This is a genomic window from Streptomyces sp. NPDC015345 (assembly GCF_043078805.1).
Classification (GTDB): domain Bacteria; phylum Actinomycetota; class Actinomycetes; order Streptomycetales; family Streptomycetaceae; genus Streptomyces.
Window position 1 is genome coordinate 339718 of record NZ_JBIBTX010000005.1, and the last position, 56781, is coordinate 396498.

At 71.5% G+C, this 56781-nt stretch carries 48 protein-coding genes (2 of these 48 cut by a window edge); 19 read left to right on the forward strand and 29 right to left on the reverse strand.

Annotation, left to right across the window (positions count from 1 at the left end):
* Positions 1-450, forward strand: partial view of an endonuclease/exonuclease/phosphatase family protein gene (locus ACF062_RS22835; protein WP_392141202.1) — the final stretch only. The gene continues 564 nt to the left of window position 1, outside the view; the window shows 450 of its 1014 coding nt (coding positions 565-1014); the start codon falls outside the window, past its left edge; the stop codon is at positions 448-450.
* Positions 451-494: 44 nt separating this feature from the next.
* Positions 495-2495: an FUSC family protein gene (locus tag ACF062_RS22840; protein ID WP_392140731.1), complete on the forward strand. Its 2001-nt coding sequence runs from the start codon at positions 495-497 to the stop codon at positions 2493-2495.
* Positions 2496-2579: 84 nt separating this feature from the next.
* Here the strand turns inward: ACF062_RS22840 and snpA are convergent, their stop codons facing one another.
* The gene (gene snpA / locus ACF062_RS22845) at positions 2580-3248 is read right to left on the reverse strand and encodes a snapalysin (RefSeq protein WP_392140733.1); all 669 of its coding nucleotides are present in this window, start codon (positions 3246-3248) and stop codon (positions 2580-2582) included.
* A gap of 218 nt (positions 3249-3466) precedes the next feature.
* Here snpA and ACF062_RS22850 point away from each other — a divergent pair, with 218 nt between their 5' ends.
* The gene (locus ACF062_RS22850; protein WP_392140735.1) at positions 3467-4441 is read left to right on the forward strand and encodes a LysR family transcriptional regulator; all 975 of its coding nucleotides are present in this window, start codon (positions 3467-3469) and stop codon (positions 4439-4441) included.
* An 86-nt stretch (positions 4442-4527) separates the two neighbouring features.
* On the opposite strand, the gene ACF062_RS22855 is transcribed toward ACF062_RS22850, so the two are convergent.
* Entirely contained in the window at positions 4528-6618 is a 2091-nt protein-coding gene (locus ACF062_RS22855; protein WP_392140737.1) for a PhoX family protein, read from the reverse strand.
* Between the two features lie 773 nt (positions 6619-7391).
* On the opposite strand from ACF062_RS22855, the gene ACF062_RS22860 reads away from it, so the two are divergent.
* Complete coding sequence (locus tag ACF062_RS22860) at positions 7392-8405, forward strand: VWA domain-containing protein (protein WP_392140739.1); 1014 nt, start codon at positions 7392-7394, stop codon at positions 8403-8405.
* A gap of 100 nt (positions 8406-8505) precedes the next feature.
* Positions 8506-10125, forward strand: coding sequence for a methionine--tRNA ligase (gene metG / locus ACF062_RS22865; RefSeq protein ID WP_392140740.1), 1620 nt, complete (start codon positions 8506-8508; stop codon positions 10123-10125).
* A 161-nt stretch (positions 10126-10286) separates the two neighbouring features.
* Here metG and ACF062_RS22870 read toward each other — a convergent pair whose 3' ends face one another.
* Complete coding sequence (locus tag ACF062_RS22870; RefSeq protein ID WP_392140741.1) at positions 10287-10886, reverse strand: TetR/AcrR family transcriptional regulator; 600 nt, start codon at positions 10884-10886, stop codon at positions 10287-10289.
* Between the two features lie 117 nt (positions 10887-11003).
* On the opposite strand from ACF062_RS22870, the gene ACF062_RS22875 reads away from it, so the two are divergent.
* The 3 genes from ACF062_RS22875 to ACF062_RS22885 all read left to right on the forward strand — a co-directional run bounded on the left by ACF062_RS22875 (position 11004) and on the right by ACF062_RS22885 (position 13096).
* Positions 11004-11891 (forward strand): NAD(P)-dependent oxidoreductase, encoded by an 888-nt coding sequence (locus tag ACF062_RS22875; RefSeq protein ID WP_392140742.1) that lies wholly within the window; start codon positions 11004-11006, stop codon positions 11889-11891.
* A 171-nt stretch (positions 11892-12062) separates the two neighbouring features.
* Entirely contained in the window at positions 12063-12782 is a 720-nt protein-coding gene (locus tag ACF062_RS22880) for a TetR/AcrR family transcriptional regulator (protein ID WP_392140743.1), read from the forward strand.
* Between the two features lie 134 nt (positions 12783-12916).
* Positions 12917-13096 carry a hypothetical protein gene (locus ACF062_RS22885; RefSeq protein ID WP_320590435.1) on the forward strand — a complete coding sequence of 60 codons (180 nt, stop codon included), beginning with the start codon at positions 12917-12919 and terminating at the stop codon, positions 13094-13096.
* 100 nt (positions 13097-13196) lie between these two features.
* On the opposite strand, the gene ACF062_RS22890 is transcribed toward ACF062_RS22885, so the two are convergent.
* Together ACF062_RS22890 and aspS are read right to left on the reverse strand one after the other, a co-directional pair.
* Positions 13197-13700, reverse strand: a complete 504-nt coding sequence (locus ACF062_RS22890) for a SigE family RNA polymerase sigma factor (RefSeq protein ID WP_392140746.1) — start codon at positions 13698-13700, stop codon at positions 13197-13199.
* A gap of 119 nt (positions 13701-13819) precedes the next feature.
* The gene (gene aspS / locus ACF062_RS22895) at positions 13820-15583 is read right to left on the reverse strand and encodes an aspartate--tRNA ligase (RefSeq protein WP_392140747.1); all 1764 of its coding nucleotides are present in this window, start codon (positions 15581-15583) and stop codon (positions 13820-13822) included.
* 163 nt (positions 15584-15746) lie between these two features.
* Between aspS and ACF062_RS22900 the strand changes: the two genes are divergently transcribed.
* A complete protein-coding gene (locus tag ACF062_RS22900) occupies positions 15747-17951 on the forward strand; it encodes a SpoIIE family protein phosphatase (RefSeq protein ID WP_392140749.1) in 2205 nt (734 codons plus the stop codon).
* 388 nt (positions 17952-18339) lie between these two features.
* On the opposite strand, the gene ACF062_RS22905 is transcribed toward ACF062_RS22900, so the two are convergent.
* The 4 genes from ACF062_RS22905 to ACF062_RS22920 all read right to left on the reverse strand — a co-directional run bounded on the left by ACF062_RS22905 (position 18340) and on the right by ACF062_RS22920 (position 22603).
* On the reverse strand, positions 18340-19383 hold the full coding sequence (locus ACF062_RS22905; RefSeq protein ID WP_392140751.1) for an AI-2E family transporter: 1044 nt from the start codon (positions 19381-19383) through the stop codon (positions 18340-18342).
* A 79-nt stretch (positions 19384-19462) separates the two neighbouring features.
* Complete coding sequence (locus tag ACF062_RS22910; protein WP_392140753.1) at positions 19463-20419, reverse strand: pirin family protein; 957 nt, start codon at positions 20417-20419, stop codon at positions 19463-19465.
* Positions 20420-20548: 129 nt separating this feature from the next.
* Complete coding sequence (locus ACF062_RS22915; protein ID WP_392140755.1) at positions 20549-22012, reverse strand: glycerophosphodiester phosphodiesterase family protein; 1464 nt, start codon at positions 22010-22012, stop codon at positions 20549-20551.
* Positions 22013-22111: 99 nt separating this feature from the next.
* Positions 22112-22603 carry an SseB family protein gene (locus ACF062_RS22920; protein WP_223775762.1) on the reverse strand — a complete coding sequence of 164 codons (492 nt, stop codon included), beginning with the start codon at positions 22601-22603 and terminating at the stop codon, positions 22112-22114.
* A gap of 120 nt (positions 22604-22723) precedes the next feature.
* Between ACF062_RS22920 and ACF062_RS22925 the strand changes: the two genes are divergently transcribed.
* The 3 genes from ACF062_RS22925 (at position 22724) to ACF062_RS22935 (ending at position 26271) form a co-directional block, all read left to right on the forward strand.
* Positions 22724-24550 (forward strand): acyl-CoA dehydrogenase, encoded by a 1827-nt coding sequence (locus ACF062_RS22925; RefSeq protein ID WP_392140757.1) that lies wholly within the window; start codon positions 22724-22726, stop codon positions 24548-24550.
* Positions 24551-24655: 105 nt separating this feature from the next.
* Positions 24656-25951 carry a M18 family aminopeptidase gene (locus ACF062_RS22930; RefSeq protein ID WP_392140758.1) on the forward strand — a complete coding sequence of 432 codons (1296 nt, stop codon included), beginning with the start codon at positions 24656-24658 and terminating at the stop codon, positions 25949-25951.
* 89 nt (positions 25952-26040) lie between these two features.
* Positions 26041-26271, forward strand: coding sequence for a hypothetical protein (locus ACF062_RS22935; protein ID WP_392140760.1), 231 nt, complete (start codon positions 26041-26043; stop codon positions 26269-26271).
* 106 nt (positions 26272-26377) lie between these two features.
* On the opposite strand, the gene ACF062_RS22940 is transcribed toward ACF062_RS22935, so the two are convergent.
* Positions 26378-27181, reverse strand: a complete 804-nt coding sequence (locus ACF062_RS22940) for a carbon-nitrogen family hydrolase (protein ID WP_392140762.1) — start codon at positions 27179-27181, stop codon at positions 26378-26380.
* Positions 27182-27363: 182 nt separating this feature from the next.
* Between ACF062_RS22940 and ACF062_RS22945 the strand changes: the two genes are divergently transcribed.
* On the forward strand, positions 27364-28188 hold the full coding sequence (locus tag ACF062_RS22945) for a maleylpyruvate isomerase family mycothiol-dependent enzyme (protein ID WP_223775757.1): 825 nt from the start codon (positions 27364-27366) through the stop codon (positions 28186-28188).
* Between the two features lie 2 nt (positions 28189-28190).
* Here the strand turns inward: ACF062_RS22945 and ACF062_RS22950 are convergent, their stop codons facing one another.
* Both ACF062_RS22950 and ACF062_RS22955 read right to left on the reverse strand, forming a co-directional pair.
* On the reverse strand, positions 28191-29498 hold the full coding sequence (locus ACF062_RS22950) for a nitrate/nitrite transporter (RefSeq protein ID WP_392140764.1): 1308 nt from the start codon (positions 29496-29498) through the stop codon (positions 28191-28193).
* Positions 29495-30169: a GntR family transcriptional regulator gene (locus ACF062_RS22955; RefSeq protein WP_392140766.1), complete on the reverse strand. Its 675-nt coding sequence runs from the start codon at positions 30167-30169 to the stop codon at positions 29495-29497. Before ACF062_RS22955 ends, ACF062_RS22950 begins: the two co-directional genes overlap by 4 nt.
* A gap of 175 nt (positions 30170-30344) precedes the next feature.
* Here ACF062_RS22955 and ACF062_RS22960 point away from each other — a divergent pair, with 175 nt between their 5' ends.
* Positions 30345-31241 (forward strand): D-alanyl-D-alanine carboxypeptidase family protein, encoded by an 897-nt coding sequence (locus tag ACF062_RS22960; RefSeq protein ID WP_392140768.1) that lies wholly within the window; start codon positions 30345-30347, stop codon positions 31239-31241.
* Positions 31242-31323: 82 nt separating this feature from the next.
* Here ACF062_RS22960 and ACF062_RS22965 read toward each other — a convergent pair whose 3' ends face one another.
* From ACF062_RS22965 to pdhA (ACF062_RS22975), 3 genes are read right to left on the reverse strand one after another with little or no spacing between them, the layout of a single operon-like run.
* Positions 31324-32778, reverse strand: coding sequence for a dihydrolipoamide acetyltransferase family protein (locus ACF062_RS22965; protein ID WP_392140769.1), 1455 nt, complete (start codon positions 32776-32778; stop codon positions 31324-31326).
* Between the two features lie 11 nt (positions 32779-32789).
* Positions 32790-33770 carry an alpha-ketoacid dehydrogenase subunit beta gene (locus ACF062_RS22970; RefSeq protein WP_392140771.1) on the reverse strand — a complete coding sequence of 327 codons (981 nt, stop codon included), beginning with the start codon at positions 33768-33770 and terminating at the stop codon, positions 32790-32792.
* A 2-nt stretch (positions 33771-33772) separates the two neighbouring features.
* On the reverse strand, positions 33773-34963 hold the full coding sequence (pdhA, locus tag ACF062_RS22975) for a pyruvate dehydrogenase (acetyl-transferring) E1 component subunit alpha (RefSeq protein WP_392140773.1): 1191 nt from the start codon (positions 34961-34963) through the stop codon (positions 33773-33775).
* A 392-nt stretch (positions 34964-35355) separates the two neighbouring features.
* On the opposite strand from pdhA (ACF062_RS22975), the gene ACF062_RS22980 reads away from it, so the two are divergent.
* Entirely contained in the window at positions 35356-36018 is a 663-nt protein-coding gene (locus tag ACF062_RS22980) for a response regulator transcription factor (protein ID WP_320590440.1), read from the forward strand.
* Between the two features lie 119 nt (positions 36019-36137).
* Positions 36138-36593 carry a pyridoxamine 5'-phosphate oxidase family protein gene (locus tag ACF062_RS22985; RefSeq protein ID WP_392140775.1) on the forward strand — a complete coding sequence of 152 codons (456 nt, stop codon included), beginning with the start codon at positions 36138-36140 and terminating at the stop codon, positions 36591-36593.
* A gap of 77 nt (positions 36594-36670) precedes the next feature.
* Here the strand turns inward: ACF062_RS22985 and ACF062_RS22990 are convergent, their stop codons facing one another.
* Positions 36671-38227: a protein kinase gene (locus ACF062_RS22990; protein WP_392140777.1), complete on the reverse strand. Its 1557-nt coding sequence runs from the start codon at positions 38225-38227 to the stop codon at positions 36671-36673.
* 308 nt (positions 38228-38535) lie between these two features.
* Between ACF062_RS22990 and ACF062_RS22995 the strand changes: the two genes are divergently transcribed.
* Positions 38536-40176: a protein kinase gene (locus ACF062_RS22995; RefSeq protein ID WP_392140779.1), complete on the forward strand. Its 1641-nt coding sequence runs from the start codon at positions 38536-38538 to the stop codon at positions 40174-40176.
* Between the two features lie 81 nt (positions 40177-40257).
* On the opposite strand, the gene ACF062_RS23000 is transcribed toward ACF062_RS22995, so the two are convergent.
* The 9 genes from ACF062_RS23000 to pdhA (ACF062_RS23040) form a co-directional block, all read right to left on the reverse strand.
* Entirely contained in the window at positions 40258-40800 is a 543-nt protein-coding gene (locus ACF062_RS23000) for a bacterial proteasome activator family protein (RefSeq protein ID WP_223775747.1), read from the reverse strand.
* Positions 40801-40887: 87 nt separating this feature from the next.
* Positions 40888-41268, reverse strand: a complete 381-nt coding sequence (locus ACF062_RS23005) for a hypothetical protein (RefSeq protein ID WP_392140781.1) — start codon at positions 41266-41268, stop codon at positions 40888-40890.
* 172 nt (positions 41269-41440) lie between these two features.
* Positions 41441-42418, reverse strand: coding sequence for an NAD(P)H-quinone oxidoreductase (locus ACF062_RS23010; RefSeq protein WP_223775745.1), 978 nt, complete (start codon positions 42416-42418; stop codon positions 41441-41443).
* Positions 42419-42617: 199 nt separating this feature from the next.
* Entirely contained in the window at positions 42618-43724 is a 1107-nt protein-coding gene (locus ACF062_RS23015) for a potassium channel family protein (protein WP_392140783.1), read from the reverse strand.
* The gene (locus ACF062_RS23020) at positions 43712-45148 is read right to left on the reverse strand and encodes a molybdopterin molybdotransferase MoeA (RefSeq protein ID WP_392140785.1); all 1437 of its coding nucleotides are present in this window, start codon (positions 45146-45148) and stop codon (positions 43712-43714) included. The genes ACF062_RS23015 and ACF062_RS23020 overlap by 13 nt, the downstream gene beginning before the upstream one ends.
* The gene (locus ACF062_RS23025; RefSeq protein WP_392140786.1) at positions 45145-46197 is read right to left on the reverse strand and encodes an NTP transferase domain-containing protein; all 1053 of its coding nucleotides are present in this window, start codon (positions 46195-46197) and stop codon (positions 45145-45147) included. Before ACF062_RS23025 ends, ACF062_RS23020 begins: the two co-directional genes overlap by 4 nt.
* An 83-nt stretch (positions 46198-46280) precedes the next feature.
* Positions 46281-47846 (reverse strand): dihydrolipoamide acetyltransferase family protein, encoded by a 1566-nt coding sequence (locus ACF062_RS23030; protein WP_392140788.1) that lies wholly within the window; start codon positions 47844-47846, stop codon positions 46281-46283.
* Positions 47846-48862, reverse strand: a complete 1017-nt coding sequence (locus ACF062_RS23035; RefSeq protein WP_392140790.1) for an alpha-ketoacid dehydrogenase subunit beta — start codon at positions 48860-48862, stop codon at positions 47846-47848. Before ACF062_RS23035 ends, ACF062_RS23030 begins: the two co-directional genes overlap by 1 nt.
* Complete coding sequence (gene pdhA / locus ACF062_RS23040; protein WP_392140792.1) at positions 48859-50013, reverse strand: pyruvate dehydrogenase (acetyl-transferring) E1 component subunit alpha; 1155 nt, start codon at positions 50011-50013, stop codon at positions 48859-48861. The genes ACF062_RS23035 and pdhA (ACF062_RS23040) overlap by 4 nt, the downstream gene beginning before the upstream one ends.
* A 190-nt stretch (positions 50014-50203) precedes the next feature.
* Here pdhA (ACF062_RS23040) and ACF062_RS23045 point away from each other — a divergent pair, with 190 nt between their 5' ends.
* Positions 50204-50800, forward strand: coding sequence for an Lrp/AsnC family transcriptional regulator (locus tag ACF062_RS23045; protein ID WP_392140794.1), 597 nt, complete (start codon positions 50204-50206; stop codon positions 50798-50800).
* Positions 50801-50804: 4 nt separating this feature from the next.
* On the opposite strand, the gene ACF062_RS23050 is transcribed toward ACF062_RS23045, so the two are convergent.
* Both ACF062_RS23050 and ACF062_RS23055 read right to left on the reverse strand, forming a co-directional pair.
* Complete coding sequence (locus ACF062_RS23050) at positions 50805-51398, reverse strand: TetR/AcrR family transcriptional regulator (protein WP_223775737.1); 594 nt, start codon at positions 51396-51398, stop codon at positions 50805-50807.
* On the reverse strand, positions 51395-52906 hold the full coding sequence (locus ACF062_RS23055; RefSeq protein WP_392140796.1) for a 3-hydroxyacyl-CoA dehydrogenase: 1512 nt from the start codon (positions 52904-52906) through the stop codon (positions 51395-51397). The genes ACF062_RS23050 and ACF062_RS23055 overlap by 4 nt, the downstream gene beginning before the upstream one ends.
* Before the next feature lie 241 nt (positions 52907-53147).
* Between ACF062_RS23055 and paaN the strand changes: the two genes are divergently transcribed.
* Positions 53148-54839 carry a phenylacetic acid degradation protein PaaN gene (paaN, locus tag ACF062_RS23060; protein WP_392140798.1) on the forward strand — a complete coding sequence of 564 codons (1692 nt, stop codon included), beginning with the start codon at positions 53148-53150 and terminating at the stop codon, positions 54837-54839.
* 27 nt (positions 54840-54866) lie between these two features.
* Here paaN and ACF062_RS23065 read toward each other — a convergent pair whose 3' ends face one another.
* Both ACF062_RS23065 and ACF062_RS23070 read right to left on the reverse strand, forming a co-directional pair.
* Positions 54867-55646 carry a TrmH family RNA methyltransferase gene (locus ACF062_RS23065; RefSeq protein ID WP_392140800.1) on the reverse strand — a complete coding sequence of 260 codons (780 nt, stop codon included), beginning with the start codon at positions 55644-55646 and terminating at the stop codon, positions 54867-54869.
* 39 nt (positions 55647-55685) lie between these two features.
* Positions 55686-56781, reverse strand: partial view of an HTTM domain-containing protein gene (locus ACF062_RS23070; protein ID WP_392140801.1) — the 3' portion only. The gene runs 182 nt beyond the window's last position; 1096 of the gene's 1278 nt are visible here — the last part of the coding sequence; its start codon lies off the right edge, out of view; the stop codon is at positions 55686-55688.

Sequence of the window (56781 nt, forward strand, 5' to 3'; positions counted from 1 at the left end):
CACCGCGTGCGGGCCACCCTCGGAATGCCGGGTGCCATCGCCGACGTGAAGGGACATCCGGTGCGGATTCTCCTCGCGCACCCCATGCCGCCGATGCCCCGCCAGGTCGACCTGTGGCGCTCGGAGATGCGCAAGCTCCAGGAGTACGCCGCCGACGGTGACGGCAGGTCCACCATCATCGCCGGGGACTTCAACGCCACCCAGGACCACGCCGCGTTCCGCTCGGTCCTCGACCAGGGGCTGCGCGACGCCGCCCGCCTCACCGGCTCCTCGCGCACCCCCAGCTGGCCCACGGCCGTGCCCTCGCCGCTCGGCACGCAGATCGACCACATCCTCGCGACCCCGGACTTCGCGGCCCGCGACGCCCGTTTCCTGGAGATCGGCGACACCGACCACCGGGCACTCGTCGTCACGCTCACCCTTCACCGGCCGGACGGAACAGACCGCTGATCCACCGGCCAGGGCAAGCAACGTAATGCGGCGATAATGGGCACATGCCCCGTGAGACCCCCGCCGCCCCACCGGAATCACGCGGCCCACTGCGCCCGCTCACCCCGCCCGACTGGCTCGTCCGGTCCCTCAAGCCGCAGTCCGCGCCCATCCCCTGGGCGGCCGTCGCCCGCGCCTCGGTCGCCATGGCCCTGCCGCTCGCCGTCGGCATCCTCGCCGGACAGCCCACATACGGCGCGCTCGCCTCCATGGGCGCCCTCTCCGGTGTCATCGGTGACACCGCCGACGCCTACCGCATGCGCGTCCTCAACATCGCCGTGCCGCAGCTCTTCGGCGCCCTGGGCGTCACCCTCGGCTCGCTCGTCTTCGGGCACGGCTGGGTGGCGGTCGGCGCCGTCACGTTCGTGGCGCTCGTCTCCGGGATGATGTCGACGATCGGCGCGGTCGCCTCCGTCGGCGGGCTGCTCCTGCTGCTCAACTGCGTGGTCGGCGCGGGCCTTCCGATGCCGGGTCAGTGGTGGCTCGCCCCGGCCCTGATGACCGGCGGCGGCCTCCTCGTCCTCGCGCTCGGCCTGCTCGCCTGGCCGCTGCGCTCCGGCGTCCCCGAACGCGCCGCCGTCGCCGCCTCCTACCGCTCGGTGGCCGCGCTCCTCGACGCCGCGGGCACGGACGCGTACGACGACGCGCGCGCCGCCGTCACCGCCTCCCTCAACCAGAGCTACGACCTCGTCCTCGCCCGCCGCGCCCGTGACCACGGCCGCAACCCCGAACTGGTGCGGCTCGTGGCCCGCTTGAACGCCCTCACCCCGATCGTCGAAGCCGCACCCGCCACCCATCTGAGTGCCCGCCACGCCTGCGTACGCCTGCCGCCCGAGATCCCGGCCGTCATCCGCGACATGGCGCGGGCGATCGAGCACGGCGGCGGCGCCCCGACCGCCTGGACCCCGGACCCCGAACGCCTCCCCGAACCCCGCGACCACACCGCCCGCGCCCTCGACCACGCCGTGCTGCACGCCGTGGAGACGCTGGGTGACGCCGACCCGCTCGGCGTCATCAAGGCCGACGACCGGCTCGGCCACCCCGCGGCGCTGAGCGTCCGGATCCGCCGCGCCGCCCGCAACGTCGTCCTGTCCGGCGCCTCCTGGCGCTACGGCCTGCGGCTCGCGCTCTGCATCGGCATCGCGCAGGCCCTGGTCTCGCTGATCGACGTCCCCCGGTCGTACTGGGTCGCGCTCACCGTCACGTTCGTCCTCAAGCCCGACTTCGGCTCGGTCTTCTCCCGCGCCGTCCTGCGCGCGCTCGGCACGGCCGCCGGCCTGGTGGTCGCCGCCGCCGTCCTCGTCCAGGTGCCGCACGGCTGGTGGGACGTACCCGTGATGATGCTGCTCGCCCCGCTCATCCCGGCCCTCACCACGCGCGGCTACGGCTACCAGACGGCGGCGATCACCCCGGTGATCCTGCTGCTCTCCGACATCCTCAACCACCAGGGCCTCGGCCTGGTCGTGCCGCGTCTGGTCGACAGCCTGATCGGCTGCGCCATCGCGCTCGTCGCCGGATATCTGCTGTGGCCCGAGAGCTGGGGGACGCGGATCGGCGACCGGCTCGCGGACGCGGTCGCCGACACCGCCGGATATGTGGAGTCCGCGTTCGGGGCCACCGTCGAACCGGCCGCCCGCGCCCGCATGCGCCGCCGTCTCTACCGCGACCTGTCCGTCATCCGCTCCGAGTTCCAGCGGGCCCTGACCGAGCCGCCGCCGACCGGCACGCGCGCCGCCGCCTGGTGGCCGCTGGTCGTCGCCGTCGAACGCATCCTGGACGCGACGACCGCCGCCAGGGTTCGCATCCGGCACGGAGCGCGGCCGCCGGCAGCCGGCGAGGTGGCCGAAGTGGCACGAGAACTACGAGAGTTGGCGGGCGGCCTGCGTGCGTCGGCGGTGCTCGAAGAGGTGCGTACGGAATTCACGGTCGGCCCGAAGGACAGCGTCCTGGAACCGTTGCGCCAAGAGGTCGGCGCGGCACGGGCCATCGCCTCCCCGAAGCCCTGAGCCCTGAAGCCCTGGCTCCCTGAAGGGGCGCGGGGAACCGCGCGACCGGCCACGACCGGCCCGCGGCTCCCCGGCGACCGTTCCCTAGCGCACCTTGTGCAGCGCCTTCGCGAGCCCGTTGGCCCACAGCTGCTCCACCTTCGACCGCTCCGCCGCGTCCGGCTGCGCGTTCGTGCAGGACGGGCCGGGGCCGCCGCCCGACATCAGCTGACTGCACGGCCCGTCGTAGGTGTCCGGCAGCCCGAGTACGTGCCCGGTCTCGTGGGTGGTGACGCGGGTCGAGTCGTACTCCTTGTTCTGGGCGTAGTCCAGGAAGATGTACCCCTTGCCGTGCCCGTCGGTGCTCGCGTACGAGCCGCGCGGGTCATTCCCCTCGCGGTACGAGAAGCTCGCGCCGGAACTGCCCTGCTGGAGCTTGACGTTGGAGACCGCCGAGTTCCATATGGACGTGGAACTCGCTATCTGCCGGGCGAAGGTGGGCGCTCCGGAGGCGTCGTAGACGACGGTCACGGACTTCGCCCCGGGGTTGGCCGCGCGCTTCTCGGCGACCGCCTTCACGACGGCCTCGAAGAACGCCTTGTTGGCCTTGGCCTCCCGCGCCGAGCCCTCGTACGCCGACCCCTCGTACTGGGCGTACGAGGCGGAGGACGAGTTCAGGGCGGGGGTCGACGCCGACGCCGACGTGGCGGCGCCGCCGAGTCCGGTGACGGTGAGTCCGAGGACGGCCACGACGGACAGGTATCGCTTGCTCATGTGTGGGGGGCTCCCTACTCGTTCGACCGACCGTGGGGGGTCGATGAAAGGTGAACTTTTCGGTGGCTGTGAGTCTCGGGGAGCAGGGGGCGCGTGGGGATGATGGCAAGACGCGATAGCCCGGAGCTATCACCGGGCTCGGCCGGTCCAGAACGGCTGGTTCTCATGGGGTTTGGGTGTCTGGTGCGGCGGCCGTACCGCCTCTACGCTCATCGACCATGGAGCTCGAGGTCAGGCACCTCCGCGCGTTGTGCGCCATCGCCGACACCGGCAGCCTGCACAAGGCGGCGCGTCAGCTCGGCATGAGCCAGCCGTCGCTGACGACCCAGCTGCGCCGCATCGAGCACGCGCTCGGCGGCCAGCTCTTCGCCCGCGAGCGCACCGGCTGCCGGCCGACCCCGCTCGGCCGGGTCGTCCTGAGCCGGGCCCGCCCCCTGGTCACGGAGATGCGGTCCCTGGTCGCCGAGACCAGGGCAGCCGCCGCCCGCGCCACCGAGGGCCCGCGGCTGCGCATCGGCTCCACGGCGAGCCGTGCCATACCGGGCTGGCTGCGCCGGCTGCGCGTGCGCCTGCCGGGCACGGAGATCTCGCTCCAGATGGACGTGTCCGCCAACGCGCTGCTGCGCATGGTGGCCGCGGCACAGCTCGACGTGGCCTTCGTCCACGAGGTCGAGGGCAGCCCATTGCGGCTGCCGGAAGCCCTGCGAAGACGCGTCCTCCTCGACCGCGAGCCGCAGTTCGTCTCCCTGGCCGCCGATCACCCGGCGGCGGAGCGGCCCGTCGTACGGCTCAGCGACCTCGCGGACGACCGCTGGATGGTCGACCCGACCGTCGACGGCGAGTGGGACGGCCTGCGCCGTGTCCTGACCACGGCCGGCCTCAACCCCCCTGTCCTGCACGGCGACTACCTCACCGCCGCGTCCCTCGTCGCCACCGGCGAGGTCGTCACGCTCTGCCAGCCGACCTCACGGGCCCGCGCCGACATGGCCGTACGCCCCCTCCACGGCGACCCCATCGGCGTACGCCTGATGGTCGCGGCCCGCACGGAGGACGAGCTCAACGCGGTCTACGGTGAGCTGGAGGCCGCCTACTGGGAGGCGGCCCGGCAGTCCGCCGCCTATACGGAGTGGCTGCTGCGGTCCGGCGACGCCCGCGGTGCCGCCGGCGGAACGCTGGTCCCGGCCGGCCGGTGACCTCCGGCGGGTGACGCCTACGCGGAAGGGGCACCCGGCGACCGCCGGATGCCCCTTCCGCCTACGTACTCCTGCCTGCTTCCGGGTCAGACGCCGATGTCGCGGCCGTCCTCGCGCCACACGGAGACGACCGACGGACGCACCAGCTTGCCCGGACCGTCGGGCCAGGCGCTCGCGGGCTTCTCGACGGAGGCGCCGTCCACCTCGCCGGGGTGCTGTACGGCGACGAGCACGCGCCGGTCCTGGATGAGCGGACCGCAGGTCTCGGCGCCGGTCGGCATGGTCAGGAACTGCTTGAGCTCACCGCGCCGCTCGCCGCGCGTGGCCACACCGAACAGGCCGTCGTGGGAGCCGAGCTGGTTGCCGTCGGTGGACAGCCACAGGTTGCCGTGCGGGTCGAAGGCGACGTTGTCCGGGCAGGAGATCGGGGAGACCCGGTCCTTGGGGAAGCCCGCGAAGTACGTCGAGGGGTCGTCCGGGTCACCGGCCACCAGGAACAGCGACCAGGCGAAGGTGGTGGCGTCGGCGCGGTTCCGGCGCTCGGTCAGCTCAAGGACCTGCCCGTGCTTGTTGAGGTTGCGCGGGTTGGCCTCGTCGGCGCCCGCCTTGCCCGGCTTGCCGCGGTCGGAGTTGTTGGTGAGCGCGACGTACACCTTGCCGGTGTGCGGCGACGGCTCGATGTCCTCGGGCCGGTCCATCTTCGTGGCGCCGACCTTGTCACCGGCGAGGCGCGTGAAGACGAACACCTCCTCGGCGGTCATGCCCTCGACGTGGCTGACGGCCTTGCCGCCGGGACCGGCCGTCGCCAGCGGGACCCACCGGCCGCTGCCGTCGAACTCGCCGTCCTCCGGCAGCGTGCCCTTCCCGTCGATCTCGGCCGCCGGGGAGTCACCGGTCAGCTTGGCGACGTAGAGGGTGCCCTCGTCGAGCAGCGTGAGGTTGTGCTCGTGCGCGGCGCGGGACTTGCCCTTGGCCATGCGCTTGCTGCTGACGAACTTGTAGAAGTAGTCGAACTTCTCGTCGTCGCCCATGTAGACCACCGGGCGCCCGTCGTCCGTCAGGCGCGGCTGCGCGGCCTCGTGCTTGAAGCGGCCGAGCGCGGTGCGCTTGCGCGGCGTCGAGTCCGGGTCGAACGGATCGAGCTCGACGACCCAGCCGAAGCGGTTGGCCTCGTTGGGCTCCTTTGCGAGGTCGAAGCGGTCGTCGAACCGCTCCCACTTCCGCTCGGAGGCGGCACCGGATACGCCGTAGCGCTTGAGGCGCGCGGCGTCCTTCGGGTCGGTCACCTTCACCGCGTTGGCGAAGTACTGGTTGAAGTTCTCCTCGCCGTGCAGCGTGGTGCCCCAGGGCGTGGTGCCGCCGGAGCAGTTGTTGAGCGTGCCGAGCACCGTGGTGCCGCGCGGGTCGGCCTTCGTACGGACCAGGTCGCTGCCCGCGACGGGCCCGGTCAGGCGGAAGCGGCTGGTGGCGGTGAGCCGGCGGTTGAGGTGATGGCGGGTGACGGCGCGCAGGGCGCCGCTCTTGCGCTCGCCCTCGACCACGACGACGGAGAGACCGTGCGCCGCCCAGGCGATCTCGACCTGCTCGCGGGTCGGGTTCTCGGGGTCGTACCCCTTGAACATCAGGATCTCGTCCGTGTACTCGTGGTTCGCGACGAGGACCTGACGGCCGTGCTCGCCGCGCAGCGGCAGGAGGGACAGGAAGTCGTTGTTGTAACCGAACTGCCCGGCCTGCGCCTTGGCGGTCTGCCGGTCCGGGTCGAAGGCGGGCGCGCCGCGCAGGATGGGCTCGCCCCAGCGGATGACGACGTTCTGTCCGTAGCCGGCGGGGACGGTGACGGCGTCCTTGGTGTTCGGTGCGACGGGCGCGAACCGCAGGCCGCGTGCGCCCCTGCCCTTTCCGGCCGTACGTCCTTCAGGCGCGGCCGCGGCGGCCTCACTGACTCCGGGGCCCGCTATGAGGGTGCTGCCCGCGGTGGCGGCGACCGTCACGACGGCGGCGGCGCGCATCATCGAACGGCGGCTGAGCGCACCGGCGATGACATCGCCGACGTACTCGTTCTCGCTGGTGTTGGGCACCTCGCCGAAGCAGGCGTCGCCGCAGCGGAAGCGGCAGGTCAGGGCGGAACGGCCGCCGCTCCCCTGATGCGAGGTGATGATCGGCAGCAGCTTGGGCACGGATCCTCCGTCGTCATGGCGTGGCTTGATTCCGCCGTGAGGCTAGGTGTGGGTTCCGGCACGGCGGCGGCCTGCGGGTGAACGGAGGGTGAATCCGTGGCACATGGGCAGAAGTTGACAGCGGGTTGACGCGAGGGGTGGCCGGGCGGTGACCCTGCCGAAGATCGCGGACGGCGGCGGCTAACCTTACGTGTCCGCCCTGGCCAGGGATTCCAGGGGTTTTCGGGAATCAACTCACGCGAAGGGTTGCGCACATGGGCATTCTGAGTCGCCTGCGGAACGCGTTCGGTCGGTCACGCAAGGAGAGCGTTCCTGAGGCACGGGAGCCCGAGCGTGTGACCGCGGCCGGGGAACCGCACCCCGCGGAGGACGTGACGCTGCCGTCCCCGTCCCCGGAGCCCACCCCGGAGCCGGCCCACAAGGCCACGCTCCCGTCCCCCAGCCCCGAGCCGACGCCCTCCACGGTCGACGACCTGGTAGCCGCGGCGTTCGACAACGTGACGGTCCCGGCGCAGGGGGTGGACCACTCGACACCGAAGCCTGCGGCGCCTGAGCCGGATGCCGCCACCGCGGCGCCTGCGGCTGAAGCGGACCCCGAGCCCGAGCCTGCGGCGCCTGCGGCTGAAGCGGAACCCGGCCCGGAGCCTGCGGCGGCTGAAGCGGAACCCGAGTCCGAGCCTGCGGCGCCTGCGGCTGAAGCCGAGCCCGCAGCGCCTGCGGCTGAAGCGGAACCCGAGCCCGCGGCGGCCGAGCCGGACGCCCCCACCGCGGCCGTGGCTGAAGCCGAGCCCGAACCGGAGCCCGCGGCGGCCGAACCGGAAGCCACCGCGGCGCCTGCGGCTGAAGCGGAACCCGAGCCGAAGCCCAAGCCCGACGCCCCCACCGCAACCGAGGCCGAAGCCGAGCCCGCGGCGGCGTCCGAAGCCGCCGGTGCCGATGAAGCACCGGCAGGTACACCGCCCGCGACGGAGCCCGAAGCCAAGGCGCAGCCGGAAACCCGGGCGGAGCCCACCACCCCGACGGAAGCCGAAGCCAAGGCCGAACCCCAAACCCCCGCCGAGCCCAAGGCCAAGCCCGAACCCGCCCCCCCGGCGGAGCCCCCCGCCCTCTCCGCCGCCAAGGTCAAAGCCAAGGCCCCCGCCCTGGCCACCGCCTACAAGGCCGCCGGCGCCGCCCTGAAGAAGAACGGCCTCACCGGAACCCGCGCCCCCGTCTACCTCGTCCTGGACCGCTCCGGCTCCATGCGCCCGTACTACAAGGACGGCTCCGCCCAGAGCCTCGCCGACCAGACCCTCGCCCTGGCCGCACACCTGACGCCGGCCCCCGAGGCCACGGTCCACGTCGTCTTCTTCTCCACCGACATCGACGGCACCGCCGCCCTCTCCCTCCCCGAACACGAGGGCCGCATCGACGAGCTGCACGCCGCCGCGGGCCACATGGGCCGCACCAGCTACCACCGCGCGATCGAAGAGGTCGTATCGCACTACGAATCGCACTACGCGAAGTCGGAGCACAAGGAGAAGGAGAACGGCACGCCCGCCCTGGTGATCTTCCAGACGGACGGCGCGCCCGACGCGAAGGGCCCCGCGACCCAGGCCCTGGCGACCGCCGCCACGCACCCGCTCTTCTTCCAGTTCATCGCCTTCGGCGACCACGACGCGAAGGGCTTCGACTACCTCCGCAAGCTCAAGGCGGACAACGCCGCGTTCTTCCACGCGGGCCCCACCCCCCGCGAGCTCACGGACAAGGAGCTGTACGAGGGCCTGCTGGCGTCCTGGCGCCCGTAGCCCGACGGTGGGCGACGGCGGACCCGGCAGCCGGAGCTGCCGGGTCCGCCCCTTGATATCGAGGTGAGTGGATCTTCGCGAGGCCGTTAGGATTTCGACCATGGCGGCCACTGGATCCGAGAAGCAGGGAGCGGACGAGAACGCGAAGGCGTTCTACGTATCGACCCCCATCTACTACGTAAACGACGCTCCTCACCTGGGCCACGCCTACACGACCGTTGCAGGGGACGTGCTCACGCGCTGGCACCGTCAGCGCGGCGAGAAGGTGTGGTACCTCACCGGCACGGACGAGCACGGTCAGAAGATCATGCGCACGGCCGAGGCGAACGACGTCACCCCGCAGGAGTGGTGCGACAAGCTCGTCACCGAGGCCTGGAAGCCCCTCTGGGAGCACCTGAACATCGCGAACGACGACTTCATCCGCACCACGGAGAAGCGTCACACGGACCGCGTGCAGGAGTTCGTCCAGGATCTCTACGACAAGGGCGAGATCTACAAGGGCGGGTACGAGGGCCCGTACTGCGTGGGCTGCGAGGAGTACAAGCTCCCCGGCGACCTCGTCGAGGCCGAGGACGGCACGAAGCTCTGCCCGATCCACAAGAAGCCGGTGGAGCTCCTCAAGGAGGAGAACTACTTCTTCAAGCTGAGTGAGTACGGCGACAAGCTCCTCGCCCTCTACGAGGCCAACCCCGGCTTCATCCAGCCGGAGTCGGCGCGCAACGAGGTCGTGAACTTCGTCAAGCAGGGCCTTCAGGACCTCTCCATCTCGCGCTCGACGTTCGACTGGGGCGTGAAGGTCCCCTGGGACGACAAGCACGTCATCTACGTCTGGGTCGACGCGCTCCTGAACTACGCCACGGCGGTCGGCTACGGCGCGGACCAGCGGAAGTTCGACGCCACCTTCCCCGCGAACGTGCACCTCGTCGGCAAGGACATCCTCCGCTTCCACGCGGTGATCTGGCCCGCGATGCTGCTCGCGCAGGGCCTGCCCGTGCCGGGCAAGGTCGCCGCGAACGGCTGGCTGATGGTCGGCGGCGAGAAGATGTCGAAGTCGAACCTGACGGGCATCAAGCCGCAGGACCTCACCCTCCACTTCGGCGTGGACGCGTACCGCTGGTACTTCCTGCGCGCCATCGCCTTCGGCAGTGACGGCTCGTTCTCGTGGGAGGACTTCTCCGCCCGCTACACCAGCGAGCTGGCGAACGACTACGGCAACCTCGCCTCGCGCGTCGCGGCCATGGTCGGCAAGTACTTCGGCGGCGAACTGCCGGCGGCCACGGCCTCCGGTGACGCCGAGAAGGCGGTCCAGGACGGCCTGGCGAAGGCCGTCGCGGACGCCGACCGCGCGATCGGCGAGGAGCTGGACTTCCAGTCCGGCATCCTCTCGATCTTCGCCTTCGTCAAGCAGGTCAACGGCTACATCACGGAGCAGGAGCCGTGGAAGGTGGCCAAGGACGACTCGGAGGAGGGCCGCGCCCGCCTCGCGACCATCCTCTACACGGCGGCCGAGTCGCTGCGCGCGGTGGCGGTCCTGCTGAACCCCGTCATGCCGGAGACCTCCCAGAAGCTCTGGGACTCCCTCGGCGCCGAGGCCCCGCTCGGCGCGCTGGCCGACCAGCGGGTCCAGGACGCGGGCACGTGGGGCCGGCTGCCGGCCGGTTCGACGGTGACGAAGGGCGCGGTGCTCTTCCCCCGCCTGGAGGAGAAGCCAACCGCGTAACGCATCGCGGACGACACCCGGCACCCGGCACCCGGCACCGACACCGAGGTCCCGGCGCCGCCCCGTGATTCACGGGGCGGCGCCGGGACTTTTCCGTGCCCACCCCTACCCCTGTCCGGTGCGGAGCCGCGACGGGGGACCGACCGCGGCCGTTCCCCCGGCTACGCGCCGTACGCCCCGACCAGCCTGGCCAGTTGCCGGCCCACCGCCCGCAGCGGCTCCTCGCTCCGGCTGACCTGAGCCGTCACCTCGGCGCCCTCCAGGGCGCTGATCACGGTCGTCGCCAGCTCCCGGGCGTCCTCCGGGCCGATTCCCGACGCGGCGAGCCGCTCCTCGACGATCCGCTCCCAGCCGCGCAGCGCCTCCGCACAGACCCGCTGGATCTCGGAATCCGTGCCGAGCGTCTCCAGGGCCGCCGCCGTGACAGGACAGCCGTCGATCCAGCCCGACTCCCGCAGCCCGACGGCGAGGACGACGGCGCAGCGCTCAAGAGCCGGGCCCGGCGCGCCCTCACCGGCCAGCCCCTCGCGCAGCAGCTCCGCGAACTCCTCACTGCTGTGCGTGAGGGCGGCCACCGCCACGGCTTCCTTGCCGCCGGGGAAGAAGTGGTAGACGGAGCCGAGCGTGGCCTCGGCCTCCTTGGCGATCTGCTTGATGCCTGTACCCACATAGCCCTGCCGCTGGATGAGCCGTGCGGCGACGACGACGATGCGGTCGCGGGTACTGGGGGTCGCGCTCTTCGCTGCGCTGCTGTCGGCCATGGGGGCACCTTACCCGAGCATTAAGTAGAGCGTTCGTTCTAGCGCTGTGGTACGTTCGGCCCGAGCCGCTAAATAGAGCGCTCGTTCTAGCCACCTCCCCTGACACCAGGAGCCCCCATGCACACCTCCCCCTCCCCCTCCACCGCCACTGTCACCGTCATCGGCCTCGGCCCGATGGGTCAGGCCATGGCCGCCGCCTATCTCGACCGGGGCTACCGCGTCACCCTCTGGAACCGCACGGCGTCCCGCGCCGACGCCCTCGTGGAGCGCGGTGCCACCCTGGCGGCCACGCCCGAACAGGCCCTGCGGGCCTCCGACTTGACGGTCCTCAGCCTCACCGACTTCGACGCGATGTACGGGATCCTCGAACCCGCCAAGGCGGCCATCGCCGGACGCACCCTGGTGAACCTCAGTTCGGACACCCCCGAGAAGGCGCGGGCGGGCGCCCGCTGGGTGACGGAGCTGGGCGGAACCCACCTCACGGGCGGTGTCCTCTGCCCGCCGCCCCTGATCGGCACACCGGACGCGTCGACGTTCTACAGCGGCCCGCGCGCCGCGTACGACACCCATCGCGCGGCCCTCGAAGTGATCACCGGCAAGACGGACTACCGGGGCGAGGACCCGGGCCTGGCCGCGCTGATGTACCAGCTGAACATGGCCATCTTCTGGCCGTCGATGATCGCCTACTGGCAGGCCGTGGCCGTGGCCGGCGCCCACGGCATCACCGCCGCGGAGATCGCCCCGTACGCCACTGAGAACTTCGCGGGCATGGGCCACTTCATCGACTTCTACGCCCCCCGCATCGACGCGGGCAACCACGCGGGCGACGTGGACCGCACCGTGATGGGCCTGGCCAGCATGGACCACGTGGTCCACACGGCGACGGACGCGGGCGTGAACGCGGCGTTCCCGGAGGCGGTACGCGACGTCTTCCGCCGCGTGGTGGAAGCGGGCCACGGCGCGGACAGCTTCAGCCGGGCGGTGGAACTGATGAGAAAGGGCTGACACCCTCGCCCGCCGGCTGGACCGGGCCTTCATCGTCTACAGCGCCGAGGAGATCTTCGACGAGGACGCGCCTTCGGAGGCTTGAACACTTTCGCACACCGTACGCGCCCTGCGTACGGTGTGCGCTAGGATGGCGGTGTTCCGCAGTCGAGGACGCATGAGGAGGCCGCCGTGCCCGGTGAGAAGAAGTCCGAGATCGCCTCGGTCTGGACCCGTCCGCGTCGGCAGCGTGAGCAGCTGAGCCGGGAGCAGATCGTGGCCGAGGCCGTGCGGCTGCTCGACGCGGACGGGATCGAGGCGCTCAGCATGCGCAAGCTCGGCACCCGCCTCGACGCGGGCGCCACCTCCCTCTACCGCCACGTCGCCAACAAGGACGAACTGATCGAGCTGGTCGTCGACGAGGTCTACGGCGAGCTCGCGGTGCCCGCCGCGACCGGCGCCGCCGACTGGCGCGAGGCGGCGGCCCGCAGCGCCCACAGCCTGCGCGCCATGATCCTCCGGCACCCCTGGGTCGCCTCCGTGCTCGGTCAGGTCGGCCTCATCCACCTCGGTCCGAACGTGACGAAGATGTCCCAGCGGATGGCCGCCGTCTATGACGCGGCCGGCTTCCCCGCCGACGAGACCGAGCAGGCGCTGAGCACCGTCATCTCGTACGTCATCGGCATGGCCACGAGCGAGGCCGCGTATCTGTCGCTGATCGCCCGTAGCGGCAAGACCGAGCGGGAGTTCGCCGAGAGCCTCCCCGCGGGGACCGCCGGGAGCGCGGGGACCGCCGATGCGGGTGACGTACGGGTCGGGGATCCGCAGCAGGCCCGTGAGGAGACCTTCGACTACGGCCTCCAGCGCGTGCTCGACGGGCTCGCCGTGCGGCTCGGTCCGGTCGGCGGCTGAGCCATTCCCCCACGTCCGGGAGGCCGTTGGTCAACGTGGCGTGACTCACGGATTACTTCACGGTGAGCTAAGTCATGTGGAGAGACGGCTTAATTTGACGCCGTCTTCACACTCCCCTACGTAAGCTTCACTGCATGGCCACGACTCCCTCCCCCGACCGGCGGCGCACCGCCGACGAGGTCAACGAGGAGATCCGTGCGCTGTGGCTGGGCGCCGGCGGACGGCTGCGGCCCGACGAGCGGCGCGTGTATGAGCGGCTCGTCACCGAATGGGCCGAGGCCGAGGCTGATTCCTCGCCCACGCACGCCGCCTGAGGGTCCACTCCTCCGGGCGGGCGTCACCTGCCCAGCGCCGCCGCGTCTCCCATCACGACCACCGGTTTCCCGTCCGGCTCCAGCGTGCGGAGCAGTTCCTTCATGCGCTGAACGCCGGGCCCCTGTCGGGCCCCTGTCGTACGGGAAGTCGGTCCCGGGATCCGGGAGCAGCCCGCCGACGCGAGGACCCGCCGCGCCTCGTCGAGACGCCTCTCGTCGCTTCCGGCCGGGAGGCACAGTTCCACCGCGACCCGGTGCCCGGCTTGCGCGCCGGGAGGTCCCGCACCGCGACCGCGAGAGACTGCTCCAGGTCGACGTTCTCGTACGTGTCGAACGGGCCCGGCCGCTCCGGCAGTTCGCCGTGCGGGACCTCGCCCCGCCAGTGCCGCCGCCACCAGGAGGTGTGCGTGGTGACGAGCACCTTCCTGACGTACGCCTCCGGATGCCCGCCCGCGATCCGCCGCCGCTTGGGCCACACCTCGGCGAGCGCCATCTGGAGCAGGTCCTCGGCGAGGTGGGCGTCGCCGGTCAGCAGCCAGGCGACGCGCAGCAGCCGGGGTCCCGCGGCGGCGACGAACGTCTCGAAGTCGCCCCCGCCGCCCATGTATCCACCGTTCTCCTCGGTCTCCCACAACCGTGGAACGCGGTGAGCCGCCGCTCGGGTTGCCCGGGAAACGAAGAAGGGGCCCGGAACCGTTCGGTTCCGGGCCCCTTCCCTTCCTGCTACTGCGCCGCGGGCTTCCGCAGCGCGATGTTCAGCTCACGCAGCCGCGACTCGTCCAGCTCGGTCGGCGCGCCCATCATCAGGTCCTGGGCGTTGCCGTTGAGCGGGAAGGCGATCGTCTCGCGGATGTTCGGCTCGTCGGCCAGGAGCATCACGATGCGGTCGACGCCCGGGGCGATGCCGCCGTGCGGCGGGGCGCCGAGGCGGAACGCGCGCAGCATGCCCGCGAACTCGTGCTCCACGGTCTCCGCGTCGTAGCCCGCGATCTCGAAGGCCTTGAGCATGACCTCGGGCTCGTGGTTCCGGATGGCGCCGGAGGAGAGCTCGATGCCGTTGCAGACGATGTCGTACTGCCACGCCAGGATGTCGAGCGGGTCCTTCTCCTCCAGGTCCTTCATGCCGCCCTGCGGCATCGAGAAGGGGTTGTGGGAGAAGTCGATCTTTCCGGTCTCCTCGTCCTTCTCGTACATCGGGAAGTCGACGATCCAGCAGAAGCGGAAGACGCCCTCCTCGAAGTGACCCGCGCGCTTGGCCGCCTCGACGCGGACCGCACTCATGATCTTCGAGACCTCGTCGAACTCGCCCGCGCCGAAGAAGACGGCGTGGCCGGCCTCCAGGCCGAGCCGCTTGGTCAGCTCCGCGACGTTCGCCTCGGTCAGGAACTTGGCGATCGGGCCGGTCAGCGAGCCGTCCTCGGCGACGCGCACCCAGGCCAGGCCCTTGGCGCCGTGCTCCACGGCGTAGTCACCGAGGCCGTCGAAGAACTTGCGGGACTGCGAGGCCGTGTCCGGCACCGGCAGCGCGCGCACGTGCTTGCCCGCGAAGGCCTTGAAGTCGGAGCCCTCGAAGATGTCCGTGATGTCGTGCAGTTCGAGCTTCGCGCGCAGGTCGGGCTTGTCGTTGCCGTACTTCAGCATCGACTCGCGGAACGGGATGCGCGGGAAGGGCGAGGTGACCTCGCGGCCGCCGCCGAACTCCGTGAACAGCTCGATCATGAGCTTCTCGATGGGCTGGAAGACGTCTTCCTGCTCCACGAAGCTCATCTCGACGTCGAGCTGGTAGAACTCGCCGGGCGAGCGGTCCGCGCGGGCGTCCTCGTCGCGGAAGCACGGCGCGATCTGGAAGTAGCGGTCGAAGCCGGAGATCATCAGCAGCTGCTTGAACTGCTGCGGGGCCTGCGGCAGGGCGTAGAACTTGCCGGGGTTCAGGCGGGAGGGGACGACGAAGTCACGGGCGCCCTCGGGGGAGGTCGCGGTGAGGATCGGCGTCGCCATCTCGTTGAAGCCGAGGGCCACCATCTTCGAGCGGATCGAGGCGATCACGGCGCTGCGCAGCATGATGTTGCGGTGCATGCGCTCGCGGCGCAGGTCGAGGAAGCGGTACTCCAGGCGGCGCTCCTCGTTCACCCCGTCCTCGGCGTTGATCGTGAAGGGCAGCGGGCCCGCCGCGCCGAGCACCTCGACGTCGGAGGCCTCGATCTCGATCTCGCCGGTGGGCAGCTCGGGGTTCACGTTCTCCGCGCCGCGCGAGACGACCTTGCCGTCGACACGGACGACCGTCTCCTTGGACAGCTTGTCCAGGACCTCGGCGGCCTTGGTGCCCGGGCGGGCCACCAGCTGCGTGATGCCGTAGTGATCGCGGAGATCGATGAAGAGAATGCCGCCCAGGTCTCGGCGATTGTGCAGCCAGCCGCTCAGCCGGACGTCGGTGCCGACGTCAGAGGCGCGGAGCTCGCCGCAGGTGTGGGACCTGTACCGATGCATCGTCGTTCATCCAGTCTTCGCGAATAGGGGAGAGAGCAGACCCTCCCCAGGCTACCGTCCGGGCGAAGATCGGTTTCCGGATATCCGCCGGGGACCGCCCGAGCGGGGCCGGTGCGGCCGGGCTCGGTGGCGACTTCGCCGTACATCTTCCTAAAGTGGGTCAATGCGCACCGACGATCCCCTCTCGCAGGTGGCGGACGATCCCCTGCCTCCCGTGCGGGACGTCCTGGCCGCCATCGCGACCGGCCTGTGGCGCTGGGACAACGCCTCCGGGACCGTCACGCTGGACGCGGAGGCGGCCCGGCTCCTCGGCCTGCCCGCACGCGCCCAGACGCTGACGGAGGCGGCCGTGCGCTCGCGCTTCCACCCGGTCGACTGGAACGAGATCTACGGAACCGTCCAGCTGGCCGTCGCCGAAGGCACCCTCGCCGAGGCCCGGCTGCGGATCATGGACGACACGGGGCGGCGCGTGCTGCGCACCGTACGCAGCCGCTCCAAGCCGGTGCTGCACGACGCGACCGAGGCGTACGAGCTGATCGGCACCCTCCAGGAGGTGACCGAGCCCGCGCCGGGCACCGCGGCCCGCACACCCGTGACGGGTGACTGGCGCCGCTCCCGCGAGGCGTTCCTGCTGGACGCGGGCCGCGCGCTCGCCGAGGCCCGGTCGACGGAGGAGGTGCTGCGGGTCGCCGCGGGGCTCTCCATGCCGGGGTTCTCGCCGGACGGGCTCGCGGTCTTCGGGGCGGCGGGCGACCGGCTGACGATCATCGGGCACCACGGCCACCAGCCGGGCGACGACGGGCCCTTCTCCGCGATGCCGCTGGACACCGACTACCCGGCGGCCGAGGTGGTGCGCACCGGCCGCGCGGTCTACCTCTCCTCGCCGGAGGACTACCGCCGCCGCTATCCGGCGGCCTGGCCGCTGGCCCGGCGCTTCGAGCGGCAGTCGTGGGCGTTCCTGCCGCTGACGGTGGCGGGCCGCACGATGGGCGCGTGGATGGCCGCCTTCGCCTACCCGGTGTCCTTCACCCCCGACGAGCGTTCCGTCCTGACGACGGTCGCCCGGATGCTGGCGCAGGCCCTCTCGCGGGCCGGGGTCGCGGAGTCCGAGCGGGAGCTGACCGAGGGCCTCCAGCGGTCGATGCTGCCGATGCTCGGGCCGCAGATCCCGGGGATGAGCGTGGCGGCCCGCTATGTGCCGACCGGCGGCGGCCTCCAGGTCGGCGGCGACTGGTACGACATGATCCCGCTGCCGAGCGGCCGCATCGCCTTCGTCATCGGCGACGTCCAGGGACACGACGTGCGCGCGGCGGGCCTGATGGGCCAGCTGCGGATCGCCCTGCGCGCGTACGCGTCCGAGGGGCACCGCCCGGACGCGGTGCTCTCCCGGGCCACGCGCTTCCTGTCGGGCATCACGGAGTCCATCACCTACGGGTCCAGCGGCAGCGGTGCCGACGAGACCACGGTGTACGACCCGCGCTTCGCGACCTGCCTGTACGTCGAGGCGGACCCGGCGACCGGCGTCCTGGAGATCGGCCGCGCCGGCCATCCCGAACCGGCGATACGCATGAGTGACGGAACGGTTCTGCAACGGGCCACCGCGGGCGGGCTGCCGCTCGGCGTCGACCCGGACGCGGACTATCCCACGACCCGTCTCGTCCTGGAGCCCGGCGAGACCATGCTGATCTGCACCGACGGCCTGATCGAGACCGGCGGCCACGACCTGGACAGCGGCTGGTCGCGGATCAGGACGATCCTGGAGGAGTACGAGGGCGAGGGCGACGGCGACGAACACGGGAACGGCCTCGAACAGCTCGCGGACTCGCTCGTGCAGGCCGTGCACGGGCCCTCCTCGCACTACACGACGGGCCCGCTGGCCGACCGCCGCGAGGACGACATAGCGGTCCTGCTGCTGAGCCGGACAAGCCGCCCCGAGCAGCGCACCGCCCGCCGCACGGTCCTGACGATCGCGCAGGCCGAGCCGGAGCGCATCGCGGGGGCCCGCCGGCACCTGCGGGAGCTGCTGCACGACTGGGCGGACGACGACCAGGTCGACTCGGCGGTCCTGATGGTCTCGGAGATGCTCACGAACGTCCTGGTGCACACCGACGGCGACGCCCTGCTGGTCGCCGAGGTCAGCGGGGAGCCGGGGGCGCGGCGCCTGCGGGCGGAGGTCGCGGACGGCAGCGATGATCTGCCGCACAAGCGGCATCCTGGGGAGCTGGCTTCGTCCGGGCGGGGGCTGGTGCTGATGGAGTTGCTGGCGGACGCGTGGGGGGTGGATCCGCGGGGGGATGGCAAGAGCATTTGGTTCGAGCTCTACGAAGTGGCCTCCGGCGGTGAGGGTGGGCGGCCGAGCCCGGAGTAGGGGGCTGGTGCGGGGTGGGGTGCGGGTGTCCGCGGGTGCGGGTGCGTTGTGGCTGGTCGCGCAGTTCCCCGCGCCCCTTGGGGGGCTACGGCTGCGGCGTGGTTGATGAGTCGGCCTGCGCTGGAGGGGCGGGTGTGCGTCGGCCTCCGCGGGTGCGTTGTGGCTGGTCGCGCAGTTCCCCGCGCCCCTTGGGGGGCTACGGCTGCGGCGCGGTTGATGAGTCGGCCCGCGCTGGAGGGCCGGCCGGGTGTGCGTCGGTCTCCGCGGGTGCGTTGTGGCTGGTCGCGCAGTTCCCCGCGCCCCTTGGGGGGTACGGCTGCGGCGCGGTTGATGAGTGGGCCCGCGTTAGAGGGCCGGGGGTGCGTCGGTCTCCGCGCCCCTTGGGGGGCTACGGCTGCGGCGTGGTCGTGTAGCGGGAGCGCAGTTCTGCCAGGATGCCGAACGCTGCCGCCGTCAGCGGGACCGCTAGGAGCATGCCGATGATCCCGGCGACGGACGCCCCGGCGGTGATCGCCAGCATCACCACCGCCGGGTGCATCTGCACCGTCCGGCTCTGGATGACCGGCTGGAGGATGTGGCCCTCCAGGACCTGGACGGCGAGGACGACGCCGAGCGCCCAGAGGGCGATGGCGAAGCCCCGGTCGGCGAGGGCGACCAGGACGGCGACCGCGCCGGACAGAAAGGCGCCGAGGTAGGGGATGTAGGCGCCGACGAAGACGAGCGCGCCGAGTCCCACGGCTCCGGGCACCCGCAGGACCAGCAGCCCCACGGTGATGCAGAGCGCGTCGATGAACGCGATGATCGTCGTGCCCCGCATGAAGCCCTCGATGGCGCCGAAGGCCCGGTGCGCCATGGCCTCCACGACGTCGGCGGAGTCGCCGGGCGAGAGCGAGCGCAGTGCGGCCATCGCCCGTCCGGAGTCCCGCAGGAAGAAGAAGACCAGCAGCAGCGCGAGGACGGCCATGGCGATGACCTCGCCGACGACGCTGAGCCCGCTGAGCACCCCGGAGGCGGCGGTCCCGCCGAACTTGCCGAGCAGCTCCTTGGCGTTGGACGCCATGTCGTCCAGCGAGGTGCCCGCCGCCCCGAAGTACTTGGCGACGTCGGTCGCGGCCTGCTTCAGGGAGGCGATGATCTGGTCGCCGGTGTCGATCAGGGCCTTCACCACGATGTACGTGACGCCGCCGACGACCGCGACGACGGCCGCGCAGGTCAGCCCGGCGGCCAGGGAGCGCTGCACCTTCATCAGGAGCAGTCGCCGGTACAGCGGCCCGAGGAGCGCGGTGCCGAGCAGGGCGAGCAGGACCGGTGTCACGGCCGTCTTGAAGGTGACGCACAGCCAGACGCCGACGGCACCCACGCCGACGACGAGCAGGACGACCACGCACCAGGCGGCCAGACGCCGGACGGGCTCGGGAAGAAGGGTCTGCACCCTCCCACCCGAGCACGCCGCCCGGGGCCGCGCACGCCATGTACGGCTGTCTGCCGTGCGCGTCCCCGGAACGTGCGAACTACATGCCGTGCACGGCGGGGACCGTCCCGAGGAGCCCCTTCTGGAAGTCCTCGAAGGCCTGCTGGAGCTCGGCCTGCGTGTTCATCACGAACGGCCCGTAGTGCGCCATCGGCTCGCGGATCGGCTGCCCGCCGAGGAGCACGACCTCCAGGTCGGGAGTGTTCCCGTCCTGCCGCTCGTCCGCCCGCACGGTCAGCGACGAGCCCGCGCCGAAGACCGCCGTCTGCCCGCTGTGCAGGGGGCGGCGCTCGGCACCGGCCGTGCCGCGTCCGGCGAGGACGTAGGCGAGCCCGTTGAAGTCCGCGCGCCAGGGCAGCGTGACCTCGGCGCCGGGCCGCACGGTCGCGTGGATCATCGTGATCGGCGTGTGCGTGATGCCGGGGCCCTGGTGCCCGTCGAGCTCACCGGCGATGACACGCAGCAGCGCGCCGCCGTCGGGGGAGGCGAGCAGCTGGACCTGGCCGCCGCGGATGTCCTGGTAGCGCGGGTCCATCATCTTGTCCCTGGCGGGGAGGTTCACCCACAGCTGGAGGCCGTGGAAGAGGCCGCCGGACATGACGAGCTCCTCCGGCGGCGCCTCGATGTGCAGCAGGCCGGAGCCGGCCGTCATCCACTGGGTGTCGCCGTTGCGGATGGTGCCGCCACCGCCGTTGGAGTCCTGGTGGACGAAGGTGCCGTCGATCAGGTACGTGACCGTCTCGAAGCCGCGGTGCGGGTGCCAGGGGGTGCCCTTCGGCTCTCCCGCCTCGTACTCCACCTCGCCCATCTGGTCCATCATGATGAACGGGTCGAGGTACTTGTAGTTGATTCCCGCGAAGGCCCGGCGCACCGGGAACCCCTCGCCCTCGTAGCCGCTGGGCGCGGTCGTCACGGCGAGCACGGGACGTGCCACGGCGTCGGCCGGTGCCACCACTCGGGGCAGGGTCAGCGGGTTCTCGACGGTCACTGCAGGCATGGTCGGTACCTCCTCGTGAGCTCACTTTAGTTGAACATAGAACTTTCTGCCACTTGAACGAACGAGACCCGGAGGGCATTCCCTCCGGGTCCGGCAGGTGGCTTGATCTGTTCCGTTCAGGAGCTGCGTCTACGGCCCGACCGGCTCCAGTTGCAGATAGTCCAGGTTCCAGTTCTGGAACGCGCCCGCGTCCAGGGACAGCCGCACGTGGTGGTGGCCTCGGGTCAGCCGCCGCGGGTCACGGCTGTCCTGGAGCACGAAGGCATGGTGAGCCGTCGTGTTGGCGACCGGCACGGCCCTGCCCGGCGGGGCGCCGTCGTAGGCGATCCGATAGGTCCCGGCGGGTGCGTACGGGGACGAGGCCCGGGCCTTGAGGGTGTAGCGCCCGTCCTTCGGTACGTCGACTCCGTAGGTGAGCCACTCCGAGCCGCGCATCCAGCACACCACCACCGCGCCGTCGTGGTCGCAGATGTCGACGTCCTCGCCGGGCCGCCCCGGCCCGTCGCCCCGGTTCCCGGGGTCGATGTCGTGGTAGGCCCTGCCCCTGCCGCCGGGGGCGTGGTCCTCCGCCTGGACGCGCACCGCGCCCGGCGGGACGGGGTCCGCGACGCCCTGGGTCAGGTAGAGCCTGAGCGCCTCTACGTTGTCGGTCTGGAGGACCGTCGCCCGGTGGTGGGCGATCAGCGCGCCCCAGCCGCGCGCGGGGTCGATCAGCGAGGCCTCGTCGGTGAACCGGGCCGCGAAGCCGTTGCGCATGGTGTTGAACCACACGCGGCCGGTCGCCCGCAGCTCCTGGAGGAAGGCGGGGGCGGCCACCTGGTCGCGGACGTCGTCGAAGACGACCTCGAACGCGGGCGGCCGTGCCGCCCCGAACTCCGCCACGGACGCCGCGTTGGCGTCGTCCACCACGTGCATGTACAGCGCGCCCCGATGACTGCCGAGGAACGCCCGCACCTCGGGCAACGGCGCCCTGGACTTGAAGAGGCCGTTGCGCACGGTGCCGGTCTCCTCAAGGACCCGCCAGACGGCCTCGCGGTCCTGCCAGGCCCGGTCGAGGTTGACGAGGCCGAGCGTGCGGGCGGCCTGTATGGCCTCGGCGAGGGTCGGGACGCGCTCGTCGGTGACCGCCGCCTGGCGGCCGCCGAGCCCCGCGCGCAGCCGCAGGCCGCTCAGCTGGGCATGGGTGAGGTCGGCGACGCGGCCGGTGCCGTTCGTGGTGCGGTCCACGGTCTCGTCGTGCATCAGGACGGGGACCCTGTCCTTGGTCAGCCGGACGTCGACCTCGACGATCTCGGCGCCGTCCGCGAAGCCCGCCCGGATCGCGGCCAGGCTGTTCTCGGGCGCCTTGCGCCACTGCCCCCGGTGGGCGACGGTCATGACGCCCGCCCTTGGCCCGTGGTCGAGGAAGTCGCGGTGGGCGCGGTCGGCCGGGGTCTCGGCGGGCGCCCCCTGAGAGGCGGACCCTCCCGGCGCCCCCGTGGCCGGCGGCGCGGTGCACAGCAGTGCCGCGCACAGGACGGCGGTCACCGCGGCGGTGACGGGACGGCCGCCCAGGACGGCGGCGGCACGGCGCGAGATCGTGGACGCGGGCATAGCCGAGAGCTTCCCGCGTCCACCTGCGGGCCGAACCAGGCCCGCGGGCCGTTCACCTGACGGGGCGGCAGCTGCCGTACCCCACCCGGACGCGGGACGTCAGCCGTACATCCGCCGCATCGCGAAGTCGACCATCTGCTCCACGGCCTTCGCGTCGAAGACCATGCGGTGCTCGCCCTCCATGTCGAGGACGAAGCCGTACCCGGTCGGGAGCAGGTCGATGACCTCCGCGCCGGTGATCACGAAGTACTTGGAGTCCTTGCCCGCGTACCGGCGCAGCTCCTTGAGGGAGGTGAACATCGGGATGACGGGCTGCTGGGTGTTGTGCAGCGCGAGGAAGCCGGGGTTGTCGCCCCGCGGGCAGTAGACCTTCGAGGTCGCGAAGATCTGCTGGAAGTCCTCCGCGGACATCGAGCCCGTGGTGAAGGCGCGCACCGCGTCCGCGAGCGACGGGGGCGAGGGCTCGGGATAGAGCGGAGGCTGCTGGCCGTACCCACCGCCGGGCATGCCCTGCGTCTGCTGCGGAGGCGGCTGCGCGCCCGGCGGGGCGTACTGCTGCTGGGCGCCGGGATTCTGGTCGTAGCCATACATGCGCGTAAGCGTACTGAGTCACAGATGGCCGGTTAGGGGTTGCTTCTTATTACCGACGGGTAGCATCATCGTAGCTACTTGCTGGTATTCCATCCCTTTCCTGCTTACGGAGCCTTCGCCATGGGCCACTACAAGTCGAATCTCCGCGACATCGAGTTCAACCTCTTCGAGGTGCTCGGCCGCGACAAGCTGTACGGCACCGGCCCGTTCGCGGAGATGGACGTCGACACCGCCAAGAGCATCCTGGAGGAGCTGCGCCGCCTCGCCGAGAACGAGCTGGCGGAGTCCTTCACCGACGCCGACCGCAACCCCCCGGTCTTCGACCCGGAGACCAACACCGCGCCCGTCCCGGCGTCCTTCAAGAAGAGCTACCAGGCCTTCATGGACTCCGAGTACTGGCGCCTCGGCCTGCCCGAGGAGATCGGCGGCACCACCGCGCCGCGCTCCCTGATCTGGGGCTACGCGGAGCTGCTGCTCGGCTCGAACCCGGCCGTGTGGATGTACTCCTCGGGCCCGGCGTTCGCGGGCATCCTCTTCGAGGAGGGCAACGAGGCGCAGAAGAAGATCGCCTCGATCGCCGTCGAGAAGCAGTGGGGCTCCACGATGGTCCTCACCGAGCCGGACGCCGGTTCGGACGTGGGCGCAGGCCGCACCAAGGCCGTGCAGCAGGAGGACGGCTCCTGGCACATCGAGGGCGTGAAGCGCTTCATCACGTCCGGTGAGCACGACATGTCGGAGAACATCCTCCACTACGTCCTCGCCCGCCCCGAGGGCCACGGCCCCGGCACCAAGGGCCTCTCCCTCTTCCTGGTCCCGAAGTACGAGTTCGACTGGGAGACCGGCGAGCTGGGCGAGCGCAACGGCGTCTACGCCACGAACGTCGAGCACAAGATGGGCCTGAAGGCCTCCAACACCTGCGAGATGACGTTCGGCGACCGCCACCCCGCCAAGGGCTGGCTGATCGGCGACAAGCACGACGGCATCCGCCAGATGTTCCGCATCATCGAGTTCGCCCGCATGATGGTCGGCACGAAGGCCATCGCGACGCTGTCGACGGGCTACCTCAACGCCCTGGAGTACGCCAAGGAGCGCGTGCAGGGCCCGGACCTCGCCCAGTTCATGGACAAGACCGCGCCCAAGGTGACCATCACCCACCACCCGGACGTGCGCCGCTCGCTGATGACGCAGAAGGCGTACGCGGAGGGCATGCGCGCGCTGGTCCTGCACACCGCGGCCGTCCAGGACGAGATCCAGGTCAAGGAGGCGGCGGGCGAGGACGCGACGGCGCTGAACGCCCTGAACGACCTGCTCCTGCCCATCGTGAAGGGCTACGGCTCGGAGAAGTCCTACGAGCAGCTGGCGCAGTCGCTCCAGACGTTCGGCGGCTCGGGGTACCTCCAGGAGTACCCCATCGAGCAGTACATCCGCGACGCCAAGATCGACACCCTCTACGAGGGCACGACCGCGATCCAGGGCCAGGACTACTTCTTCCGGAAGATCGTCCGCAACCAGGGCGCCGCGCTGAACGGCCTCGCCGAGGAGATCAAGAAGTTCCTGGCGGTCGGCACGGGCGGCGAGACGCTGGCCGCCGCCCGCGAGGAGCTGGCCAAGGCCGCGGTCGAGCTGGAGGCCATGGTCGGCGTCATGCTGACCGACCTCGCGGCCACCGAGCAGGACGTGAAGTCCATCTACAAGGTGGGCCTGAACACCACGCGGCTGCTGATGGCCTCCGGTGACGTCGTCGTCGGCTACCTGCTGCTGCGCGGTGCCGCGGTCGCGGCGGAGAAGCTGGAGACCGCCTCCGCCAAGGACAAGGCCTTCTACGAGGGCAAGATCGCGGCGGCGAAGTTCTTCGCGGCGAACGTCCTGCCGGGCGTCGCCACCGAGCGCAAGCTCGCCGAGGGCGTCGAGCTGGGCCTCATGGAGCTGGACGAGTCCGCGTTCTAAGACGTCCCAGCCGCCCGTCGGCTGTCCGTTTCGCCTGATACGGCCGTGGCCCGCCCCGTTTGAACACGGGGCCGGGTCGCGGCCGTCCCTCGTTAGGCTGACTCCATGAGTACAGCGCCCCGCTTCGACCGCGGTCACACCGAAGACCTCATGTCCTTCCTGGCGGCCGGCCCCACGCCGTACCACGCCGTGGCGAGCGCCGCCGAGCGCCTGGAGAAGGCCGGTTTCCGGCAGGTCGAGGAGACCGACGCGTGGGACGGCACGACCGGCGGCAAGTACGTGCTGCGCGGTGGCGCCATCGTCGCCTGGTACGTACCGGAGAGCGCCGACCCCCACACCCCGTTCCGCATCGTCGGCGCCCACACCGACTCCCCGAACCTCCGGGTGAAGCCGCGGCCCGACGCGGGCGGCCACGGATGGCGCCAGGTCGCCGTCGAGATCTACGGCGGCCCGCTGCTCAACTCCTGGCTGGACCGGGACCTCGGCCTCGCGGGACGCCTCTCGCTGCGCGACGGCACCTCACGGCTCGTGAACGTCGACCGGCCGCTGCTGCGCGTGCCCCAGCTGGCCATCCACATGGACCGGTCCGTCCACACCGACGGGCTGAAGCTGGACAAGCAGAAGCACATGCAGCCCGTCTGGGGCCTGGGCGACGACATCCACGAGGGCGACCTCATCCGCTTCCTGGAGGAGGAGACCGGCCTGCCCGAGGGCGAGGTCACCGGCTGGGACCTCATGACGTACTCCGTGGAGCCCCCCGCCTTCCTCGGCCGCGACCGTGAGCTGGTCGCGGGGCCGCGCATGGACAACCTCCTGTCCGTGCACGCGGGGACGGCCGCCCTGGCCGCCGTGTCCGGCCGCGATGACCTCCCCTTCATCCCCGTCCTCGCCGCCTTCGACCACGAGGAGAACGGCTCGCAGTCCGACACCGGCGCCGACGGCCCGCTGCTCGGCTCGGTCCTGGAGCGCTCGGTGTTCGCGCGGGGCGGTACGTACGAGGACCGGGCCCGCGCCTTCGCCGGGACGGTCTGCCTCTCCTCCGACACCGGTCACGCCGTGCACCCCAACTACGCGGAGCGGCACGACCCGACGCACCACCCACGCGCCAACGGCGGCCCCATCCTCAAGGTGAACGTCAACAACCGCTACGCCACGGACGGCGCCGGACGCTCGGTGTTCGCCGCCGCGTGCGAGAAGGCGGGCGTGCCGTTCCAGTCGTTCGTCTCCAACAACGCGATGCCCTGCGGCACGACGATCGGTCCCATCACCGCGGCCCGGCACGGCATCAGGACCGTCGACATCGGCGTCGCGATCCTGTCGATGCACAGCGTGCGCGAGCTGTGCGGCGCGGACGACCCGCACATGCTGGCCAACGCGCTCGTGGCGTTCCTGGAGGGCTGAGAGCGGCGGAGAAGTCCGCTTTCCCGTGTGGTGGTGGCCCAGCCGGGTACACGGTGCAACGCAGCCACGACCACAGGGAGGCGGTCCATATGGGCCTGGGCGGATGCATCATTCTCATCGCCGTGGGCGCCATTCTCACGTTCGCGACGGACTGGAAGATGGAGGGCTTCAACGTCACCGTCGCCGGCCTCGTCATGATGGCGGTGGGCCTCATCGGCGTCGCCGCGTTCACCAGCATCGCGCGGCGCAGGCGGGCAGTGGTGCCCCCGGCGGCACAGACGACGGTCGTCGACCCGGAGCAGGAGCGCAGGGGTTACTGACACGTCACCGGGGGGGGACGTGCCCCGAAAGGGGCGCGGGGAACTGCGCGAGCAACCCCCACTCACCCGCACCCACACCCGGGACGGACAGCCACCCCCCGCCACCTCACCTCCGCGGCGGATCCATCCCCAGAAGCCGATCCTTCAACGCCGGAAACTGCTCCCGCGTGGCCAGGACCTTCGCCGGGTCCACCTCGACGGTGAGGACCTCCTCACCGTCCCCCGCCTCGGCGAGCACCTCACCCCACGGATCGACGACGACACTGTGCCCCGCCTGCGGCACCCCCGCATGCGTACCACCGGTACCACAGGCGAGGACGTACACCTGGTCCTCGACCGCCCGCGCCCGCGCCAGCAGCAGCCAGTGCTCGCGCCGCCGCGCGGGCCACCCCGCCGGCACCACGAACATCTCCGCCCCCGCGTCCACCAGGCCCCGGAACAGCTCGGGGAAGCGCAGGTCGTAGCAGGTGGCGAGGCCGAGCGTGGTGGACGGCGTCCGTACCGTCACGAGCCGCGAGCCCGCGCCCATCAGGACCGCCTCGCCCTTGTCGAAGCCGAAGCGGTGGATCTTCCGGTAGGCGGCGGCGAGTTCACCGTCCGGGGAGAAGACGAGAGAGGTGTTGTAGAGGGGGCCTTCAGGGTCCCGCTCGGGGACGGACCCGGCGTGCAGCCAGACGCCCGCGTCCCGCGCCGCCTCGCGCATGGCCTCGTACGTGGGCCCTTCCAGCGGCTCCGCCTCGCTCGCGAAGGAGTCGTACGCGAAGGCCCCCGTCGTCCACAGCTCCGGCAGCACCACGAGGCCGGACCGCTCCCGCGCCGCCACCTCGCGCACCAGCGAAGAGACGCGCTTCCTGCGGGAATTGACGGATTCGCCCTCGTCCACGGCGATCTGGATGAGAGAGGCGCGCACACTACCACCGTCCTGGCATTCGATCCGTCGTCACCGTCAAACACAGCCTACGATCGTCACACGAAACCACTGCCGGGGTGACTGCGGGCAGCGTACTGTGATTTTCCGGGGCGGGGGACCTCCCCGAGCCCCACGCCGCCGCCCAGCCACCCACCGCCCGCGTACGACCGCCGAGGGGTCCCGTGAGTCTCCATCCCAGCCTGCAAACCTACGCCGACGCCTGGACCCACTCCGTGGAAGCGATATCCGAGTTGGTCACACCGCTCGCCGAAGGAGAGTGGAACTGGGCCACTCCCTGCCCCGGCTGGTCCGTGCGCGACATCGTCTCCCACGTCATCGGCCTCGACTGCGAGATGCTGGGCGACCCGCGGCCGATCCACTCGCTGCCCCGCGATCTGTACCACGTGAAGACCGAAGGCCAGCGGTACATGGAGATGCAGGTCGACGTGCGGCGCCACCACACCGCGCCGGAGATGACCTCCGAGCTGGAGTACACGATCATCCGCCGCACCCGGCAGCTGCGCAACGAATCGCGGGACCCGGGCACCAAGATCCGCGGCCCCCTCGGCACCGAGCAGACCCTCGAACTGGCCATGCGCATGCGGGCGTTCGACGTGTGGGTGCACGAGCAGGACCTGCGGACGGCGCTGAAGAAGCCGGGCAACCTCGACTCCCCCGGCGCGTATGTGGCCCGCGACCTCCTCCTGCACGGCCTGCCGAAGGTCGTCGCCAAGAAGGCCGGCGCGCCCGCGAGCTCCGCCGTCGTCTTCGACGTGAGCGGCCCCGTGGAGTTCCTGCGCACGGTGCGCGTGGACGCCGACGGCAAGGGCACCGTGGACAACGCCCCCTCGCTCGGTCCGCTCGCCACCATCGCCCTCGACTGGGAGACGTACTTCCGGCTCGCCTGCGGCCGCGTGACGTACGCCGCCGTCGCCGACCGGGTCAAGTCCGAGGGCGACCACGACCTGGCCGAGGCGATCCTGCGCAACTTCGCCGTGACGCCGTAGCGTCACGCGGGCACGTGGACCGCCTCCACCCGTGAGGCGACGAGCCGCTCCCGCTCCCGGCGCGCCGCCCGCCCGCGCAGCCGCAGGATCTGGCCGAGGCCGACCGCCTCCAGGACGAAGACCGCGGAGAAGGCGATCCGGTAGTCGTCCCCGGTCGCGTCGAGCAGCAGGCCGATCGCGAGCAGCGTCGTCATGGAGGCGACGAAGCCGCCCATGTTGGTGATGCCCGAAGCCGTGCCCTGCCGCTCGGGCGGGTTGGCGGGCCGTGCGAAGTCGAAGCCGATCATGGAGGCCGGCCCGCAGGCGCCGAGCACCACGCACAGGACGATCAGCAGCCACATCGGGGCGTGGTCCCCGGGGTGGGCGAGCGTGGCCGCCCACGCCGTCGCCGTGGCCCCGATCGTGCCGAGCGCCAGCGGGAGCCGCGCCGCGTGGTGCCGGGCGACGATCTGGCCGTAGACCAGGCCGATGACCATGTTGGACAGCACGACGAGGGTGAGCAGCTCGCCCGCGGCCGCCCGGGACAGGCCCTGCGCCTCGACGAGGAACGGCAGGCCCCACAGCAACAGGAACACCATCGCGGGGAACTGCGTGGTGAAGTGCACCCACATCCCGAGCCGGGTGCCGGGCTCGCGCCAGGACAGGGCGATCTGCTCGCGCACGAAGGCCGCGCCCGTGCGCCCGACCGGTTCCGGCTCGTGCCCCTCGGGGTGGTCTTTGAGGAACAGCGTCATCAGGACGAGGACGACGACACCGCAGAGCGCGCTGCCCGCGAAGGCCGCGGTCCAGCCGACGGAGTGCAGCAGCCGGGCCAGGACGAGGGTGGAGACGAGGTTGCCCGCCATGCCGACGAGGCCCGCGAGCTGGGCGACGAGCGGGCCGCGCCGGGCCGGGAACCAGCGGGTGCCGAGCCGCAGGACACTGATGAAGGTCAGCGCGTCACCGCAGCCGAGCAGGGCGCGGGACGCGAGCGCCATCGCGTACGAGGGGGAGAACGCGAAGCCGAGCTGTCCGACCGTGAACAGCACGACCCCGATGGTCAGCACCTTCTTGGTGCCGAGCCGGTCGACCATCAGGCCGACGGGTATCTGCATGCCCGCGTACACGAGCAGCTGGAGTATGGAGAAGGTGGAGAGCGCGGAGGCGTTGACGTGGAACCGGTCGGCGGCGTCGAGCCCGGCGACGCCGAGCGAGGTCCGGAAGATGACGGCGACGAAGTAGACGGCGACGCCGATCGACCAGACCAGCACGGCCTTCCTGCCGCCGGGCGGATCTCCGGGCAGGCGGACGGAGCCGGAGGCGGAGCTCACCGCACATCACCCCGCGCCAGGTTCTGGAACCACCCCACGTGGCGCGTGACGACGGCCACCGCCGCCTCGGCGTCACCGGCGACCAGCGCGGCGAGGATCTCCTCGTGCTCCGCGAGCGTCTTGGCGATCCGGTCCGGGTGCGAGTGCATCACGGCGACGCCCATCCGCAGCTGCCGGTCGCGCAGCTGGTCGTAGAGGCGGGAGAGGATGTCGTTCCCGCCGCTGCGCACGATCTCCGCGTGGAAGCACCGGTCGGTGACGGCCGCGGCCGCGAAGTCCCCGGCGGCGGCCTGGACGCGCTGCTGGTCGAGGAGTTCGCCGAGCCGGGCGAGAAGCCCCGCCGACGCCGGCACCGCCTTGCGCACCGCGTGGGTCTCGACGAGGAGCCGTGTCTCGACGACGTCCGCGATCTCCTGCGCGGAGACGGGCAGCACGAGGGCCCCCTTCTTCGGGTAGAGCCGCAGCAACCCCTCCACCTCCAGCTTCAGCAGCGCCTCGCGCACCGGCGTACGGGATACGCCCACGGCCTCGGCGAGCTCGCCCTCGGTGAGGATCGTGCCGCCCTCGTAGCGGCGCTCCAGGACGGCTTGCTTGACGTGTGCGTAGACGCGCTCGGCGGCGGGGGGCCGCTTCAGGGTGGTGGCAGGGGCGGTGACGGCGGAGGCTGGCATGCGCACAGCATAGATACAACAGGTATACGCGGGAATCCCGGTCCACATGGCGGAATACCGCATCCTCCGAGCGCTTTCCGGGCCGCCGAGCACATCCATCGCCCCCTCTCATGCGTCTAACGGGAGAGCGGCCCCCTCATGTGGCCGCAATCCAGGGGCATTTGGAGCAGAGATCTTGAAAACCGGCATCAAGGGCGTACGTCGCGTATCAGCCGTTACCATCACCGCGAGCGCGATACTGGCCGGCGGCGTCCTCACCACTCCGGCCCACGCGGCCGCACCGCCGAAGCCGTCCATCGTCGCCAAGGGCGGCTATGTGATGAACAACGGCACGGGTAAGACCCTCTTCACCAAGTCCGCCGACACCCGCCGGTCCACCGGCTCCACGACGAAGATCATGACGGCGCGCGTGGTGCTCGGCCAGCGGAACCTCAACCTGGATTCCAAGGTCACGATCCAGAAGGCGTACAGCGACTACATCGTCGACAACAACTACGCCTCCTCGGCCCGCCTGATCGTCGGCGACAAGGTCACCGTGCGCCAGCTGCTGTACGGCTTGATGCTGCCCTCCGGCTGCGACGCCGCGTACGCGCTCGCGGACAAGTTCGGCAAGGGCTCGACCCGCAAGGCCCGCGTGAAGAACTTCATCGGCCAGATGAACTCCACGGCGAGGACGCTCGGCCTGACCAACACCCACTTCGACTCGTTCGACGGCATCGGGCACGGCGCGAACTACTCGACGCCGCGCGACCTGACGAAGCTCGCGAGCAACGCGATGAAGTACTCCACGTTCCGCACGGTCGTGAAGACGAAGTCGACGAAGCAGAAGGTCACCACCAAGTCCGGTGGCTACCGCTACATGCCGTGGGAGAACACCAACAACCTCCTCGGCTCCTACCGCGGCGCCATCGGCGTGAAGACGGGCTCGGGCCCCGAGGCGAAGTACTGCCTCGTCTTCGCCGCGACCCGTAACGGCAAGACGGTCGTCGGCACGGTCCTGACCTCGTCCTCGGTGGCCAACCGCACCTCGGACGCCAAGAAGCTGATGGACTACGGCTTCAAGGTCGCCTGACACCCGGCGCGTGTACGACAAGGGGGCCCACCGCGGTGATCGCGGCGGGCCCCCTTGCACATGCCGTACTGCCCGACCGGTGCTACGTCCAGGTCAGCAGCCGCTTCGGCCGCTCCAGGACGGCCGCCACGTCGGCGAGCACCTTGGAGCCCAGCTCCCCGTCGACCAGGCGGTGGTCGAAGGAGAGCGCGAGCGTGGTCACCTGGCGCGGCTTGACCTTGCCCTTGTGGACCCACGGCTGGAGCTTGATCGAACCGACCGCGAGGATCGCGGACTCGCCGGGGTTGATGATCGGCGTGCCCGTGTCGACGCCGAAGACGCCGACGTTCGTGATCGTGACCGTGCCGCCCTGCATGGCCGCGGGCGAGGTCTTGCCCGCCCGCGCCGTGGAGACCAACTCGCCGAGCGACTCGGCCAGTTCGGGCAGCGTCTTGGCGTGCGCGTCCTTGATGTTCGGCACGACCAGGCCGCGCGGGGTGGCCGCGGCGATGCCGAGGTTCACGTAGTGCTTCTGGACGATCTCCTGGTTGGCCTCGTCCCACGTGGCGTTGACCTCGGGGTGCCGCCTGATCGCCACCAGCAGGGCCTTGGCGATGAGCAGCAGCGGATTGACCCGCAGCCCCTCGAAGCCGTACGTGCCGGGGTCCCGCTTGATCTCCTCGACCAGCTTCATCGTCCGCGTCACGTCGACCGTCACGAACTCCGTGACGTGCGGCGCCGTGAACGCCGAGCGGACCATCGCCTGCGCGGTGGCCTTGCGGACCCCCTTGATGGGGATGCGGGTCTCGCGGGCGTCCGCACCGGTCACGGGGGCGGGCGCGGGAGCGGTCTGCGGCGCGGGGGCCTCGGCCGGCTCCGGATGGTCCTGTGCCCGCGGGGCCGGGGCCGCCGCCGCGTGCACGTCCTCGCGCGTGATGATCCCGTCGGGCCCGGACGGCGTGACCGTCGCGAGGTCCACGCCGAGGTCCTTGGCGAGCTTGCGCACCGGCGGCTTGGCGAGCGGCCGGGGGCCGTGGCCGTTCACGTCGCGCGGCGCGACCGGCTCCGGCTCCGCCACGGGGACGTCCCGCGCGTCCTGCGCACCCGCCTCTACGCCCGCCTTGCGGGCGCGGCGCTTCGTCGAGGCCTCGGCGACGCCGTACCCCACGAGCACGGGCTGGCGTCCCGCCGGGGCGGCCTCCTCCGCGGGGGCCTTCGGGGCGGGAGCCTCCTTGGCGGGGGCGGGCACGGCGGCCTGCGGGGCGGCCTCCTCGGCGGGGGCGGCCGGGGCGGCGCCGCCCGAGACGTCCACCGAGATGATCACCTGGCCGACGTCAACCGTGGTGCCCTCGGGGAAGCGCAGCTCCCGTACGACACCGTTGAAGGGAATGGGCAGCTCGACCGCGGCCTTGGCCGTCTCGACCTCGCACACGACCTGGCCGTCGGTGACCGTGTCACCGGGCGCCACGTACCACTTGAGGATCTCCGCCTCGGTGAGCCCCTCGCCCACGTCGGGCATCTTGAACTCGCTCAGAGCAGCGTCTGTCATCGTCGTCACGACCCTCTCCCTCAGTACGCCAGCGAGCGGTCGACGGCGTCGAGCACCCGGTCGAGACCCGGCAGGTACTCCTCTTCGAGGCGCGCCGGCGGGTAGGGGGCGTGATAGCCGCCGACCCGCAGCACCGGCGCCTCCAGGTGGTAGAAGCACCGCTCGGTGATGCGCGCCGCGATCTCCGCGCCCGTGCCCAGGAAGACCGGGGCCTCATGCACGACGACGAGCCGCCGCGTCCTTACGACCGAGGCCTGCACGGCGTCGAAGTCGATCGGCGACATGGAGCGCAGGTCCAGGACCTCCAGGGACTTGCCCTCCTCCTCGGCGGCCGCGGCCGCCTCCAGGCAGACCTTCACCATCGGGCCGTACGCGGCGAGGGTGAGGTCGCTGCCCTCGCGGGCGACGACGGCCTTGTGCAGGGGGCCGGGGAAGGCGTCCGTGTCCACCTCGCCCTTGTCCCAGTACCGCCGCTTGGGCTCGAAGAAGATCACCGGGTCGTCGCTCTGGATGGCCTGCTGCATCATCCAGTACGCATCCGCGGAGTTCGACGGGGAGACCACCTTCAGGCCCGCCACGTGCGCGAAGAGCGTCTCGGGCGACTCGCTGTGGTGCTCGACGGCGCCGATGCCGCCGCCGTACGGAATGCGGATGACGACCGGCATCTTGATCTTGCCGAGCGCGCGGGCGTGCATCTTCGCGAGCTGCGTGACGATCTGGTCGTACGCGGGGAAGACGAAGCCGTCGAACTGGATCTCCACCACGGGGCGGTACCCGCGCAGTGCGAGGCCGATGGCCGTGCCGACGATGCCGGACTCGGCGAGCGGGGTGTCGATGACCCGCTCCTCGCCGAAGTCCTTCTGCAGCCCGTCCGTGACGCGGAAGACGCCGCCGAGCTTGCCGACGTCCTCGCCCATGATGAGGACCTTGGGGTCGTTCTCCAGCGCCGTGCGCAGCGATTCGTTGATCGCCTTGGCGATGGGCAGTTTCCGGACAGTCATGGTTACTTGACCTCCCCGCCCGCGGGGGCGTCGGCGAACGACGCCTGGTAGGCGGCGAACTGGGCGCGCTCCTCGTCCACGAGCGCGTGCCCGTCCGCGTAGACGTTCTCGAAGATCGCCATCAGATCCGGATCCGGCATCGCCCGCACCACCTCTCGCACCCGCTTGCCCAACGCTTCGCTCTCGTCGTCGAGTTCCGCGAAGAATCCCTCATCCGCGTGACCTTCCGACTCCAGGTAGGCCCGCAGCCGCAGAATCGGGTCCTTGGCCTCCCAGGCCACCCGCTCGTCGTCGTTGCGGTACTTGCTCGGGTCGTCGGACGTGGTGTGCGCGCCCATGCGGTACGTGAACGCCTCGATCAGCGCCGGGCCCTCGCCCGCGCGGGCCCGCTCCAGGGCCCACTTGGTGACGGCGAGCACGGCGAGCACGTCGTTGCCGTCGACCCGCACACCGGGGAAGCCGTAGCCCTGCGCGCGCTGGTAGAGCGGCACCCGGGTCTGGCGCTCGGTCGGCTCGGAGATCGCCCACTGGTTGTTCTGGCAGAAGAACACCACGGGGGCGTTGTAGACCGCGGAGAAGGTGAACGATTCGGCCACGTCGCCCTGGCTGGAGGCGCCGTCGCCGAAGTACGCGATCACGGCGGAGTCGGCGCCGTCCTTGGCCACGCCCATCGCGTAGCCGGTGGCGTGCAGCGTCTGCGAGCCGATGACGATCGTGTACAGGTGGAAGTTGTTGCTGTTCGGGTCCCAGCCGCCGTTGTTCACGCCGCGGAACATGCCGAGCAGGTTGGTGGGGTCGACCCCGCGGCACCAGGCGACGCCGTGCTCGCGGTACGTGGGGAACACGTAGTCGTCGTCGCGGGTGGCCCGGCCGGAGCCGATCTGGGCGGCCTCCTGCCCGAGCAGCGAGGCCCACAGGCCCAGCTCGCCCTGGCGCTGGAGAGAGGTGGCCTCGGCGTCGAAGCGGCGGGTGAGGACCATGTCGCGGTACAGGCCGCGCAGCTCCTGCGCGGTGATGTCGGCGACGTACGACTCGTACCGGGCGTTCTCGACCCGCTTGCCCTCCGGGGTCAGCAGCTGTACGAGTTCGGGCTCCGTGCTCTTCTGCGGCGCGGCCTTCTTCGCGCTTGCGCGCTTGCCGCCGCCGGTACTGCTGCGGCGCGGTTTGCGCGCGGCGGTGCTCTCCACGGTCACGTGTGCTCCTCCGTCGGTCCGGCCCCCGGGATTACCGGGATGACCAGTACGGCTCGCCTGGTCCGTGCCCGCGCACGGGGTGGGTGCGTCTCGGCCGGGAACAGGCGTGACAGGTGCCCCGGCGAACGCCCTGCACAAAGCACGTTACCCAGTGCGTCCCATTTCTGTGAAACCCCATCTGACCTGCGAATTTGCTTGGATTTCCAAGTAAACGACGGATCACGGGCCGCCCGGATTTCCGAGCGGATCGAGAAAAGGGGGAACACTTCCTGGTCACAGCACTGATCACAGCCTGGCAGGGGGCCGGAACACCGGCACGTTATCCCGGCCACCCCGGGCTCGGGAAGGGTTCCGCCCGGGCATGGAGAGAGATCGTGTGTGAGACTGACTCCGTGCGCGAAGACGGAAAAATTACGGTATTTCTACTCGACGACCACGAAGTGGTCCGGCGTGGAGTCCATGAGCTGCTCTCCGTGGAGTCCGACATCGAGGTCGTCGGCGAGGCCGGAACGGCGGCGGACGCCCTGGTCAGGATCCCCGCGACGCGGCCGGACGTGGCCGTGCTCGACGTGCGCCTGCCGGACGGCAGCGGGGTGGAGGTATGCCGCGAGATCCGTTCGCAGAACGAGGACATCAAATGCCTGATGCTCACCTCGTTCGCCGACGACGAAGCCCTTTTCGACGCCATCATGGCCGGCGCCTCCGGTTATGTCCTCAAGGCGATCCGCGGCAATGAACTGCTCACCGCCGTGCGCGATGTCGCGGCCGGCAAGTCCCTGCTGGACCCCGTGGCCACGGCCCGGGTCCTGGAGCGGCTGCGCGACGGCAACAACGCCAAGGGCGACGACCGCCTGGCGGGCCTCACCGAGCAGGAGCGCAAGATCCTCGACCTGATCGGCGAGGGCCTCACGAACCGTGTGATCGGTGAGCGGCTGCACCTCGCCGAGAAGACGATCAAGAACTACGTCTCCAGCCTGCTCTCCAAGCTCGGCATGGAGCGCCGCTCGCAGGCCGCGGCGTACGTGGCGCGCATGCAGGCGGAGAAGCAGCACTGACGGGACGCGGCAGCGGGGACGCGACCGGACGCCGCGCGTGGGGCCCGGGACTTACGTCCCGTTTGATGGGGGCGGGGGCCTCTTTTCCGACATCCCGTCCATGGACGAGGGTGGGGGTCATGTCCAGCGACCCCAGCGCCTCCACGGACTCCGTCGACCCCGATGAACAGCTCGCCCTCGAACTGCTGCGCCGTACCGACTACGGGCGGGTGGCGACCAGCATGCGCGCGCTGCCCTTTCTCGCGGTGGCCCGCCACGTGGTCGTCGGCGGCAAGATCCTCCTGCGCCTGCACAAGGGCTTCGGCTACCACCAGGCCTGCGTCGGCAGCGTCGTCGCGTACGGCGCCGACAACGCCGACGTGGCGTCGCCCCGTGACGTCCGGTGGACCGTGCAGTGCATCGGCCTGTGCGAGGCGGTCGAGCCGACCGACACCGAGCTGGGACTCTTCGGACCGGCGCCGCGCTTCGCGGACGGCGAGCCCTTCGACCCGGTGTATCTGCGCGTAGAGCCGCAGGTGACCAAGGTCCACACGCTCCGCGCCGGCCAGGACCACCGGCTTCAGCGCGTCCGCTGACCCGCGTACGCCAGAGCCCCTGTTCCGCCGTGGCGGAACAGGGGCTCTGGGTTTCGGCTCTGGGGCCGGGCCGCGGGTCAGGACCCGTCGCCCTCCCCCGGATCCTCCGGGTCCCCGCCGTCGCCCGGATCCGTCGGGTCGTTCGTGGGCTGCGTCGGGTCCGTGGTCGGCTCCGTCGGGTCCGTGGTCGGCTCCGTCGGATCGGTGGTCGGCTGCGTCGGGTCCGTCGTCGGCTGCGTCGGGCGCCCCGTGGGCTGCGTCGGCCCGGTCGGCTGGTTCGTCTGCGGGGGGTAGCCGGTCTCTCCCCCGGTCTCCTCGCCCGGATCCGTCGCCTGGCCCGTCTCGTCCTTGTCGGGGCTCTTGCTGGGCTCCTTCTCCTGCGACTGCTTCGTCGAAGGAGTCACGGGCGGCTTCTTCTCCTTGGTGCCGTCGTTCGCGTTCAGCGCGAAGGCGACGCCCACGGCGATCGCGATGACCGCGAGCACGGCGAAGATCCACATCTTGCCGCGGCCGCCCTTGCCGCCCTGGTGCCCGCCCTCGAAGCCGCCGTCGTCACCCGGCGGGCGCAGCATCGGGCCCGGGATCTGCGCGGTGCCGGAGTCGGGGTGCGCCATCGCGCCGGCCCCCGCGACACCCATCGCCGGGGTGCTGCCGCCCTCGTGCATCTCCACGGGGCCGGTGTTCCAGGTCCCGGTGTGACTGCCCTGCTCGTGCAGCATCTGGAGCCCGTACTGGACGAGGCCGCGCATCTCCTCGGCGGTCTGGAACCGGTCGTCCGGGTCCTTGGCCAGGGAGCGCATGACGAGCCCGTCCAGCTCCGGCGGCGCCTGGTCCGAGACCTGCGAAGGCGGTACGGCCTGGTCCTGGACGTGCTGGTAGACCACGGAGAGCGGCGTCTCGCCGGTGAACGGCGGCCGCAGGGCGAGCAGTTCGTAGAGCAGACAGCCGGTCGCGTACAGGTCGGAGCGGTGGTCGACGGCCTTGCCGAGCGCCTGCTCGGGCGAGAGGTACTGCGGCGTGCCCATGACCATGCCGGTCTGGGTCATCGTCGACTGCGCGCCGTGCAGGGCGCGCGCGATGCCGAAGTCCATCACCTTCACCGCGCCGGTGTTGGTGATGATCACGTTCGCGGGCTTGATGTCACGGTGCACGATGCCGTGCTGGTGCGAGTAGGCGAGCGCCTCGAGCACCCCGGAGACGATGATGAGCGCCTGCTCAGGCCCCGGCGCCTCCGCGTTGAGCAGCAGATCGCGGATCGTGCGGCCCTCGACGATCTCCATGACGATGTACGGGACGACGCTCGGCCCGACGACGTCTTCACCGGAGTCGTACACCGCGACCACCGCGTGGTGGTTGAGACCCGCGACCGACTGGGCCTCACGCGTGAAGCGGGCCTTGGACACCGGGTCCTCGGCGAGGTCGGAGCGGAGCAGCTTGACCGCGACGGTACGGCCGAGACGTACGTCCTCGGCGGCGAACACCTCCGCCATGCCGCCTCGGCCGAGTCTGTGGGTCAGCCGGTACCGGCCGTCTCCGACGAGCCCGCCGTTGCCCCACAACTCGGGCGCGTCAGACATTCCGCCGCCAGACGCCTCGGGGTCGGACGGGCCCTGAGCGCGCTGCGTCTGTGCCATCAGTCCTCGCCGTCGTTTCTGGTCGTGGTACTTGGTGCTGAGTACGTCGCTGTACGGGTACTCCGACGGGCCACGCTACAGCCTTCACACCACCTGCCGGTTCGAGGTGGACCGGACATAAAAGTGTTCCCGGGCCCTCACGCGCAAACTTGTAACGCTTCCGAGACGCTTCTTGCGCGTACGGTCACGGAACGGGCACCGAGCTTGACGCGTCCTCGTCCTGGGGCAGACTTGGCCAGGAATAGCGGGTAATCGATCACCAGCCGCGGAGCCGTCCGGTTGCCGCGCGCCGATGGGGGACGCACGAGATGAGCAGCCAGGACGGCGCACAGGGGCGGTACGCGGGGCGTTCGCTGGCCGGCGGCCGCTACCAACTGCGCGATCTGCTCGGCGAAGGCGGCATGGCCTCGGTCCACCTCGCGTACGACGCCGTTCTCGATCGCCAAGTCGCGATCAAGACGCTCCACACCGAACTGGGGCGTGAGCAGTCCTTCCGCGAGCGCTTCCGCCGCGAGGCCCAGTCGGTGGCGAAGCTCACGCACACGAACATCGTGTCGGTCTTCGACACCGGCGAGGACGATCTTGACGGCACGACGATGCCGTACATCGTCATGGAGTACGTCGAGGGCAAGCCGCTCGGCTCCGTGCTCGACGCGTCCGTCGCGCAGTTCGGCGCGATGCCGACCGACCAGGCGCTGAAGATCACCGCCGATGTGCTGGCGGCCCTGGAGATCAGCCACGAGATGGGCCTGGTCCACCGCGACATCAAGCCCGGCAACGTCATGATGACCAAGCGCAACGTCGTCAAGGTCATGGACTTCGGCATCGCCCGCGCCATGCAGTCCGGCGTCACGTCGATGACGCAGACCGGCATGGTCGTCGGCACCCCGCAGTACCTCTCGCCGGAGCAGGCGCTCGGCCGCGGCGTCGACGCGCGCTCCGACCTCTACTCCGTCGGCATCATGCTCTTCCAACTGGTCACCGGGCGGCTGCCGTTCGAGGCGGACTCGCCGCTGGCCATAGCGTATGCGCACGTCCAGGAGGAGCCGGTCGCTCCGTCCTCGATCAACCGTTCCCTGCCGCCGGCGGTCGACGCGATCGTCGCCCGCGCACTGAAGAAGAACCCGAACGAGCGCTTCCCCACGGCCGAGGCCATGCGCGACGAGTGCCTGCGGGTCGCCCAGTCCTTGCAGGCCGCTCCTTCTCAGGCCCCCAGCATCGTGCCGGGCGCGCAGACGGCGAGCGGCGCGGGCGTCGGCTCGGCGGTCTTCCCGCCGGTCGACTCTTCGCTCCCGCCGCAGTCCGGCGCCGTCCAGACGCCCTACCAGCCGGGCCCGTACGCCCCGTCGACCCCGGCCCCGACGCCGGGGTACGGCTATCCGCCGCAGCAGGGCTACCAGACCCCGGCGCCCACCAACGCGTACGCGCCGCAGCAGGGGGCGCACACCCCGCCCCCGTACAACCTCTCCCCCCAGCCGGCCACGACGACGTCCTCCTCGGGCTCGGGCGGCGGCAAGCGGCGGAACATGCCGGTGATCGTCGGCTCGATCGTCGTAGCGCTCATCGCCATCGGCGGCCTGATCACGGCGCTCACCCTCAGCGGGGGTGACGAGGGCGGCAAGGAAGCCGGGGGCGACAAGTCGAAGCAGCCGGTGGCGGGTTACAAGGGGCCCAACCGGAACATGACGATCGAGAAAGAGGAGTGCACGGAGCCGGATACCGGCTACAACGACGAGAACAAGATCAAGGTCCCTGACTTCACCTTCAGGGACTGGAAGTCGGTTCTGACCTGCCTCCAGGCCGCCGGGTGGGAGTACGACAAGCGTGACATCGACGAGAACGCCTACGGCAAGGACACCGTGATGCGGCAGATGCCGAAGGAAGGCACGGAGGTCGACCCGAAGAACGTGGACATCGAGTTCGACATCTCGACGGGCAACCCGGCCTAGTCCTTCGGTTCCTGCGGCATCTCCACGGCGAGGGCCCGGTACGCGTCGTTCCGCGCACCGGGCCCTCGCCGCATACCGGTCCTACAGGTAAGGGCCCCCCGTACGGCCCGCGAGGCCGCCCTCGTCGTCGTCCTCGCCGCCGCCCACGCCGGGCGGCAGCGCCCGCCGCATCTGCTCCAGCTGGGCCCGCGCCGCCATCTGCTGCGCGAACAGCGTCGTCTGGATCCCGTGGAAGAGGCCTTCCAGCCAGCCGACCAACTGGGCCTGCGCGATGCGCAGTTCCGCGTCGCTGGGGGTCGCCTCCTCCGTGAAGGGCAAGGAGAGCCGCTCCAGTTCCTCGACGAGCTCGGGGGCGAGGCCGTCCTCCAGCTCCTTGACCGAGCTGGCGTGGATCTCCTTGAGGCGCACCCGGCTCGCCTCGTCGAGAGGAGCCGCCCGCACCTCCTCGAGCAGCTGCTTGATCATGCTGCCGATGCGCATGACCTTGGCCGGTTGTTCGACCATCTCCGTCACCGGAACCTCGCGGGATTCGTCGTCTCCGCCACCACCGAGAGCCATTCCGTCCTGGCCCACGACCAGGACTTGGGGGCTCTCCGGTGACCGTTCGCTCCTCGGCATCTCCATGCCGCCATTCTGTCGCACCCGTGCACCACACATCGGTGGTGCCCCCGTACCGAGGTGATCCACCCTCGTGCGCGCGGCGTCCGCGCCTCAACCTCGCCTCAGCCGCAGGCCGAGGAAGCCGAGGCCGAGGCCGATCAGAACCAGGCCGGCGCCGAGCGGCAGGACGCGCAGGCCGGAGAGCGCGGGGTTCGCGGGCGCCGGCTGCCCGGCGTCGGCCACGGTGTCGCGCTGCGTCATGTGCGCCTGTTCCGGTTGCCGCGACGGCACTGAGGGCGGCGGTGTGGACGGCGGTGGCGGATCGGGAAGCGGCACGTCGGCGCGTCCCGGCCGCGCCCGGCCCTCGCCCGCGCGGCTCCCGGCCCGGGGCGTCTCGTCGACGGTGGTGAGGGGTCCTCGGGGCGCGGGTTCGGCCGCGTACGACACCAGGCCGGGCGCGACCGCCGCGATGACCGTGAACAGCGTCGCCACGAGGACCCCACGAAGAGCCACCCACGAAACAGCCACCGCGCCGGTCGCCTCCCGCTGTCGGGACACCCAAGGTCAAGAGGAACATCACGCCACTGGCCAGACTCACATGGCGGAACAGTTCCGGCACCTTGGTCGCACCCGAAGGGGCGGCGCGCGCGGGGCGGGCGACGCGCTAGCGCGTGAGCAGCACCTTGCCGATGTGGCTGCTCTCCTCCAGGACCCGGTGCGCGGCCGCAGCGTCACTCATCGGCACCGTGCGGTCGACGATTGGCCGTACATGGCCTCCGGCGATCAGCGGCCAGACATGCTCCCGCACCGCCGCGACGATCGACGCCTTCTCGGCGGCGGGACGGCCGCGCAGCGAGGTGGCGGTGACGGCGGCACGCTTGTTGAGGAGCGTGGCGATGTTCAGCTCGCCCTTGACGCCGCCCTGCATGCCGATGATCGAGAGGCGGCCGTTGACGGCGAGCGCCCGTACGTTGCGCTCCAGGTACTTCGCGCCCATGTTGTCGAGGATGACGTCCGCGCCGGCCCCGTCCGTGGCCCGCTCGATCTCCTCCACGAAGTCCTGCTCGCGGTAGTTGATGAGGATGTCGGCGCCGAGCTCCTGGCAGAACGCCAGCTTCTCCTTGCTGCCCGCCGTGACGGCGACCTTCGCGCCGACGGCCTTGGCGAGCTGGATCGCCATGGTGCCGATGCCGCTCGAACCGCCGTGCGCGAGCAGCGTCTCGCCGGGCCGCAGGTGGGAAATCATGAAGACGTTGGACCAGACGGTCGAGGTCACCTCGGGCAGCGCCGCCGCCGTCACGAGGTCGACGCCCTCGGGTACGGGGAACAGCTGACCGGCCGGGACGGCGACCTGCTCGGCGTAACCGCCGCCGGAGAGCAGGGCGCACACCTCGTCACCGACCGCCCATCCCGAGACGCCGGGGCCGAGCGCGGTGATCCGGCCCGCGCACTCAAGACCGGGGTACGGGGACGCGCCGGGCGGCGGGTTGTAGGCGCCCTGCCGCTGCAGCAGATCGGCACGGTTCACGGCGCCGGCCACCACCTCGACCAGCACCTCGCCCTCGCCGGGCACGGGATCGGGCACCTCGGCCCATACGAGCGCTTCGGGGCCACCGGGTTCGGGAATCGTGATCGCATACATGCGGCCGAGGCTACTCCCGCCCCTTCAAGGCCACGGGGATCTGCACGCCCCTTCAGGGGCGCAGGAAACTGCTCGCCCCTTCAAGGCCGCGGGGATCTGCACGCCCCTTCAGGGGCGCGGGGAACTGCGCGACCAGCCACGACGCACCCGCACTCACCCACGCACCGGCACCGGCACCCGCACAGCCCCCCGCGGAACCTCAATCCGTCGGCAACGGCCTCGCATCCGGCGCGACCACCGTCTCCGGCGTCGCCCGCACAATCGTGATCAGCCGGTCCGTCAACTGCAGCTTGCCCACGGCCGGATCGTCGTACCCCAGCACCCGATGCCCACGTACGACACTCACGACCAGGTCCTCCGTCTCCCGAACGCCCCGCCCCACCTCGGCCTTTATGACCGGCCGCTCCACGAGGTCGAGCCCCGTGCCCTGCTGGATCAGGTCCTCCATGACCATGCCCGCACTCGGGCTCAGCACGGACAGCCCGAGCAGCCGCCCGGCCGCACTGGCACTGGTGATCACCGCGTCGGCCCCGGACTGCCGCAGCAGCGGCGCGTTCTCCTCCTCGCGCACCGCGGCCACGATCTTCGCCCCGCGGTTCAACTGCCGCGCGGTGAGGGCGACCAGTACCGCCGTGTCGTCGCGCTGCGTCGCGATGATGATCTGGCGGGCCCGCTGCACCTCCGCGCGGAGCAGCACATCGCTGCGCGTGGCGTCGCCGACGACACCCGCGTACCCCTCCGCCGTGGCCGCGTCGATGACCTTCGCGCTGGGGTCGACCACCACGATCTGCTCCGGCTTCAGGCCGGTCGCGCAGACGGTCTGGATCGCCGAGCGGCCCTTCGTCCCGAAGCCGACGACGACAGTGTGTTCACGCAAGTTGGACCTCCAGCGGGACAGACGCCATTCCTCGCGCGTCCGTTCCGTGAGCACTTCGAGGGTCGTGCCGACCAGGATGATCAGGAAGAGCACGCGCAGCGGCGTGATCAGGAGGATGTTGGTGAGCCGGGCGCTGTCGCTGTACGGCACGATGTCGCCGTAGCCGGTGGTGGAGAGCGTCACCGTGGCGTAGTACGCCGCGTCGAGGAAGTCGACTCCCTCGTCGGAGTTGTCGTGGTAGCCGCCACGGTCGACCCAGACTATGAACGTCGTCAGGGCGAGCACCAGCAGAGCCATCGCAAGGCGCCGGGTGACCTGGCGCAACGGCCGTTCCACCACGCGCTGCGGCAGCTTGATCCGGTGGGTCGTGTGGTGCTCGGCGGGGTCGCGGGCGATCGCGTCGTTGCCGGGAAGTTTCACGTGAAACACTCCCCGCTCACGCCCTGGGCCCATGGCAGGTCGATGATCTCCAGCTCCTGGCCCTTGCGCGCACCGCCGGGCGGCACGACCGCGAGCCCGTCGGCCGCCGCGATGCCGCGCAGCATCGCCGGGCCGTTGAACCGCAGCGGCACGGCGAGCTCCGCCCGCAGGGTGACGGGCACGAGGCGGGTGTCGTACGGGTGGCCCTGCACGTCATCGCGTACCGGCGCGGTGTACGCCGGCTCCGTCGCGCCGCCGCCGACTCCCGCCGTACGCCCGATGAGCGTACGCAGCAGGGGCTCGGCCAGCGTGAGCAGTCCGGAGACCGCGGCGAGCGGGTTGCCCGGCAGCCCGACGAGGTACCGGCCGGGGCTGAGGCGGGCCAGCAGCATCGGGTGTCCGGGGCGCACGGCGACGCCGTCCACCAGCAGTTCCGCGCCGAGGCGGTGCAACGTGGGGTGGACGTGGTCGACCGGGCCCGACGCCGTGCCGCCCGTCGTGACGATCAGGTCGGCGGTGGAGGTCGTCAGCGCCTCGTGGAGCGCCTTCGCGTCGTCGCCCAGCCGCCGGACCGAGGTGACCTCGGCACCGAGCGCGCGCAGCCAGGGCGGCAGCATGGGGCCGAGCGCGTCCCGGATGAGACCTTCGCGGGGCAGGCCCTCGGTCAGCAACTCATCGCCCAGCACGAGGACTTCGGCCCGGGGCCGGCGTACGGCGCTGACCGTGTCGTACCCGGCGGCCGCGGCGAGCCCCAGCACGGCGGGCGTGACCAGGGACCCGGCCGGCAGGAGCTGGTCGCCCGAACGGCACTCCTGGCCGCGCGGCCGGATGTCCTGGCCCGGCACCACCTCGCGCAGCGCGAGCAGCCTGCCCTTGTCGTCGATGTGGCCGTGCTCGCTGCGCAGCACCGCCGTGGCGTCCCGCGGGATGCGGGCGCCCGTCGCGATACCGACCGCCTCGCCGTCTCCGAGCGGCTCCGGGAGGCCGTGTCCGGCGAGGACCCCTTCGGCCCGTACGGCCCAGGGGCCCGGGCCCGCGACGGCCCAGCCGTCCATGGCTGAGGTGTCGAACGGCGGCAGGTCCGTGAGGGCGGTGAGCGGGGCGGCCAGGGTCAGACCGAGGGCCTGGTCCAGCGGGACCGCGACGGTCTCGCCGCCGGTCCGGGGCACGGCCCGCGCGGCGCGGGCACGGGCGGCGGGCCAGGAGGTGACGTCGTGGTGCCCGCCGTCGCCGGTGGGGTGGGCGGCCCGCGCGGATCGACCGGGCCGTGCCGCTTGCGGGTGCCGGCCGGGCCGTCCGGGCTGCGGGGAGGGTGTGGGGGTCGACGCGGCCGGGGGCGCCGAGCGGGGGACGGCGCCGTGGCTGTCCCGGCAGTCGTTCACCAGAGCCAGGGCCTCGTCGAGCTCGGCGTCCGGCGCGGGATGCCCGCTCATCCGGCGTCCGGGTCGGTGCTGGGGGTGGCGTGGGGCATCGCGTGGGGCAGCGCCTCGGGAGCGGCGCCGGAAGCGGGCTGAGGGTGTGCGCCGGTGGCGGCCTCGGCTTGTGCCGTGCCCGGCATCGCGTCCTGTCGGTCCTCGTCCGCCCAGCGTGCCGCGAGCGCCGCGGCCTTGCGCGCCGCCTCGGCCACCGCTTCGGGTCCGCCCGCCGTCCCGCCCCGCGCGGCGGCCTGCGCCGCCGCGTAGCCGACGAGGAAGGTGGTCAGCGGTGCCGCGGGCCTGGCCACACCGTGCGCGGCGTCGCGAGCGAGGTCCAGGAGGGTGCCGGTATCGACGTCGAGTTCGATGCCCAGCTCGTCCTTGACTGCGGAAATCCATTCATCCAACACGTGCCCATGCTCCCTGATGCGCGCCCGTGCGGCGGCGATGTCGTCCCAGGTGTCGCAGTCGAAGGCCGCTACGGGGTCGTCGACCCTGGTCAGGGCGAGCCGCCCGGTGAGCAGCCGCAGGGGGCGCCCGGCGAGTCCCGAGCCGGCTTCGGTGACCTCGCGGGACTCGGAGGCCTCTCGGGACCCGGCGGCCTCCGGAAGGTCACGGACCGCGCGGATCTCGCGCCGCAGCGACGCGCTCCGGTAGGCGGCGACGAGCGGCTGGTCACGGCCGCCGGGGTCGGTGAGGACCGCCCCGTCGGCGCCGCTGTCCCGCAGGGCGGCGAGCAGGCGGCGTACCGTCCGCTCATCCAGGAACGGCAGGTCGGCGGAGAGCACCACCACCAACTCCGCGGTCGTGTGCCCCAGCCCCGCGTCGAGCGCGGCCAGCGGCCCGCCGCCCGGCGGCTCCTCGCGCGCCCACACGACGGGCCGCGCGGTCGGCCTCGGCGCGGCCACGACGACGGTGGTCCCGGCGCCGGAACAGGCGGCGAGGACCCGGTCGATCAGCGCCCGGCCGCCCACGCGCACGCCGGGTTTGTCGGCGCCGCCGAGCCGCGCGGCGCCGCCACCGGCGAGCACCACGGCGTCGTAGGGGGCACCCTCATTCGCGGTCACCCCCCGAGTATGGGCATACGGAGGATCATTGCCACCCCCGCGAAGGGCCCTTCGGGCAAGCGACTTACGTCACCGTCACACCGTCACACCGACCGCAGCAGCACCGCCGGCTGTTCGACGCAGTCCGCCACGTACCGCAGGAAGCCGCCCGCTGTGCCGCCGTCGCACACCCGGTGGTCGAAGGTGAGCGACAGCTGCACCACGTGCCGTACCGCCAACTCGCCCTGGTGCACCCAGGGTTTGGGCACGATGCGGCCCACGCCGAGCATGGCCGCCTCGGGGTGGTTGATGATCGGCGTGGAGCCGTCGACTCCGAACACGCCGTAGTTGTTCAGCGTGAACGTCCCCCCGGTCAGCTCGCCGGGAGTCAGCTTCCCGGACCGCCCCGCCTCCGTGAGGCGGATCAGCTCGGCGTTGATCGACGCGGTCGTCCTCGACTGCGCGTGCCGTACGACGGGCACGACCAGCCCTCGGTCGGTCTGCGCGGCGAACCCGAGGTGGATGTCCGCGAACCGGCGCACCTCGCGCGCCTCCATGTCCACCGTGGAGTTGAGCATCGGGAACCGGCCGAGCGCGGCCACCGCGATGCGGGCGAACAGCGCGAGCAGCGACACCTTCTGGCCGTCCCCTGCCGCCGTCGCGGCGTTCGCCTGGGCGCTCACCGCGCCGTTCATCGCGGCGCGGGCCGCGAGCAGTTCGGTCGCGTCGGCGTCGACCCAGCAGGTTGCCTCCGGGATTTCGCGCCTGCTGCGGGCCATCTTGTCGGCGACGAGGCCACGGATGCCGGTCAGCGGGTGCCGGGACTCGATGCCCGCGCGCGTGGGCTCCTGCCCCGCCTCGACCTGGCGGCGCGCCTCGGCCCTTCCCGCGCGGATCAGCTCGTCGTCCTCACGGGCCGCTGTCTTCAACGCCGCGACCTCGCGGGCCATGGTGTCCTCCCACGCCTCGCCGGAGGCAAGGCCGACCACGGACGCCACCGCGCGGCCCGCCCCGGCGGCCGCTCCGGTGGCCTGGCCGGTGACTGCCCTGGTGGCCGCGGTGGCGGCCGCTCCGATGGCCGCCTCGACGTCGGCCCGCGTGATCAGCCCGTCGGGGCCCGAACCCACGAGCTCACGCAGCTCCACACCGTGCTCCCGCGCCAGCTTGCGCACGAGAGGCGAGATCACCGGGACAGGGCCGTCCCCGTACGCGGGGAGCCTCTGCGGGCCGCGGTCCGCGGGGGCCGCGGCGGGCACAGGCGAGGCGGCCCGCGTGGGCCGCACCCTCCTGCGGCGGGCGGGCGCCGCCCCGGTGCCGTAACCGACCAGGACGTTCCCGGAAGACTCCTCCTCCGCCGCCGTCCGCAGAGCGCGCTCGGCGGGCTCCTCAGGGGCGCGCGTGTCGGCCGGGGTGCCCACGGCGACCGTCAACAGCGGCGACCCGACGGGCAGTTCCGTGCCCTCCTCGCCGAAACGGGCAGTGACCACGCCTCCGTAGGGGCAGGGCACCTCGACCATCGCCTTGGCCGTCTCGACCTCGACGACCGGCTGGTCCACGGCGACGACGTCCCCGACCTGGACGAGCCAGCGGACGATCTCTGCCTCGGTCAGCCCTTCGCCGAGGTCGGGCAGTTTGAATTCCAAACTGTTCACGTCAAAAGCGGGCGCCATCAGTTCTCCGCCTCCCACTGCAGCCGCGCGACCGCGTCCAGGATCCGGTCCACGCCCGGCAGGTGGTACTTCTCCAGCATCGGTGGCGGATACGGGATGTCGAACCCCGCGACCCGCAGCACAGGCGCCTCCAGGTGATGGAAGCACCGCTCGGTGACCCGCGCGGCGATCTCCCCACCGGGTCCGCCGAAGCCGCCCGACTCGTGCACGACGACCGCGCGCCCCGTGCGCCGTACGGACGCGGCGACCGTCTCGTCGTCGAAGGGCACCAGCGAGCGCAGGTCGACCACTTCGACGTCCCAGCCCTCGGCGCGCGCGGCCTCGGCCGCCTCCAGGCAGACGGGCACGGACGGGCCGTACGTGATGAGCGTGGCGCTGCGCCCGGGGCGCCGCACCACCGCGCGCCCGATCTGTTCGACCGCCTGCGGGGCGGCCGGATTCCAGTCGGCCTTGGACCAGTACAGCCGCTTCGGCTCCAGGAAGACGACCGGGTCGTCGGAGGCGATGGAGGCCCGCAGCAGGCCGTAGGCGTCGGCGACCGTGGCGGGCGTGACGACATGGAGCCCCGGAGTCGCCATGTAGTACGCCTCCGAGGAGTCGCTGTGGTGCTCGACGCCGCCGATCCCGCCGCCGTAGGGCACGCGCACGGTGATGGGCATCGGCATCGCGCCCTTGGTGCGGTTGCGCATCCGCGCCACATGCGAGATCAGCTGCTCGAAGGCGGGGTAGGCGAAGGCGTCGAACTGCATCTCGACGACCGGCCGCAGGCCGTACATGGCCATGCCGACCGCCGTGCCGAGGATGCCGGCCTCGGCCAGCGGCGTGTCCGTACAGCGGTCCTCGCCGAACTCCTCGGCGAGCCCGTCGGTGACCCGGAAGACACCGCCGAGCGCGCCGACGTCCTCCCCGAGGACGTGCACCGAGGGGTCCTCGGCCATGGAGTCGCGCAGCGCCCTTCCGAGCGCCTGCGCCATGGTGGCCGGTTTGGTGGCCGGCTTCGCCGCGACCGTGGTCATCGCGTCTCACCCTCCGATGCGTGCGCCTCTTCCGAGGCCGCTGCCAGCTCCGCGCGCAACTGCGCCGCCTGCTCCCGCAGGTGCGAGGTCTGCTCGGCGTACACGTGCGCGAAGAGGTCCATGGGGTCGAGCAAGGGATCCTGGTTCATGCGCTCGCGCAGGTCGGCTGCCATGGTCTCGGCGTCCTCCGCCACCTGCCGCCTGATGTCGTCGTCCAGCAGTCCGCGCTCCGTCAGCTCTCGCTCCAGGAGCAGGATCGGGTCGTGGTCACGCCAGGCGTCGACCTCGACGTCGCGGCGGTAGCGCGTGGCGTCGTCGGCGTTCGTGTGGGCTTCCATGCGGTAGGTGACCGCCTCCACGAGCGTCGGGCCGCCGCCCTCCCGCGCGCGGGCGACCGCTTCGCTCAGGACCTCGTGCATCGCCGCCGCGTCGTTGCCGTCCACCAGGCGGCCCGGCATGCCGTAGCCGACGGCCTTGTGGGCGAGGGACGGGGCCGCGGTCTGCTTGGCGAGCGGCACGGAGATCGCGAAGCCGTTGTTCTGCACGAGGAAGACCACCGGGGCCTGCCACACGGCGGCGAAGTTCAGCGCCTCGTGGAAGTCGCCCTCGCTGGTGCCGCCGTCTCCGACCATGGCGAGCGCCACCACGTCGTCGCCCTTGAGCCGGGCGGCGTGCGCGAGGCCCACGGCGTGCGGCAGCTGCGTGGCCAGCGGAGTGCACAGGGGCGCGACGCGGTGCTCGCGCGGGTCGTACCCGGTGTGCCAGTCGCCGCGCAGCAGCGTCAGGGCGCTCACGGGGTCGAGGCCGCGGGCCACCACGGCAAGGGTGTCGCGGTAGCTCGGGAAGAGCCAGTCCCGCTCCTTCAGGGCCAGCGCGGCGGCGACCTCACAGGCCTCCTGTCCGGTGCTGGAGGGGTAGACCGCGAGCCTGCCCTGCTTGGTCAGCGCGGTCGCCTGGGTGTTGTAGCGGCGGCCTCGCACCAGCTCGGCGTAGAGGCGGCGCAGGAGCCCCGGATCGGCCTTCGCGGCGGCCTCGGCGCCAAGGACGCGGTACGGCTCCGCGTCCGGCAGCAGCGGCGCCGGATCGGTCCTGGGCTGCCAAGCGGGGGGCGGGGTGGGCCGGTAGGCGCCCCGCTGCTCCATGACCGTCATCACGGCACCTCCTGGTGGAAGCGGACTCCTCGTGGGAGCGGCAAAAGAGGCGCAGCGATGTGAGGCGCCTCACCTACCGATTGTTCGGTCGTCGGCACATTTTGGCTACAGGCACCTCCAGGCTGTGGACAAACGGTTCTCCACAGCCTGGGATGGATGCAGTACGTCCATGGTAGGGAGGCGGGGGGACATGGCATCTGAACGAATGGCCGACCAGCATGCCGACGACCGGCCGGAGCCCCGCGCGCCCGATCCACCGGAGCCTCGAATACCGGAAGCAAGGCCTCCGGAGCCCCGGCTCCCCGAGCCCCGGCCCTTGGACGCCATCGACCGCGACATCCTCCAGATCCTGCACACGGACGGTCGCGCCTCGATACGGGCCGTGGCCGAACGGGTCCATGTGTCACGGGCCAACGCGTACGCGCGCATCAACCGTCTGATCGACGACGGCGTCATCCGGGGCTTCGGGGCGCGGATCAACCACGAACGCGCCGGGCAGGGCGCGTCCGCGTACATCACGCTCAAGATCGTCCAGAACACCTGGCGCACGGTGCGCGAGCATCTGCGCGCGCTGCCCGGGGCCTCCCACATCGCGCTGGTCAGCGGCGACTTCGATGTCCTGCTCCTGGTCCACACGCCGGACAACCGCGCCCTGCGGGAGCTGGTGCTCACCCGGCTCCAGTCCATCCCCGAAGTCCTCAGCACGCGTACGTTGCTGGTCTTCGAGGAGGACGACCTGGAGAGCACCGTCAGCGCCGAACCCGGCGGTTCAGCGCCCCGTCAATGACCGCTCAGCGGTCGGTGCGCAGCCCCGCGAAGGCCAGCTGCACGACGGCGTCGGCGATCTGCGAGCCGTTGGCCGCGCCGCGGATCTCCGGGCGGTACCACTCCACGATGGAGTTGATCATCCCGAAGAGCAGCCGGGTGGCGAGGCGCAGCTCGACGTCGGAGCGCAGGTCGCCGTCCGCGACGGCCTCCTTGAGCAGCTCGGCCACCTGCTGGTCGAACTCCCTGCGCCGCTCCAGGGCCCACCGCTCGGTGTCCGTGTTGCCGCGCACCCGCAGCAGCAGCGTCACGTAGGGCAGCTCGGCGACCAGGACCTCCACCGTGCGGCGCGTGACGTACTCCAGGCGTGCCACGGCGCTGCCCACGCGCGCGTGCTCCTCGGCGAGGATCCCGAAGAGGCCGTCGATCGCCCGGCTCACCGCGCGGCGCAGCAGCTCCTCCTTGCCCGTCACATGGTGGTAGATCGACGACTTGGAGATGCCGGCCGCCTTGGAGAGGTGCTCCATGGACGTGCCGTCATAGCCGCGCTCGTTGAAGACCCGCACGGCGACGCCCAGCAGCGTCTCGGGGGTGTACGTGTCCCGCCGGGCGGTGGTCATGAGTACTCCTCTCGCACGGCTTGGCGCCGCAGTGCCTGGGAGGGCGCGTAACGCCCTGTGGGGTACTCGCCGTGCAGGAGGTCCAGCGCCTCGGCCACGCGGTACGCGGTGAGGCGGCGGCCCCATTCGACCGGTCCGAGCGGGTAGTTGACGCCAAGGCGCATGGCGGTGTCGACGTCCTCGGCGCCCGCCACCTCGCGCCCCACGGCGTCCAGGGCGAAGTCCACGAGCATCCACACCGTGCGGGCGACGATCATCCCCGGAGCGGGGCCGATGACGCTGACCTTCTTGCCGAGCGCCTGGAAGAGACCGATCGCCTCCTTGAGGGCCGGTTCGCCCACCCGGCTCGACGGGGCCAGGGCGATGCGCGTCGCGGCCCGGTAGTCCAGTGCGAGATCGAAGTGGACCGTGGGCTCCGCCGCGGCGTCGGGGGACATCCCGTCGGCCAGTTCGAGCCGTGCGCCTGCGGGCAGTTCGATGGAGCCGGGGTAGCTCGGGGTGTCCTTGCCGTGGCCGACCCGGATGCCGGCTTCCCGCATGAGGCCGAGCAGGCCGTCCGCCGCGAAGAGGTCCCCGTGGACGGTGACGGACTCCGGGGCCCGCTCGGGCCCGGCGGTGTGCGGCTCCACGCGCGGGGCGTCGTCCCCGTACGCGTACCAGCCCTGGCCCGATTTGCGGCCGAGACGGCGTGACTCGACGAGCCGGCGCTGCGCGAGCGAGGGCGTGAACTTGGGGTCCTGGAAGAACGACTCCCACACCGAGCGCGTGACCGCTTCGTTGACGTCCTGGCCGATGAGGTCGGTGAGTTCGAAGGGGCCCATCTTGAAGCCGCCGCACTCGCGCAGCACCGCGTCGATGGTGGCCGGGTCGGCGACCCGCTCCTCGTACAGGCGCAGGGCCTCGGCGTAGAAGGGCCTGGCCACACGGTTGACGATGAAGCCCGGGGTGTCCGCGCAGCGCACGGGTGTCTTGCCCCAGGCCTTCGCGGTCTCGTACGCGCGCGTGGCCGCCCGCTCGTCGGTCGCGAAGCCGCTGACCACCTCCACGAGGGGGAGCAGCGGCGCCGGGTTGAAGAAGTGCAGGCCCACGAAGCGGCCCGGCGCGCGCAGGGCGCCCGCGATGGCGGTCACGGAGAGGGAGGAGGTGTTGGTGGCCAGCAGACAGTCCTCGGCGACGACGCCTTCCAGGTCCTGGAACAGCCGCTGCTTGACGTCCAGTTGCTCCAGCACCGCCTCGACGACGAGGCCGCAGCCGGCCAGCTCGGCGAGGCTCTCGGCGGGCCTGAGCCGGGCGGCCGCGGCCGCCCGGCCCTCGGCCGTGAGCCTGCCCTTCTCGACGAGCCGGTCCAGGCGGGCACCGATCGCGTCGGCCGCGTCCTTGGCCCTGCCGGGGGCCGCGTCGTACAGCCGCACGGGGTGGCCGGCCACCAGCGCGACCTGTGCGATGCCCTGCCCCATGGTTCCGGTGCCGACCACGGCAACGGCGCTGCTGAGCTCGAGTGCTGTCATGTTCGCGATCCTCCCGCACGGTCCGTCGGCCGACGGGTCCGGGGTGGTGGTCCCGGAGGGTTCGGGGTGGTGGCCCCCGAGGGTTCGGGGTGGCCGCGGAGAAGTTGTCCACAGGTTTGGCGGACCCTGTTGTCCCGACCGATCGTTCGGTTACTCTAGCTCTGTCAGCCAGTCCCTGCCCACTGTTCCCGCCCACTCGCCAGCTCGATGGAGAGCTGACCGACGAGGAGTTGGTCCTGTCATGGCCGCCGAACTCACCGCGCACCAGCTGATCGCCAAGCACCGGCCCACCCTCGACCAGGCGCTGGAGACGATCCGGACGCGTGCGTACTGGTCCCCGCACCCCGAGCACCCGAAGGCGTACGGGGAGGACGGCAGCCTGAGCCTGCCCGAGGGCAAAGCCGCCTTCGACGCCCTCCAGGGCACCCGCTTCGACCTGGACCAGCCCGGCACGGACGACTGGGTGGGCGGGGAAGTGTCGCCGTACGGCCCGGAGTTGGGGATCACGTATCCCCACCCCGACATCGACACCCTGCTGCCCGCCATGCGCGCCGGGATGCGCGCCTGGCGCGACGCGGGCGCGGAAGCGCGCGCGATGGTCGGCCTGGAGATCCTGGCCCGGATCAGCGCCCGTACGCACGAGTTCGCGCACGCGGTCATGCACACCAGCGGCCAGGCCTTCATGATGGCCTTCCAGGCGGGTGGCCCGCACGCCCAGGACCGCGGCCTGGAAGCGATCGCGTATGCCTACGTCGAGCAGGCCCGCACCCCCGACACGGCCGAGTGGCACAAGCCCCAGGGCAAGCGTGACCCCCTCGCCATGACCAAGCGGTTCACGCCGGTGGCGCGTGGCCTCTCGCTCCTGATCGGCTGCAACACCTTCCCGACGTGGAACGGCTACCCGGGCCTCTTCGCCTCGCTCGCGACCGGCAACCCGGTCCTGGTCAAGCCCCACCCGCGCGCGGTGCTGCCCCTCGCGCTCACGGTGCGGATCGCCCGCGAGGTCCTCGCGGAGGCCGGCTTCGACCCGAACCTGGTCTGTCTGGCCGCCGAGCGGCCCGGCGAGGGCATCGCCAAGACGCTCGCCGTGCGCCCCGAGATCAAGATCATCGACTACACGGGCTCGTCGTCCTTCGGCGACTGGCTGGAGACCAACGCCCGCCAGGCGCAGGTCTACACGGAAAAGGCCGGGGTCAACACCGTCCTCGTCGACTCGACGGACGACTACAAGGGGATGCTGGCCAACCTCGCCTTCTCCCTGTCCCTCTACAGCGGCCAGATGTGCACCACCCCGCAGAACCTCCTCATTCCGCGTGACGGCATCCGTACGGACGCCGGAGCCAAGTCGTACGACGAGGTGGTGGCCGACCTCGCCGCTTCGGTGAACGGCCTGCTCGGCGACGACGCCCGGGCGAACGGCATCCTGGGCGCGCTGGTCAACCCCGACGTGCAAAGCCGCCTGGACGCCGCCGCCGGGCTCGGCGAGGTGGCTCTGCCGTCACGGCAGATCACGAATCCGGAATTTCCCGACGCCGTGGTGCGTACTCCGGTGATCGTCAAGCTGGACGGCGCGAAGCCGGACGCCGAGGCGGCGTACCTCAGCGAGTGCTTCGGCCCGGTCTCCTTCGCGGTCGCGGTCGACTCGGCGGCGGACGCGGTGGAGCTGCTGCGCCGCACGGTGCGTGAGAAGGGAGCGATGACCGTCGGGGCGTACACCACCTCGCAAGAGGTCTCCGCGGCCGTCGAGGAGACCTGCCTGGAGGAGTGCGCCCAGCTGTCCCTGAACCTCACGGGCGGCGTCTATGTGAACCAGACGGCGGCGTTCTCGGACTTCCACGGCTCGGGCGGCAACCCCGCGGCGAACGCCGCGCTGTGCGACGGCGCGTTCGTCGCCAACCGCTTCCGTGTGGTGGAGATCCGCAAGGACGCGTGACCCGCGCGCGGGACAGGCTCGGCGGGTTCAGGCCTCCAGGCCCGGAGGCCTGCCCGCCGACCAGTGGAAGAGCGCCATGCCGACGCTCGTCGCCAGGTTGTAGCTGGAGACCTGCGGCCGCATCGGCAGGGACACCAGATGATCGGCCCGTTCGCGCAGGGCGGCCGACAGACCGCTGCGCTCGGACCCGAAGGCGAGCACGGCATCGTCCGGGAGGTTCAGCCCCCGGATGTCCACGCCCTCCGCGTCGAGCGCGAACACCGGCCCCGGCGGCAGCTCGGCGGCCTCCATCCGCTCCACGGCCGTCGCGAAGTGCAGGCCGGCCCCGCCGCGTACGACCGTGGGGTGCCAGGGGTCGAGCGTCCCGGTCGTGACCACACCGGTCGCGCCGAACCCGGCGGCGAGCCGGATCACCGCCCCGGCGTTGCCGAGATTGCGGGGGTCGTCGAGCACCACGACCGGCGCGGGCCTCGGCATGCGCGCCAGCGCTTCGAGGTTGGCCGCCCGCGAGGGACGTAGCGCCAAGGCGGCCATCGCCGTGGGGTGCAGACGGGGCACCAGCGCGCGCAGCCGCTCCTCGGGGACCTCCACCAGGAGCGCGTCCAGCGCGGCTCTCACATCGGGCGCCAGTTCGTCCGCGAGGGCGAGCGCACCGGCCCGGTCGCCGGTCAGCGCGACCGGCACCCGGGCGTCGAACCGCAGCGCGTGCTTGATCGCATGGAAGCCGTCGAGCAGCACGGAGGTGTCGGCGAGCCCGCGCCAGGCGCGCACGGCGCCGTCAGGGCCCGCAGCGTCCGTCCTGGTCATGCGGGGCCCGCCGCATCCGTCCTGTTCATGGAGTGAAGCCTACGCGCGCGTGCTCGGCGGCTTTCCCGCCCCGCTGCGCGTCCGTGGGGTCCGCGGCAGAGGGCCCACGCGCGTCAGACGGGCGAGCGTCGGACGGGAGCGCGGCACACGGGAAACCACCGCTCCACGCGCGCGTGCCGCCCACCCGCCCAGGCGCAACAGGAACGACGTCGGCAGGAAGACCGCGTCGGCCGCGATCATCGCCAACGAGAAGAACGGCAGCCCGAGGACGACGGCGATCACGGCGTGCTCGAAGATCATCGCCGCCAGCAGGACGTTCTTCACCCGGCGGTTGATGAGGGTGAAGGGGAAGGCCACCTGCACGGCGACCGTCCCGTACGTCACCAGCATCAGCATTACGCCGTTGGACGACAGCAGGTCCGAGAGGGCGGGCCACGGGGAGAAGTAGTCGAGGTTCAGCGGGTAGTACACGGCCGTGCCGTCCTGCCAGCGACTGCCCTGGATCTTGTACCAGCCCGCGGTGGCGTAGATCAGGCAGGCCTCGACCATGATCAGGAGAAGGCCTGCGTTGTGGACGACATTGGCGATGACGTCGAGCAGCTTGCGCAGCTCGCCGTGCGGGGCGCGCCGGCCCACCGCCCCCCACAGGCCGTGCGCGAGCCACAGCCCCCAGAAGATCAGCAGCCATCCGCCGCTGAGTTCCCCCATGAAGGTCACGACGGACAGGGCGAGCCCGAGCACCCACCACAGCACGGGCCCGACCCGGTCGACGCCCCGGTCGGCGGCCTGGCCGACCGCTTGGTCGACCTCCTGGCCGACCGCCCTGCCCGCTTCCGCACGCGCGCGTGCCGCACGCCGCGCGTCCAGCGACCAGACCTGGCCGCACCGGGTCAGCACCAGATAGGTCGCCATGAGATGGATGACGTTGTCGCCGCCGTCGCCGATGAAGATGCTGCGGTTCTGGAGCGACAGCACACCGATCATGAACAGCACGGACATCGTGCGCGTGCGCCAGCCGAGCATCAGCAGGGCGCTGCTCAGCATCGCCAGCGCGTAGACGACCTCGAACCAGAGCCGCCCGTCCGACCACATCAGGACCGTGAAGGCGTGGTTGCCCGAGATGAGCTGCCGGGCC

Excerpts from the sequence above, each read along its gene's own strand:
- ACF062_RS22840 (WP_392140731.1), top strand. The coding sequence starts at position 495 with ATGCCCCGTGAGACCCCCGCCGCCCCACCGGAATCACGCGGCCCACTG.
- snpA (WP_392140733.1), bottom strand. The coding sequence starts at position 3,248 with ATGAGCAAGCGATACCTGTCCGTCGTGGCCGTCCTCGGACTCACCGTC.
- ACF062_RS22850 (WP_392140735.1), top strand. The coding sequence starts at position 3,467 with ATGGAGCTCGAGGTCAGGCACCTCCGCGCGTTGTGCGCCATCGCCGAC.
- metG (WP_392140740.1), top strand. The coding sequence starts at position 8,506 with ATGGCGGCCACTGGATCCGAGAAGCAGGGAGCGGACGAGAACGCGAAG.
- ACF062_RS22870 (WP_392140741.1), bottom strand. The coding sequence starts at position 10,886 with ATGGCCGACAGCAGCGCAGCGAAGAGCGCGACCCCCAGTACCCGCGAC.
- ACF062_RS22875 (WP_392140742.1), top strand. The coding sequence starts at position 11,004 with ATGCACACCTCCCCCTCCCCCTCCACCGCCACTGTCACCGTCATCGGC.
- ACF062_RS22885 (WP_320590435.1), top strand. The coding sequence starts at position 12,917 with ATGGCCACGACTCCCTCCCCCGACCGGCGGCGCACCGCCGACGAGGTC.
- ACF062_RS22890 (WP_392140746.1), bottom strand. The coding sequence starts at position 13,700 with ATGGGCGGCGGGGGCGACTTCGAGACGTTCGTCGCCGCCGCGGGACCC.
- aspS (WP_392140747.1), bottom strand. The coding sequence starts at position 15,583 with ATGCATCGGTACAGGTCCCACACCTGCGGCGAGCTCCGCGCCTCTGAC.
- ACF062_RS22900 (WP_392140749.1), top strand. The coding sequence starts at position 15,747 with ATGCGCACCGACGATCCCCTCTCGCAGGTGGCGGACGATCCCCTGCCT.
- ACF062_RS22910 (WP_392140753.1), bottom strand. The coding sequence starts at position 20,419 with ATGCCTGCAGTGACCGTCGAGAACCCGCTGACCCTGCCCCGAGTGGTG.
- ACF062_RS22915 (WP_392140755.1), bottom strand. The coding sequence starts at position 22,012 with ATGCCCGCGTCCACGATCTCGCGCCGTGCCGCCGCCGTCCTGGGCGGC.
- ACF062_RS22920 (WP_223775762.1), bottom strand. The coding sequence starts at position 22,603 with ATGTATGGCTACGACCAGAATCCCGGCGCCCAGCAGCAGTACGCCCCG.
- ACF062_RS22925 (WP_392140757.1), top strand. The coding sequence starts at position 22,724 with ATGGGCCACTACAAGTCGAATCTCCGCGACATCGAGTTCAACCTCTTC.
- ACF062_RS22930 (WP_392140758.1), top strand. The coding sequence starts at position 24,656 with ATGAGTACAGCGCCCCGCTTCGACCGCGGTCACACCGAAGACCTCATG.
- ACF062_RS22935 (WP_392140760.1), top strand. The coding sequence starts at position 26,041 with ATGGGCCTGGGCGGATGCATCATTCTCATCGCCGTGGGCGCCATTCTC.
- ACF062_RS22955 (WP_392140766.1), bottom strand. The coding sequence starts at position 30,169 with ATGCCAGCCTCCGCCGTCACCGCCCCTGCCACCACCCTGAAGCGGCCC.
- ACF062_RS22970 (WP_392140771.1), bottom strand. The coding sequence starts at position 33,770 with ATGACTGTCCGGAAACTGCCCATCGCCAAGGCGATCAACGAATCGCTG.
- ACF062_RS22985 (WP_392140775.1), top strand. The coding sequence starts at position 36,138 with ATGTCCAGCGACCCCAGCGCCTCCACGGACTCCGTCGACCCCGATGAA.
- ACF062_RS22990 (WP_392140777.1), bottom strand. The coding sequence starts at position 38,227 with ATGGCACAGACGCAGCGCGCTCAGGGCCCGTCCGACCCCGAGGCGTCT.
- ACF062_RS22995 (WP_392140779.1), top strand. The coding sequence starts at position 38,536 with ATGAGCAGCCAGGACGGCGCACAGGGGCGGTACGCGGGGCGTTCGCTG.
- ACF062_RS23000 (WP_223775747.1), bottom strand. The coding sequence starts at position 40,800 with ATGGAGATGCCGAGGAGCGAACGGTCACCGGAGAGCCCCCAAGTCCTG.
- ACF062_RS23010 (WP_223775745.1), bottom strand. The coding sequence starts at position 42,418 with ATGTATGCGATCACGATTCCCGAACCCGGTGGCCCCGAAGCGCTCGTA.
- ACF062_RS23020 (WP_392140785.1), bottom strand. The coding sequence starts at position 45,148 with ATGAGCGGGCATCCCGCGCCGGACGCCGAGCTCGACGAGGCCCTGGCT.
- ACF062_RS23030 (WP_392140788.1), bottom strand. The coding sequence starts at position 47,846 with ATGGCGCCCGCTTTTGACGTGAACAGTTTGGAATTCAAACTGCCCGAC.
- ACF062_RS23035 (WP_392140790.1), bottom strand. The coding sequence starts at position 48,862 with ATGACCACGGTCGCGGCGAAGCCGGCCACCAAACCGGCCACCATGGCG.
- pdhA (WP_392140792.1), bottom strand. The coding sequence starts at position 50,013 with ATGACGGTCATGGAGCAGCGGGGCGCCTACCGGCCCACCCCGCCCCCC.
- ACF062_RS23045 (WP_392140794.1), top strand. The coding sequence starts at position 50,204 with ATGGCATCTGAACGAATGGCCGACCAGCATGCCGACGACCGGCCGGAG.
- ACF062_RS23050 (WP_223775737.1), bottom strand. The coding sequence starts at position 51,398 with ATGACCACCGCCCGGCGGGACACGTACACCCCCGAGACGCTGCTGGGC.
- ACF062_RS23055 (WP_392140796.1), bottom strand. The coding sequence starts at position 52,906 with ATGACAGCACTCGAGCTCAGCAGCGCCGTTGCCGTGGTCGGCACCGGA.
- paaN (WP_392140798.1), top strand. The coding sequence starts at position 53,148 with ATGGCCGCCGAACTCACCGCGCACCAGCTGATCGCCAAGCACCGGCCC.
- ACF062_RS23065 (WP_392140800.1), bottom strand. The coding sequence starts at position 55,646 with ATGACCAGGACGGACGCTGCGGGCCCTGACGGCGCCGTGCGCGCCTGG.